The organism is Arenibacter algicola (assembly GCF_018860365.1).
GTDB lineage: Bacteria > Bacteroidota > Bacteroidia > Flavobacteriales > Flavobacteriaceae > Arenibacter > Arenibacter algicola_B.
Genome location: NZ_JAHKPO010000023.1, coordinates 57,672 through 115,342 on the forward strand (window position 1 = coordinate 57,672; position 57,671 = coordinate 115,342).

General features: G+C 40.1%; 54 protein-coding genes (2 of these 54 cut by a window edge). 42 read left to right on the forward strand and 12 right to left on the reverse strand.

Annotation, left to right across the window (positions count from 1 at the left end):
- Together KO529_RS18100 and KO529_RS18105 are read left to right on the forward strand one after the other, a co-directional pair.
- On the forward strand, positions 1-500 hold the 3' end of the coding sequence (locus tag KO529_RS18100) for a sulfatase family protein (protein WP_215949278.1). The gene continues 1,084 nt to the left of window position 1, outside the view; 500 of the gene's 1,584 nt are visible here — the last part of the coding sequence; the start codon falls outside the window, past its left edge; its stop codon occupies positions 498-500.
- Between the two features lie 193 nt (positions 501-693).
- A complete protein-coding gene (locus KO529_RS18105; protein ID WP_215949279.1) occupies positions 694-2,103 on the forward strand; it encodes a sulfatase-like hydrolase/transferase in 1,410 nt (469 codons plus the stop codon).
- A 97-nt stretch (positions 2,104-2,200) separates the two neighbouring features.
- Here the strand turns inward: KO529_RS18105 and KO529_RS18110 are convergent, their stop codons facing one another.
- Positions 2,201-2,542, reverse strand: a complete 342-nt coding sequence (locus KO529_RS18110) for a hypothetical protein (RefSeq protein WP_215949280.1) — start codon at positions 2,540-2,542, stop codon at positions 2,201-2,203.
- 175 nt (positions 2,543-2,717) lie between these two features.
- Here KO529_RS18110 and KO529_RS18115 point away from each other — a divergent pair, with 175 nt between their 5' ends.
- From KO529_RS18115 to KO529_RS18130, 4 genes are all read left to right on the forward strand, one after another.
- Positions 2,718-3,146: a hypothetical protein gene (locus tag KO529_RS18115; protein ID WP_215949281.1), complete on the forward strand. Its 429-nt coding sequence runs from the start codon at positions 2,718-2,720 to the stop codon at positions 3,144-3,146.
- A gap of 286 nt (positions 3,147-3,432) precedes the next feature.
- Complete coding sequence (locus KO529_RS18120; protein ID WP_215949282.1) at positions 3,433-4,581, forward strand: COG1470 family protein; 1,149 nt, start codon at positions 3,433-3,435, stop codon at positions 4,579-4,581.
- Positions 4,581-5,552 (forward strand): ABC transporter ATP-binding protein, encoded by a 972-nt coding sequence (locus KO529_RS18125; RefSeq protein ID WP_215949283.1) that lies wholly within the window; start codon positions 4,581-4,583, stop codon positions 5,550-5,552. The genes KO529_RS18120 and KO529_RS18125 overlap by 1 nt, the downstream gene beginning before the upstream one ends.
- A complete protein-coding gene (locus KO529_RS18130; RefSeq protein ID WP_215949284.1) occupies positions 5,549-6,625 on the forward strand; it encodes an ABC transporter permease in 1,077 nt (358 codons plus the stop codon). The genes KO529_RS18125 and KO529_RS18130 overlap by 4 nt, the downstream gene beginning before the upstream one ends.
- A 35-nt stretch (positions 6,626-6,660) precedes the next feature.
- On the opposite strand, the gene KO529_RS18135 is transcribed toward KO529_RS18130, so the two are convergent.
- From KO529_RS18135 to KO529_RS18145, 3 genes are all read right to left on the reverse strand, one after another.
- Positions 6,661-7,386 (reverse strand): DUF6250 domain-containing protein, encoded by a 726-nt coding sequence (locus KO529_RS18135; protein WP_215949285.1) that lies wholly within the window; start codon positions 7,384-7,386, stop codon positions 6,661-6,663.
- A gap of 80 nt (positions 7,387-7,466) precedes the next feature.
- Positions 7,467-8,939, reverse strand: a complete 1,473-nt coding sequence (locus tag KO529_RS18140) for a sulfatase-like hydrolase/transferase (RefSeq protein WP_215949286.1) — start codon at positions 8,937-8,939, stop codon at positions 7,467-7,469.
- A gap of 26 nt (positions 8,940-8,965) precedes the next feature.
- Positions 8,966-10,216 carry a glycoside hydrolase family 88 protein gene (locus KO529_RS18145; protein WP_215949287.1) on the reverse strand — a complete coding sequence of 417 codons (1,251 nt, stop codon included), beginning with the start codon at positions 10,214-10,216 and terminating at the stop codon, positions 8,966-8,968.
- 470 nt (positions 10,217-10,686) lie between these two features.
- On the opposite strand from KO529_RS18145, the gene KO529_RS18150 reads away from it, so the two are divergent.
- From KO529_RS18150 to KO529_RS18175, 6 genes are all read left to right on the forward strand, one after another.
- On the forward strand, positions 10,687-11,652 hold the full coding sequence (locus KO529_RS18150) for an SMP-30/gluconolactonase/LRE family protein (RefSeq protein ID WP_215949288.1): 966 nt from the start codon (positions 10,687-10,689) through the stop codon (positions 11,650-11,652).
- A 254-nt stretch (positions 11,653-11,906) separates the two neighbouring features.
- A complete protein-coding gene (locus tag KO529_RS18155; RefSeq protein ID WP_215949289.1) occupies positions 11,907-12,383 on the forward strand; it encodes a RidA family protein in 477 nt (158 codons plus the stop codon).
- 24 nt (positions 12,384-12,407) lie between these two features.
- Positions 12,408-13,334 (forward strand): RraA family protein, encoded by a 927-nt coding sequence (locus KO529_RS18160; RefSeq protein WP_215949290.1) that lies wholly within the window; start codon positions 12,408-12,410, stop codon positions 13,332-13,334.
- Complete coding sequence (locus KO529_RS18165; RefSeq protein ID WP_215949291.1) at positions 13,334-13,840, forward strand: nuclear transport factor 2 family protein; 507 nt, start codon at positions 13,334-13,336, stop codon at positions 13,838-13,840. Before KO529_RS18160 ends, KO529_RS18165 begins: the two co-directional genes overlap by 1 nt.
- 27 nt (positions 13,841-13,867) lie before the next feature.
- A complete protein-coding gene (locus tag KO529_RS18170; protein WP_247095202.1) occupies positions 13,868-14,956 on the forward strand; it encodes a bile acid:sodium symporter family protein in 1,089 nt (362 codons plus the stop codon).
- Positions 14,957-15,017: 61 nt separating this feature from the next.
- Positions 15,018-17,234, forward strand: coding sequence for a DUF7133 domain-containing protein (locus tag KO529_RS18175; RefSeq protein WP_215949292.1), 2,217 nt, complete (start codon positions 15,018-15,020; stop codon positions 17,232-17,234).
- A 21-nt stretch (positions 17,235-17,255) separates the two neighbouring features.
- On the opposite strand, the gene KO529_RS18180 is transcribed toward KO529_RS18175, so the two are convergent.
- The 6 genes from KO529_RS18180 to KO529_RS18205 form a co-directional block, all read right to left on the reverse strand.
- Positions 17,256-18,248: a Gfo/Idh/MocA family protein gene (locus tag KO529_RS18180; RefSeq protein ID WP_215949293.1), complete on the reverse strand. Its 993-nt coding sequence runs from the start codon at positions 18,246-18,248 to the stop codon at positions 17,256-17,258.
- 7 nt (positions 18,249-18,255) lie between these two features.
- Positions 18,256-19,167, reverse strand: a complete 912-nt coding sequence (locus KO529_RS18185) for a dihydrodipicolinate synthase family protein (protein ID WP_215949294.1) — start codon at positions 19,165-19,167, stop codon at positions 18,256-18,258.
- Between the two features lie 154 nt (positions 19,168-19,321).
- Positions 19,322-20,254, reverse strand: a complete 933-nt coding sequence (locus tag KO529_RS18190; RefSeq protein WP_215949295.1) for a dihydrodipicolinate synthase family protein — start codon at positions 20,252-20,254, stop codon at positions 19,322-19,324.
- Position 20,255: 1 nt separating this feature from the next.
- On the reverse strand, positions 20,256-22,598 hold the full coding sequence (locus KO529_RS18195; protein ID WP_215949296.1) for an alpha-glucuronidase family glycosyl hydrolase: 2,343 nt from the start codon (positions 22,596-22,598) through the stop codon (positions 20,256-20,258).
- 47 nt (positions 22,599-22,645) lie between these two features.
- Positions 22,646-23,341 carry a formylglycine-generating enzyme family protein gene (locus KO529_RS18200; RefSeq protein ID WP_215949297.1) on the reverse strand — a complete coding sequence of 232 codons (696 nt, stop codon included), beginning with the start codon at positions 23,339-23,341 and terminating at the stop codon, positions 22,646-22,648.
- 20 nt (positions 23,342-23,361) lie between these two features.
- On the reverse strand, positions 23,362-24,582 hold the full coding sequence (locus KO529_RS18205; protein ID WP_215949298.1) for a hypothetical protein: 1,221 nt from the start codon (positions 24,580-24,582) through the stop codon (positions 23,362-23,364).
- 555 nt (positions 24,583-25,137) lie between these two features.
- Here KO529_RS18205 and KO529_RS18210 point away from each other — a divergent pair.
- From KO529_RS18210 to KO529_RS18335, 26 genes are all read left to right on the forward strand, one after another.
- Positions 25,138-25,482 carry a rhodanese-like domain-containing protein gene (locus tag KO529_RS18210; protein WP_215949299.1) on the forward strand — a complete coding sequence of 115 codons (345 nt, stop codon included), beginning with the start codon at positions 25,138-25,140 and terminating at the stop codon, positions 25,480-25,482.
- Positions 25,483-25,526: 44 nt separating this feature from the next.
- A complete protein-coding gene (locus KO529_RS18215; protein ID WP_215949300.1) occupies positions 25,527-25,799 on the forward strand; it encodes a heavy-metal-associated domain-containing protein in 273 nt (90 codons plus the stop codon).
- A 19-nt stretch (positions 25,800-25,818) separates the two neighbouring features.
- On the forward strand, positions 25,819-26,889 hold the full coding sequence (locus KO529_RS18220) for a c-type heme family protein (RefSeq protein ID WP_215949301.1): 1,071 nt from the start codon (positions 25,819-25,821) through the stop codon (positions 26,887-26,889).
- Between the two features lie 283 nt (positions 26,890-27,172).
- Positions 27,173-27,775, forward strand: a complete 603-nt coding sequence (locus KO529_RS18225) for a TetR/AcrR family transcriptional regulator (RefSeq protein ID WP_215949302.1) — start codon at positions 27,173-27,175, stop codon at positions 27,773-27,775.
- An 86-nt stretch (positions 27,776-27,861) separates the two neighbouring features.
- Complete coding sequence (locus tag KO529_RS18230) at positions 27,862-29,127, forward strand: TolC family protein (protein WP_215949303.1); 1,266 nt, start codon at positions 27,862-27,864, stop codon at positions 29,125-29,127.
- 22 nt (positions 29,128-29,149) lie between these two features.
- On the forward strand, positions 29,150-30,052 hold the full coding sequence (locus KO529_RS18235; RefSeq protein ID WP_215949304.1) for an HlyD family secretion protein: 903 nt from the start codon (positions 29,150-29,152) through the stop codon (positions 30,050-30,052).
- The gene (locus KO529_RS18240) at positions 30,049-30,432 is read left to right on the forward strand and encodes a hypothetical protein (protein WP_215949305.1); all 384 of its coding nucleotides are present in this window, start codon (positions 30,049-30,051) and stop codon (positions 30,430-30,432) included. Before KO529_RS18235 ends, KO529_RS18240 begins: the two co-directional genes overlap by 4 nt.
- Before the next feature lie 3 nt (positions 30,433-30,435).
- On the forward strand, positions 30,436-30,912 hold the full coding sequence (locus KO529_RS18245) for a hypothetical protein (RefSeq protein ID WP_215949306.1): 477 nt from the start codon (positions 30,436-30,438) through the stop codon (positions 30,910-30,912).
- A gap of 36 nt (positions 30,913-30,948) precedes the next feature.
- Positions 30,949-31,860: an ABC transporter ATP-binding protein gene (locus KO529_RS18250; protein WP_215949307.1), complete on the forward strand. Its 912-nt coding sequence runs from the start codon at positions 30,949-30,951 to the stop codon at positions 31,858-31,860.
- Positions 31,861-32,595, forward strand: a complete 735-nt coding sequence (locus KO529_RS18255) for an ABC transporter ATP-binding protein (RefSeq protein WP_215949308.1) — start codon at positions 31,861-31,863, stop codon at positions 32,593-32,595.
- 10 nt (positions 32,596-32,605) lie between these two features.
- The gene (locus tag KO529_RS18260) at positions 32,606-33,712 is read left to right on the forward strand and encodes an ABC transporter permease (protein WP_111622703.1); all 1,107 of its coding nucleotides are present in this window, start codon (positions 32,606-32,608) and stop codon (positions 33,710-33,712) included.
- A gap of 227 nt (positions 33,713-33,939) precedes the next feature.
- Complete coding sequence (locus tag KO529_RS18265) at positions 33,940-35,061, forward strand: ABC transporter permease (RefSeq protein ID WP_215949378.1); 1,122 nt, start codon at positions 33,940-33,942, stop codon at positions 35,059-35,061.
- Complete coding sequence (locus KO529_RS18270; protein ID WP_215949309.1) at positions 35,061-35,804, forward strand: TIGR00730 family Rossman fold protein; 744 nt, start codon at positions 35,061-35,063, stop codon at positions 35,802-35,804. The genes KO529_RS18265 and KO529_RS18270 overlap by 1 nt, the downstream gene beginning before the upstream one ends.
- Positions 35,805-36,704, forward strand: coding sequence for a phospholipase A (locus KO529_RS18275; RefSeq protein ID WP_215949310.1), 900 nt, complete (start codon positions 35,805-35,807; stop codon positions 36,702-36,704).
- Between the two features lie 17 nt (positions 36,705-36,721).
- Entirely contained in the window at positions 36,722-37,570 is an 849-nt protein-coding gene (locus tag KO529_RS18280; protein ID WP_215949311.1) for a restriction endonuclease, read from the forward strand.
- Positions 37,571-37,573: 3 nt separating this feature from the next.
- Positions 37,574-38,146 (forward strand): Pycsar system effector family protein, encoded by a 573-nt coding sequence (locus KO529_RS18285; protein ID WP_215949312.1) that lies wholly within the window; start codon positions 37,574-37,576, stop codon positions 38,144-38,146.
- Positions 38,147-38,316: 170 nt separating this feature from the next.
- Positions 38,317-39,774, forward strand: coding sequence for an NAD(P)/FAD-dependent oxidoreductase (locus KO529_RS18290; protein WP_215949313.1), 1,458 nt, complete (start codon positions 38,317-38,319; stop codon positions 39,772-39,774).
- A 71-nt stretch (positions 39,775-39,845) separates the two neighbouring features.
- Complete coding sequence (locus tag KO529_RS18295) at positions 39,846-39,983, forward strand: hypothetical protein (protein ID WP_215949314.1); 138 nt, start codon at positions 39,846-39,848, stop codon at positions 39,981-39,983.
- Between the two features lie 231 nt (positions 39,984-40,214).
- Positions 40,215-40,844 carry a DUF2202 domain-containing protein gene (locus KO529_RS18300; RefSeq protein ID WP_215949315.1) on the forward strand — a complete coding sequence of 210 codons (630 nt, stop codon included), beginning with the start codon at positions 40,215-40,217 and terminating at the stop codon, positions 40,842-40,844.
- 267 nt (positions 40,845-41,111) lie between these two features.
- Positions 41,112-41,786, forward strand: coding sequence for a DUF6799 domain-containing protein (locus KO529_RS18305; protein ID WP_215949316.1), 675 nt, complete (start codon positions 41,112-41,114; stop codon positions 41,784-41,786).
- 74 nt (positions 41,787-41,860) lie between these two features.
- Complete coding sequence (locus tag KO529_RS18310; RefSeq protein WP_247095185.1) at positions 41,861-42,763, forward strand: hypothetical protein; 903 nt, start codon at positions 41,861-41,863, stop codon at positions 42,761-42,763.
- Positions 42,764-42,856: 93 nt separating this feature from the next.
- On the forward strand, positions 42,857-44,161 hold the full coding sequence (locus tag KO529_RS18315) for a TolC family protein (RefSeq protein WP_215949317.1): 1,305 nt from the start codon (positions 42,857-42,859) through the stop codon (positions 44,159-44,161).
- A gap of 73 nt (positions 44,162-44,234) precedes the next feature.
- Positions 44,235-45,314 (forward strand): efflux RND transporter periplasmic adaptor subunit, encoded by a 1,080-nt coding sequence (locus tag KO529_RS18320; protein WP_215949318.1) that lies wholly within the window; start codon positions 44,235-44,237, stop codon positions 45,312-45,314.
- A 245-nt stretch (positions 45,315-45,559) separates the two neighbouring features.
- Positions 45,560-48,757 carry an efflux RND transporter permease subunit gene (locus KO529_RS18325; RefSeq protein WP_215949319.1) on the forward strand — a complete coding sequence of 1,066 codons (3,198 nt, stop codon included), beginning with the start codon at positions 45,560-45,562 and terminating at the stop codon, positions 48,755-48,757.
- A 116-nt stretch (positions 48,758-48,873) separates the two neighbouring features.
- Positions 48,874-49,179 (forward strand): hypothetical protein, encoded by a 306-nt coding sequence (locus KO529_RS18330; RefSeq protein ID WP_215949320.1) that lies wholly within the window; start codon positions 48,874-48,876, stop codon positions 49,177-49,179.
- Positions 49,180-49,200: 21 nt separating this feature from the next.
- Positions 49,201-49,407: a YgaP family membrane protein gene (locus KO529_RS18335; protein ID WP_031445982.1), complete on the forward strand. Its 207-nt coding sequence runs from the start codon at positions 49,201-49,203 to the stop codon at positions 49,405-49,407.
- A gap of 112 nt (positions 49,408-49,519) precedes the next feature.
- On the opposite strand, the gene KO529_RS18340 is transcribed toward KO529_RS18335, so the two are convergent.
- Positions 49,520-51,214 (reverse strand): SusD/RagB family nutrient-binding outer membrane lipoprotein, encoded by a 1,695-nt coding sequence (locus KO529_RS18340; protein WP_215949321.1) that lies wholly within the window; start codon positions 51,212-51,214, stop codon positions 49,520-49,522.
- Between the two features lie 30 nt (positions 51,215-51,244).
- On the reverse strand, positions 51,245-54,658 hold the full coding sequence (locus tag KO529_RS18345; protein ID WP_215949322.1) for a SusC/RagA family TonB-linked outer membrane protein: 3,414 nt from the start codon (positions 54,656-54,658) through the stop codon (positions 51,245-51,247).
- Positions 54,659-55,118: 460 nt separating this feature from the next.
- On the opposite strand from KO529_RS18345, the gene KO529_RS18350 reads away from it, so the two are divergent.
- The 4 genes in view from KO529_RS18350 to KO529_RS18365 are tightly spaced (at most 17 nt apart) and all read left to right on the forward strand, a layout consistent with a single transcriptional unit that may run on beyond the window.
- The gene (locus KO529_RS18350) at positions 55,119-56,627 is read left to right on the forward strand and encodes a sodium:solute symporter family protein (protein ID WP_111622690.1); all 1,509 of its coding nucleotides are present in this window, start codon (positions 55,119-55,121) and stop codon (positions 56,625-56,627) included.
- A 1-nt stretch (position 56,628) separates the two neighbouring features.
- Positions 56,629-56,844, forward strand: a complete 216-nt coding sequence (locus KO529_RS18355) for a hypothetical protein (RefSeq protein ID WP_215949323.1) — start codon at positions 56,629-56,631, stop codon at positions 56,842-56,844.
- A gap of 17 nt (positions 56,845-56,861) precedes the next feature.
- Positions 56,862-57,092 (forward strand): hypothetical protein, encoded by a 231-nt coding sequence (locus tag KO529_RS18360; protein ID WP_215949324.1) that lies wholly within the window; start codon positions 56,862-56,864, stop codon positions 57,090-57,092.
- A 13-nt stretch (positions 57,093-57,105) separates the two neighbouring features.
- Positions 57,106-57,671: the 5' portion of a glycosyl hydrolase 2 galactose-binding domain-containing protein gene (locus KO529_RS18365; RefSeq protein WP_215949325.1), read on the forward strand. The gene runs 2,005 nt beyond the window's last position; the window shows 566 of its 2,571 coding nt (coding positions 1-566); it begins with the start codon at positions 57,106-57,108; its stop codon lies off the right edge, out of view.

Sequence of the window (57,671 nt, forward strand, 5' to 3'; positions counted from 1 at the left end):
TCTTAATGCGTTGGCCCAATGCAATAAAGGCAGGGAAAAAGGTAAATGTCCCAGTGTGCCAGACCGATTATCTGGCGACTATTGCCGATATCATTGGAGTAAAGCTGCCGGATAATGCTGGTGAGGATAGTTATAGCCTGTTGCCGATCTTAAAAGGGGAGACCTACAATGAAAAAGTTAGAGGGCCGGTAATCCATCATTCAGTAACGGGCCACTTTGCCATACGCGATGGGAAATGGAAATTGAACATGCTGCGTGGTTCAGGGGGGTCCTTGGAACCTAGATTTATTCAACCCAAAGAAGGGGAAGCGGTATTTGAACTTTATAATATGGAAGTAGATCCAAGCGAAACTACCAACCTCTATTTTGAACATCCCGATGTAGTAAAAAGACTTACCAAAAAGATAAGCAACATCATAAAGGACGGAAGAACAACAGCCGGTACACCCCAGGCTTATGTAAAAGAGAATTGGGAGTTGCCCAATTGGATCAAATCGTAGATCTAATTTAAACGAAATGCAGCCAGAATTAAATTTCCTCCTTCTTGATCGAAATGAGCAATAGAAAGGGCGAACTGAGAAATACCATTTTAAGGTTTGTCTTTAGGTTTGCGTATGGAACGGTTTTGCTGTCCTCAAGGATCGACGGCAGTTTCTGATTTTAAAACACAGACCTTAAAATTTAATTTAAAAGATGAAAATAAGATCTATAATCTTGTCCTTTAGCTCCCTGCTAATCCTGTCATGTGGTGGTAAACAAGAAGCTAAAAAGAAACCAATAGCTGCAGAAGAAACTAAACCAAATATCATATTCATTTTCGCAGATGATTGGGGGTATGGCGATTTGGGAATTCACGGAAGCACTTTTTGTAAAACTCCCAACCTGGATAAAATGGCTGCCGAGGGGATCGATTTTCAGAACTTCTCTGTGGTTAATCCTGTTTGTTCACCAAGTAGGGTTGGGGTAATGACAGGGCAATACCCTGCACGACAAAGTGTGCACGGGCATTTTGCTTCTGTAGAATCACATATTCAAAGAAATATGCCGGATTGGTTGAATCCTCAGGCTCCCTTACTTCCCAAAATGTTAAAGGAAGTTGGATATTCTACGGCCCATTTTGGTAAATGGCATTTGTCCAATACCCATGTTGAAGATGCACCTTCTCCCTTGGAATATGGATACGATGAGTATGGTGCATTTAATTTACCAAGCAACTTACATCAAATGCAGGCGGATTCTACTATATATAAAACTATTGATTTTGTGAAACGCAATAAGGATAAGCCATTTTTTGTAAATGCTTGGATCCATGCAACGCATACTCCGCATTACCCCAAGGATGAGTACATGCAACAATTTGCGCATTTGGGCGAACAGGAACAGGTTTATGCCGCTGTTGTGGCCGAATATGATGCCCGCATTGGGGAATTGTTTACCACGCTAAAAACTTTGGGAATAGATGAAAATACGCTAGTTGTCTTCTCATCTGATAATGGGCCCGAAATAACAGGTAAAAATAAAATAACAGAGGATAATTCTACCGGACCAGGTTTGGGAACCTATTATTCGGTAGGGGAAACTGGTGGACTAAAAGGTCGTAAGCGTTCCCTTTTTGCAGGCGGTGTGCGCATACCGTTTTTGGTGCGCTGGCCGAGTGTAGTGCCTGCTGGTAGGATAGATAATACTACCGAACTGGCCACCGTAGATTTGCTGCCGACATTTTTGGACCTGGCAGGGGCAAGCTATCCTGAGAATTACCAACCAGATGGTGAGAGTATTGTATCTGCTATTATGGGCAACGCTTTTAACCGGCAAAAGCCCATCTATTGGGATTGGCGTTTTTCCAATGACAGACCAGATTTTTGGCCTAGTGCCGCTGTACAAGAGGGCAATTGGAAACTTTTGACCAACGATAAATTAGAAAGGGCCGAACTATACAATATTGCTTCGGATTGGGCAGAACAGAAGGACTTGTCCGCTGAAAATCCTGAAAAACTTAAGGAATTATTGGGAAAACTCGAGACTTTTCAAGAAACTCTTCCTAAATCGGCCCCTGAAAATAGTTTTTCAAAGGAGAGAGAAACCCTAAAACTTGTAAATTAGAAAGACAAATGGACTTGTAGAATTACTTCTATGAGTCCTTTTTGGTTGTAAAAGAAAGCTTGCCCAAGAACCCCCTACTCAGTTTTGCAATGAATTCCTATGGCCATATTCTTTGAAAAATGTTATTTAATTCCTGTCCTGAGTACTCCGGAAGGATTGAAGAGGGAAAGAAGTCTACATTTTCACATTTTTTAACTTTTAGTATTTTCTTTGAATTTTTATTTTTATTCAAAATTTGAAATAGCGATATCATGCAATTTATTAAACGAGAGAACGATTTTTCGCCCACGTTTTCAGTTTGGTCAATTGAAAGAACAACCAAGAATCTATTGTCAAATGGCACAAAAAGTGGGCATCTTTTGCAACCTCCCACCTCGGGAAGGTTGTTCCAATATCTACTCCCTATTTTTTCTTTGGGGAATGAGCTTTTTGAATTCAAGTTTTACAGATGAGGGCATAATGGCCCTAGCATATAGGAGTGAATGCTCCGCTAACCCAATAGCCAATATAGGCTGTGTTGGGAATTCCTTTTAGCGCAAAAAGCAATCATTTTTTCGTTCTGTTTCTTTAGACGATTACTTACTAACCGTAAAGTATAATTTAAAAAAATAGTTATGGAAGTATTAAAGACAACTAAGAAAAAAAACGATCACCAAAGACTAAGTTCCCTTCCCACGTTGAAATTCAGGAAATTCCAAATGAAAGTGGATAATGCCGGGGTCCATATCCTGATTTCGGCGAATTTTCTTAAAAAGGGCAATCATTCCGTAAGGATACAGAATGGCATTCTACACTTAAAAATAAAGCGATCTACAGGTCTGTTCGGGTATACTAACGGTTCCATTTCACAGGGTGTCCATAACAAGGATATGGATTTTCAAATTAGTTTGCCCCACAAAAAGTACAGGCGTATAGATTCCGTTCGCTTTCAAAACGATTGCCTACAGATCCATCTTGTTGAACAGTACCGTACAGGAGCTGCCATGAAGTATTCGGAACCATCAAGGATTTTTAATACAATCACCTCATCAATAAGGCATTAACGGAAAATTTTCAGGCTTGGCACTTATAGGGTGTCCACGCCCGCATTGAGAGGCTAAATTATTGTCTAACCAAATAATTATAGATGTATCGTATATGGATTTACAAATTGAAAAACTGACCAAAACCTATGGCCCCCAAAAGGCGCTACAAGAGCAATTGATGATGATTATAAGGGCTTTTAGTAAACGATGAATAGTTCCAAATTGACTTGAATGAATAATAAATTAGACCAGCCGTTAGCTCGGCCCAAACGTGTAACCTTTTATAAATTATAAACCATTTTTTATGAAATCCAATAAACTTTACTTAAAAAGCGTATTCTTTTTGTTTGCCTTATTAGTCTTTTATAGCCCGGCTGCCAAGGCTGGAAATGGCATAATACTCTATACACCTTATACTGACATTACGGTACCCCCTGGAGAATCCATTGACTATACCATTGAGGTTAAAAACTATGGGAGTCAATTGAAGGATGTAGAAATTGGCCTTTCCGGGCTACCCCACGATTGGAATTCTATCTTAAAGGCCGGAGGTTATTCCATTAAGCGGATAGCTGTTTTGCCTGGGGAGAAAAAAACGGTATCCTTGACCTTAAATGTACCTTTGAAGGTAGATAAGGGGAAATATAATATTAGGCTTGTTGCCAAGAATTACGATGTGCTGCCCATAGTGGTCAACGTTTCGGAAGAGGGTACCTTTAAGACAGAGTTTAGCTCGGATCAGATCAATATGGAAGGGCATTCCAAATCCAACTTCAACTTTTCCACAAAATTAAAGAATCATACAAGTGAAAAGCAGTTATATTCTTTGTTGGCAATACCACCACGGGGTTGGAACGTAGCGTTTAAGCCCAATGGTAGGCAGGCCACTGCGGTAGAGATAGAAGCGGGTAAAACCACCAATATTACGGTAGACGTACAGCCTTCCCCACAAGTAAGATCCGGATCGTTTAAAATACCTGTAAAGGCAACCAACAAGTATAGTACAGCCGATTTGGAATTGGAGGTGGTCATTAAAGGGTCCTATGATATGGAGCTTACCACCCCAACGGGATTGTTGAGTACCAGTGTTACTTCGGGAAGGGAAAAGCAATTGGATTTGCTGCTAAGAAATACTGGAACCAGCGAATTGAGAAATGTTAGCTTTAGCGCTTCAAAACCCAAGGATTGGGAAATTTCAATTGAACCGGATACCATTCCGGTTATTCAGGCCGGGGGCAGTACAAAGATACAGGCTACCATTAAATCGGCCGATAAGGCCATTCCCGGGGATTACCTGCCCAAGATTACGGCCAAGACCCCAGAGGCCACTTCAACCGCTTCTTTTAGGATTATGGTAAAGACACCTTTATTATGGGGTTGGCTCGGGATCTTTATCATCTTAGGGACCTTGGGGGGAATTTATTATCTGTTTAGAAAATACGGTAGAAGGTAATGGCGGAAAATAGTATAGATATAAAGGGATTGACCAAAAAATACGGCGAGCATATAGCGGTTAACAAATTAAACCTCACTATAGAAAAGGGCGAAATATTTGGTCTCTTAGGACCTAACGGGGCGGGGAAATCAACAACAATTCTTATGATTCTTGGACTGACCGAGGTGGATTCGGGGAGCGTAAAGGTATGTGGAATAGACAGTAGCAGGTACCCGCTGGAGGTGAAAAGAAAAGTAGGATATCTACCGGAAGATGTGGGTTTTTACAACGATTATACAGGATTGCAGAATCTTATATACGTTGCCCGTTTAAACAACATCCCAGAGGAAGAGGCCAAGAAGACGGCTTTGGAGATATTGGCAGAGGTGGGGTTGAAGGATGTGAAGGATAGTAAGGTAGCCAGCTATTCCCGGGGAATGCGTCAACGCCTTGGTTTGGCGGATGTGCTCATAAAAAACCCCGAGGTAATTATATTGGACGAGCCAACTCTAGGCCTTGATCCGGAAGGGGTAAAAAAGTTTCTACAGCTCATTGTCCGCCTAAGCAGAAAAAAAGGAATAACCGTTTTGTTCTCCTCCCATCATTTGCACCAGATTCAACAGGTATGTGATCGGGTGGGGATTTTCGTGAAAGGTAAAATGCTGGCAGAAGGCAAAATTAGCTCCTTGGCCCAACAGTTGTTTTCCAAAAACGCCTTCACCTTGGAAGGGGGAATATCCACGGTGGCACAGGATGTTAAACCTTCCTTGTCATTAAAGGAGTTGGTTCACAAAATAAAAGCGATACCCGAGGTTGAACATGTAGAATTAAAGGAGAGAAAATTTATGGTAGAGTCCCATAGGGATGTCTCTGCTGAATTGTCCAGACTAGTAGTACAGTCGGGATATGGTCTTAATTTCCTTAGTAAAAAGGAATACGGTTTGGACGATATTTATTATCAATATTTTCAAGAAGACAAAAACACATGAAAAATAAAGTTTTAAGAGTGGGGATATCAAAATTAAACGAATTAAAACTTCGCGAGTGGACCTCTAACTTGCACTCCTTGGTATTTAGGGATGACGATGCGGGAACCAGTAAAGGGAATTTTCCTTGGGCTCCCTTTAAGGCGATGGTACAAAAGGAAATTTCCGACCATTTTAGGAACTGGCGTTTTATAATTTTATTTGTCATTATTTCACTGGCCTGTATGGCAACGTTGTTTTCTACTATGGCCGATGGCATGAAGGCCATTGCGGCAGATAGTTCAGGAAATAGCTTTTTTTTCTTGAACTTATTTACAAAATCCAATGGTACCCTGCCGCCTTTTTTTGGATTTGTGGGATTCCTCGGCCCCTTATTCGGAATAAGTTTGGGGTTCGATGCCATTAGTTCGGAACAACAAAGGGGAACTTTGAGTAGGGTAATGGCGCAACCCGTTCCCAGGGATAGCATACTTAATGCCAAATTTTTGGCAGGTATAGTTGTAATCAGCGTGATGTTTTTTACATTGAGTTTTCTGGTTTTGGGCTCGGGGCTGATAGCCCTGGGAATACCACCCACTGCGGAAGAATTTATGCGGATAATGGTATATACCGTACTTAGTATAGTCTATGTGTCCTTTTGGTTGAACCTTTCTATTCTGTTTTCGGTCCGATTTAAACAATCTGCCACTTCCGCTTTGTTGGGGATAGCGGTATGGTTGTTCTGTACCATTTTTTATCCTTTGATTGCCAACATGATCATAAAGGCATATGAACCATCAAAATTCGCCTCCCCCAAAGCCATTTACTTCTATGAAAAACTGAAGTTCTATCTGGGACAGATCATGCCAAATGAGTTGTTTGATGGAATTACCTCCGCCATTTTGGTACCTTCCATACGTAGTTTGGGACCACTCAGCATGGAGCAATTGCAAGGGGCCATCCCAAGTTCCCTGCCATTGGGACAGAGCATTATGTTGGTTTGGCCACAGTTTACGGGATTATTGTCGCTTACGCTGCTTTGTTTTCTGCTTTCCTACATAGTTTTTATGAAGCGGGAAATACGCTCTAGGGGATAGGGATTTTATGTAATTTGGTAGCAGGGCTTATTTTTTTATTCCAAACGGAAGACTTTAAAATTATCAATGGTCATATGGTTATTTACCGTCCTAAAACCAAAATAACCGCTTGTGTATGGAGAAGGGTCATAAAAATCAATAATGCATTGGCCATCGCGGTAATATTGAATAATTCCGTCATACGCTATAATCTTGATCTTTGTGACTTTATTTGGCTTTATCAGAAATTTTGATTCCGAAAGATCATGCTTTGGTAACAACGGTCTATCACCATTACCTAGGTACCTTCTAAAGCGGGTTTTGGTATTGTCATGTCCGCCAACTCCCATATAGTAAAGTCGTAGACTGTCATAATTGCTAAATTTTCCTCCCCTCTTTTCTGAATTGCCAAAAAGATCATTAGGATTTTCAGGGTCCTTGGCCATCCAAAAACAATTAAGATCTGAAACACGATCTTGGGGTCCACCTTCTTCAACTACATAAGCATCATATTGGATCATAATGGGACCTTCCAGTTGTTTTTTTAACCAAATGGTACAACCGGCCACATCGGTAATTTCCAGTTTTCCTTTGGTATTGGTAACCATACCGCCGGGCATCTGCTCCACCTTCCAATTCTCCAATCCGTTTTTGAAATTATCTTTATGGAGCAATGATGCTATGGCCCGAAGAGTATCGTTAATGACTACCTTCTTTTCTGTTTGGGGATAGGCCACTGAAAGCAACATAACTAACAAAAGTGATAGGCTGGTTTGTTTCATAAAACTTCAATATTAGGGGCTTTATTTCCGAAGTATTCTGAAATTAATAGCACGCCTACACTCCTCTTAAAGGTAAATTACTAATTGGATTTTTGATCCCACAGTCTATAGGGATCATCATGGGCCACCATTTGTTCTAGCAGTAGTGCCTCCATTTCCTTTAATTTATCATTGTATTTGGGATTATTTGCCAGATTAGTTTGCATTTCTTCAGACTTATTATGCTCTGGTAAATATTCGTTTGGGTTTTCAGCAAGGTTAAAAAGTTGGGTTTCCCTGACTGCCCCGTCCATAACATCATACTTTATTAATTTCCAATCCCCTTTTTTCACCGTGCGCATGCCCGGTTTGGTACCTCCTGCATATACCCCGTACATTACTTCTCTTACCACCTCTTTTTCGCCTTTTAGAACTGGGACAAAGCTTTTTCCTTCCACTGTAGCAGGGGTCTCTATCCCGGCCAGTTCACATAAGGAGGGCAGCACATCCAAAAGATAAATATTTCCTTTAACGCGTTTGCCAGCTTCCAATCCGGGGCCTTTAACAATAAAGGGTACACGCCATGTGTGCTCGTATAAATTTTGTTTTCCCATTAATCCATGGCGACCAATAGACATGCCATGGTCTGAAGTATAAATAATGTAGGTATTGTCCAGCTCACCTGAAGCCTCAAGTTTAGCCAGCACTTTATTCAATTGAATATCTATATTTTCGGAACAGGCATATTCACGACCTAATTCGTTGCGGACTGTTTGTTCATCCCTGTTTTTCCATACACCACTTACACGTTCCTCATCCCTGAGTTCCGGGTGGCCATGAAAGAAAGGATGTGCATTTAGGTAGTTTTCCTGTAATTGGGGCTGTTTTGGGCTGGCAGGGGGAAGACTATTTTGATCGGTATGGTTTGTGGCTCCGTATTTTTCCAGAAGTTCGGGGGTACCGTCGCGCGTATCGTGCGGATGCGAAAAACCAAAGTATATGAAAAAGGGGTCTTTCTCCTGGGTTTCCTCCCTATCAATTAGATAGTTTAATACTTGCTCTGCATGCCAAGCACTTCCTGATTCTTCCGTGCCTCCACGTTTGGTGGCATCATGTACTACAGTAAACTGCTTATTGGCTGCGGCATAGGAGTTTCCTTTTTTACAAGTGCGCATGGTTTTGTACCCGGCCCTATTAAAAACTGCAGCTATAGATTGCTGGTCTAAACTATCGGGAGCCACACTTTCTTTATATCCCGAACTTTTAGGCAAATGCCATAAGGTTCTACCGGTCATGATCATATGTCTAGATGGTGTACATACCGCACCTAATGCTGCACCCATGTGGCGGGCACTTTCAAAAACAACACCTTGTTTGGCCAATTCGTTTATAGTTGGGGTTTCCAGAATGGAATTGGGGTCATACGTCTTTAGATCGAAGGGAGATTGATCATCGACCAATACGAAGAGGAAGTTTGGTTTTTTTTGGGTCTTGTCTTTTTTTGGGGCACAGCCCACAACAAGAATCGCTGCTATGGCTACCGCAAAGGCGGTATATATTGGTTTTCTATTCATAATTATTGGATTGGACTGTAATTTTTTTATTTGGTTTTGGTTACAAGGGATGCGGTCAAAGGAATTCCGTTCTTAAGCTTTTTTAACCTTAGCAATGCTTCCACGTAATAGTAATCTGCGTAGTTAATGGAATAGTCAATTTCGCTGCCATTGGGTTTATGGCCAGTGGAATGCAGTAAAAATGCTGAATTTTTATCTTGGCTTTGGTAGGTGTTGGATAGTTCTACAAGCATTTTTTCGGCTTTGTCCAAATAATTTTTGGCAAGAACTGAATCTTTGGTGAAGGTAGAAAGTTCCAAAAGCGCTGATGAGACCAAGGCTGCTGCCGAGGCATCCCTTGGTTCGTTGGGAATGTTGGGGGCATTAAAATCCCAATAAGGGATAAGGTCATTAGGTAGGCGGTCCAGATAAGCCTTTGCGGTCTTTTGGGCAAGGTCCAGATACTTCTCATCCCGTACTTCCCTGTACACCATGGTATAGCCATAAATAGCCCAACCCTGTCCGCGGGCCCACATACTATCGTCGGCATATCCTTGATGGGTAACCCCTTTAATTTTTTCCCCTGTTTCCCGGTCGTATACCACTACATGATAGGAAGTATAATCTGGTCTAAAATGATTTTTCATGGTTTTATCGGCATGACTTACTGCAATGTCATATAAGGATTTGTCACCGCCATTTTTTGAAGCCCAGAACAAAAGTTCCAAGTTAATCATGTTATCCATAATGGTATTGTGCTGCGGCCATTCCATATTGGGAACTTCTCGTGGCCATGAGAGAATAGTACCTACATTTGGATTGAACAAAGTAGCCAAGGTATCCGCGGTTTTAAGTATAATTTCCTTGTATTCAGGATTTCCAGTTAGTCTATATCCATTTCCAAAACTGTTGAAGACCTGAAAACCAAGATCATGATCCAATGCCGGAGTAACCGAAAGGGGGGTGAGATACCTACTGTATGTGTCGGCTTGTTCCTTCCATTTTTGATCATTGGTATTTTCATAGAGATACCACAGGGTTCCCGGCCAAAAACCACTGGTCCAATCCTTATAGTTTATAAATCGCCATTCTTGGCTATCGGGGGCTATGTTTCTTGGAAGGCTCTTGCCATCTTTGGGTATAAGAGTCAAGGTCTTGGTAGCTTGTTGCGCACAATAAGAAAGTTGCTTATCAATATTAAAGGTTTGGACATTGCTTTTTTTAGGTTTTTTATTGCCACAACCTATTGCAAGGGATAATATAACTATGGAAGTCAGTATTTGTATTTTATTGGTCATTATTTAATGGTTAGTCTTTTGTGATATTTAGTTAAGAATTGGTCTTTAATTGGTCATTACAATAGGATATGGATACACCGAGTGTGATTATTGGGTTGATACTCTTGTAAAATGTTTGGTGATTATTCGATTGGATTTTCATAATATTCCAAAGTTAATTCAATTTTCTAAATAATTTTTTGCGACTCCCATCCTGATCTCATTCTTAAATATGGTTTAATTAGTAAGCAAGGAGTACCTATATTTTAGGTATAGTGGCATGGATTTCTACCAATGTAAAATTCCGTTGTCGCTATGTTACTTAAATATGTATATTTAAAAGTACAATTTCTCTTGATCATCGCTGGCCTAGTAAACATGCAATTGGTTGGCAGGCGCTTGTGTCTTCATAAGCACTATATCCTCTAAAAATAGGATTTTAAGTGAGCGGGAATAATTAATTGCTAACGGTCTTCTTTATCCAAATGAAAATGAATTACAAGTCAAGTTCTTTTATTAAATGCCAACTGTCCGCCTTTTGTTTAGTACTATCTATTGTAGGATGTAAGGAAAAACGGGAAAATACCGCGAAAAAAGGCTCTGAGGATATTGGTGTTGAGCAAAAAAAGGGATTGTACCAAAGTAGGGAATTTACCAAACCTGCCCTATTTCCGTCTGGAATTGAAGGTCCTGCGGTGGATGCCGGCGGGGTATTGTATGCCGTTAATTTTGAAAGGACGGGAACCATTGGTAGGGTTGATTCCATAGGCGAAGCATCCCTATTTGTTAATCTCCCCGAGGGTAGTATTGGTAATGGAATCCGTTTCAATAGCAAGGGCGATATGTTCATAGCAGATTATACAAAACATAACATATTAAAGGTGGACATGGATTCTAAAGAGATTAGTGTTTTTGCCCATAATGAAGCCATGAACCAGCCGAATGATGTTGCAATAATGGACAATGATATACTTTTCGCCAGTGATCCCGACTGGAAAAATTCGAAGGGACAAATATGGAGAATAGATACCGATGGTACCGTAACTCTATTGGAAGGGAATATGGGAACCACCAACGGGATAGAGGTTAGTCCGGACAACAAAACACTTTATGTAAACGAATCGGTGCAACGCAATGTTTGGGCCTACGACCTTTCTCCAACTGGGGAAATAAGCAATAAGCGCCTGCTTATTAAATTTGAGGATTTCGGAATGGATGGTATGCGCACGGATGTAAAAGGTAATCTTTACATCACTCGGCATGGAAAAGGAACTGTGGTCAAGGTGTCGCCCCAAGGCGAAATTCTAAAGGAAATCCAGTTAAAGGGCAAAACCCCTTCCAATATTGCCTTTGGAGGAAAAGACGGTACTATGGCCTTTATAACACTTCAGGACAATGGTAATTTTGAAACCTTTGAGACAGAACATCCAGGAAGGGAATTTGTAATGAATAAGTAGATTTTAAGTATCTATTATAGCAGTAATACCAATGTATGGTTGTTTTGGTAGGATCTGCCAAGGCTCTAAAATTCTGGTTTCCTAATATGTGGTTCAACAATTGTATGGGCAGTTAATTTAGGATGGAGAAATTTTCATATATTCATGTTTCCGGCAATAGATTGTTCAAAAACAAGCGTTTACGGGTTTGGAGTATCATTGTCCACAATTCAAAATATTAATACAGAACACAGATAATCATAAATTTTTAAACCATGGAAAACAAAACAACAAGAAGAGCATCTTTTAAAAAATTAGGAATGGGATTGGCAGCTATGTTTGGAATAGGCGCCACCGCTAGGGCAATGGACGGGGGTTCAAAACCAAAAAAAGAAGTCGTAGGTGACATCGTTATGGATCAGGATATTCCATTATTTTCAGGAGGCGTAAAACACGGGAATACTCTTTATATTGCTGGTAAAGGCGCACATGTGGAACCTTTTGAGATCAAGGCACATACCGAAATTGTATTGCAAGAGTTGGAAAAGGAACTGAAAAAACATGGTTCTTCCATGGAAAAGGTGCTCAAGGTGAATGTTTATTTGGCAGATTTGGCAGATTATAAGGGAATGAACGAGGTGTTTAGGGGCCGTTTCGGACCAAACCCTCCAGTAAGGACCACCGTGGCTACCTATGGGGGAGTACCTGGTAATTCTTTGGTTGAAATGGACTGTATAGCTGCACTGGACTAAAAGAGGTATAAACATTTAAGGATTATGAAGTTCAATATAATTTTACAGTTCCTTTGCTTTCTTACACTGAATTCCGTTGTTTTTGGACAGACCATTCCCAAGGAGGAATTGATTTTCCTGACCTCCGAATGGAAAGGGGAACGCTTTGATGACGGCCGCCCAAAAATTCCGGACGATCTTTTGGAACGGGCAAAAAAAATTGGTATCGATGATGCATGGACGGTCCTTGAAAACGAAGGATATAAAAATCAGTTCGAGGGCAATTGGAAAATGGTACACGATGAGGTTCCTGTTGTAGGCAGGGCACTTACTGCCCTGTTTATGCCCAGTAGGCCCGATGTGGAAAAAAATATCAAGGAAAGGGGAATAAATTCGCAGGGTAGGAAGGGAAATACCAATTCATGGCCCATTGAGGTACTCACTAAAGGCGACGTTTATGTGGCCGATAGCTTTGGCAAAATCGATGCAGGTACACTTATAGGTGCTACCCTAGCAACTTCCATTTACAGTAAGTCGGGCAATGGAGTGGTTTTTAATGGCAGTGCAAGGGATCTGGAAAGCATAAGCCAGATAAAAGGATTCAATGCCTTTGTAAGGGATTTTCACCCATCTTTTTTGGAGGAAGAAGTACTTATGGGACTCAATACCCCAATACGGATAGGCCAAGTAATGGTGTTGCCTGGAGATCTTGTCCTTGCCAAAAGGGAAGGTGTACTTTTTATTCCTGCGCATTTGGCCGAACAGGTAGTGGGTACCGCTGAATTTGTTGCTCTTAAGGACCAGTTTGGTTTTGAGATGGTAAAGACCAAAAAATATTCTACAGGAGAGATAGATAGTGATTGGAACGAAAAGCTAAAAGCGGAATTCTTTGAATGGCTGGACAAACATCCGGAATTGGTAAAAATGTCCAAGGAAACTTTAAATAAGATTTTAAGTAAAAGGACATGGTAATGGCAGCACGTAAATTAATAATAAGTGTAAAGAGCAGCTGGATCATGGCCGTTATCCCATTGTTAGTTTTGGGTGGCTGTAAGCAAAATGTGGATCAAAGCACAACCGGGGTTATGGGGGAAGAAGAAGTTCAAATTACCATCGATGAAGTTCAACGGGCCGTTTCCACCTTTAATAAAGTTATGGTAAACCCCACCGCGGAACTTATGGAAACGCTGTGTTCAGAGGAACTTACCTATGGTCATTCGAGCGGACTTATTCAAAATAGGGACGAATTTATTGATGATTTAGTGAACGGGCCATTCGATTTTTTGACATTGGAAGCTGCAGATCAGACGATTCATATTTCAGGGAATACAGCAATTGTTAGACACATTTTTTTGGCCAAGGGCACCAATGCCGGGGAGGCTGTGGATGTTCGTATTGGCAATATGCAGGTCTTTCAAAAAGGGAAGGACGGCAAGCTCAGACTTTTGGCCAGACAGGCCTATAAATTGCCCAACTAGAACCATAATAACCTAAACCAAACTATTTTGAAAAAATTGAATATTTATTCCATTTGTCTTGGCATGGCCGCCATATTGCTGTTGGCAATTTTGGGCATGATCTTTACCCATAATATTGAATATGCCGGACTTTTAATAATGGCCTTTTTTGCCCTTCTTGCCTTTGGCTTCAGTGGATATAAGTCCCTGAACAGTTATGTTTTTACAGCCTCCATATTTGCCGGAGTAGCCTTGGCGCTATATTACCCCCAATACTTTTTGCAGATAGGCGATTTTAAACTTACCGCACTGATCATACCCTTGATCCAACTGATTATGTTCGGTATGGGAACTTCCATGAAACTAGGCGATTTTGCAGAAGTTATCAAGTCGCCCAAAGGGGTAATGGTCGGTGTCACGGCACAGTTGGGTATAATGCCCATCATGGGTTTTGTTCTGGCAAAATACAGTAATTTTCCACCGGAGATAGCCGCGGGAATTGTGCTGATAGGGTGTTCCCCCAGTGGGGTGGCATCCAATGTAATGGCCTATTTGGCGAAGGCCAATCTGGCACTTTCCATCACAATTACTTCCATCTCAACACTTCTTGCGCCCTTTGTAACACCACTACTTATGAAGTTCTTGGCCGGGGAATTTATTGAAATAGATGTGTTGGACATGATGTGGAGCATTGTAAAGATGATTATTTTGCCTCTTGGAGTTGGATTACTGATTAACCAATTGAGGGGAGAGAAAGGGAAATGGTTGGACAAGGCACTTCCTGTAATTTCCATGTTGGGTATAGGTCTTATAATTGTGGTGATAACGGCAGCAGGAAGGGATAGCCTTTTGGATATCGGCGGAATCTTAATGCTATTGGTACTCATCCATAATTTATTTGGCTATATGCTAGGGTATTGGTATGCCCGACTATTGAGATTAAATGAGCAGGATGCCCGTACCATCGCCTTGGAAGTCGGGATGCAGAACGGCGGCCTTGCTTCGGGCATTGCAAATTCATTGGGCAAGATAGCCACAATGGGTCTGGCACCGGCCGTTTTTGGACCCTTGATGAACATAACCGGGTCTATTTTAGCCTCCTATTGGCACAAGAGACCTCCAAATGAAGGCAAATGATTCAAATATTAAAGTTAAATTTGGCGAGACTAGAAATATTTGAATAACAAGTTGATTAATTATGAATAAAATTTTTTTTGGCTTTCTTCTATTGGCGATAGTTAGTTGTGGTAAAAAGGAATACAGGGATAAGATTTATGTAAAACCGGAAATTGTAAGGGAGGCTCCGTCAGATTTTCTTTCCCCCGAGGAAAGTCTTGAAAAATTTTATTTGCCCGAAGGATATAAGATAGAACTGGTGGCATCCGAACCTATGGTAAATGAACCGGTGGCCATAGCTTGGGACGGGAATGGAAAAATGTATGTGGCCCAAATGGACACTTATATGCAAAATGTAGATGCAGTTGGTGAAGATGAACCTACTAGTCAGATAAAACTTCTGGTAGATTTGGATGGCGATGGAAAAATGGATAAGAGTACCGTCTTTATTGACAGTCTATTATTACCTAGGATGATTTTGCCTCTCGATGACCGACTTATTGTAAATGAAACCTACTCCTATGATCTATGGAGTTATAGGGATACTGATAATGATGGGGTGGCGGACGAAAAAATCAGGGTTTATGAAAATCCAAAAAGGAGGGGAGGTAACCTTGAGCACCAACAGAGTGGTTTGGTATGGAACTTGGATAATTGGGTGTATACCACTTACAATCCATTACGGTTTAGGTTTAACAAAGACGGTGTTCAAGTAGATTCCTTGGTCGGTGGTTCCAGCGGACAATGGGGGCTAACCCAGGACGATTTGGGAAATATGTATTATTCTTCTGCAGGATCTGAAATAGCCGCATATAATTTTCAAATACCTCCTATATATGGGGATTTAAACCCTGAGGGACAGATTTCAGAGGGATTCATGGAACCATGGCCAGTGGTTGGCACCCCTGATGTTCAGGGAGGTGCAGAATTAAGGTTAAAGCCAGATGGTACCCTTAATAAATTTACAGGGGTTGCGGGACAAGAAATATTTAGGGGTGATAAATTACCGCCATCCACCTATGGCGATTTATTTATTCCGGAACCTGTAGGCAGATTGGTACGTAGGGCAAAAATAAAAAATGAGAACGGAAAAAAAGTGCTGTACAATGCCTATGATGAGGCCGAGTTTCTGGCGTCCACGGATTTGAACTTTAGACCTGTTCAGGCACAAACAGGGCCGGATGGAAGTCTTTATATCGTGGATATGTACCGTGGTATTATTCAGGAAGGTAACTGGACCAGGGAAGGAAGTCATTTAAGACCAGTAATTCTTCGCAAAGGATTGGACAAGAACATAGGTAGGGGAAGAATATACCGTATAGTCCATGAAGACATAAAACCGGCAGCAAAACCAAATCTTTTGGATAAATCTGCAGCTGAACTAGTGGATTATTTAGGACATCCCAACGGTTGGTATAGGAATACGGCCCAAAAGCTTATTATAATAAAAGGAGATATGGGAGTTGTTCCCAAGCTGAAGGAAATAGCCAAGAATAATGAGTCCTTTTGGACAGATAACTTTGGGGATAAGGATTATGCGCTCCAAAGGGTTCATGCCCTTTGGACGTTGGAGGGTCTAGGTATTGTGGATAAATCACTTATTCTAGAGAAGCTAAACGATGTTGATCCCAGGGTCCGTATAGCAGCTGTCCGCTTAAGCGAGGAATTTTTAAAGAAGGACGATCAAGTAATTTTAAAGGCATTGGCCAAATTGCAAAAGGATGTCGATATTAATGTGGTAAATCAGTTGGCACTGAGTTTGCGCTATTCCAATAGTGAGGAAGCTGAAGAACTATCAAGTTCCATAAGTAAGCAATACGAGGATAATGAAATAGTGACTGCTTCCATTGGCCTTGGAATAAAAGCCAAGGATTCCGATTTTCTGAAATTCAAGGAAAGAATTGCTAACAGTAGTAGAATTCATAAAATGACGGCCTTGGCCGGATACGACATTTATAGGCAGACCTGTGTTACCTGTCATGGCCCTGATTTAAAAGGGGTTCCAAATGGAGAAAATTCCCTGATAGCACCTTCCTTAATTGGTTCACCGAGGGTAACGGGTAATAAGGATGTACTTGTAAGTATCCTATTAAACGGATTAACCGGTCCAATAGATGGAAAGGAGTATGGCATTATGCTACCAATGGGCTCCAATGACGATGAGTGGATCGGCCAAGTAGCTACTTACATCCGTGCCATGAACAGTGCGTCTATGGTCCGTGAAAATGAGGTTAGGGATATCCGTGCCAAAAATCCGGACAGGAAAAACTATTGGACCTTAAAAGAACTGTTGAACTAGTATAAAAGGGACAAAAATAGTCTACATGGGTATCCGTTGTCCCTTTAAATTGCTTTCCTCCAACTTTTCAATTACGACCATATTTTTAACCGCATCCTCTAGGGGAGTAGGCACTGGTGTATTATTTTTTATGGCCTGTGCAAAAAGATCTGCCTGAATAGTGTACTGATTACAGATATCAAATTCTATGGTTTGGCACTCATCGTCTATAGTGACCCATATTTTGGAAGGCCTATCTATAGGGGGGTTAAAAGGAAGTTCAAATTTTATATTTCCTATGGTTCCAAAAATTTGTGCCTGTTGATTGTACGCCAATTGTGTTGAGCTGAAGAATACTGAAGTCCCAGTTTCAAACTCCAATATTCCTGAAGCTAAAACATCTACCTTGAAATCTGGGTGATAGTCTATTACCGCGGAAATACTTTTGGGTTCCGAATTGAACAAAAAACGGGAGAGGGAAATAGGGTAGCATCCAATATCCATTAAACTACCACCCCCGAACTCCTTGCTGTTTACAATACTATTGGGGTCATCTTCATAAAAGGAGAAAGAAGATTGAATGGTTTTAATTTCACCTATAACCTTTTGGTCCACTAATTCCTTAACCTTTATCCATTGGGGATGATGCCTGTACATAAAGGCTTCCATCACCTTTAAGTGCGGGTACTTTTTAGTTTCCTGCAACAATTTTTGGGCTTCCTTACTGGATAGCCCAACAGGTTTTTCTACCAACACATGCTTGTCAGCTTCCAAAGCTTTTATAGCCCAAGCTACATGAAGATGATTGGGGAGAGGAATATAGACAGCATCTACCTCCTTATCGTCTAGTAATTCCTCGTAGGACCCGTAAAATTTTGGAATTTTAAATCGCTCGGATATATCCTTTGCCTTGTCCAAATTTCTTGAGGCAATTGCATGAACATCACCATGTAGGCAGTTGAGCATTGCCGGAATTACTTGCTCCGTAGCAATATGGGCAGTGCCCAAAATACCCCATTTTAGCTTTTTGTCCATTCCTTTTTTATATGACTTTTGAACTTTCGAACTGGTCAATGAATTGTTTTACCTTCTGGCGTTCCCTATTTTCAAATTTTCGCAACGGTAGTGCCATATGGTCCTCACAAATGCCCATAACGGATAGGGCACATTTTATACCCTTGGTAATTCTGGAGGCATTCTTGCCTACACAATAAATTGTGCTGTTAACAAATGCCACCTTGTTACGTAGTATTTTTATATCCTCTAAATTATTGGCCACAGAGGCGTTATATAGATCAACAAATAACTCTGGCAGAAAATTTGCACCACCAGCTACGGCCCCATGCCCACCATAAATTATAGTCTCCGGTAAAAACAATTCTGTTCCTACAATGATGGAAAATTCCGGAGTCTCCTTAAAAGCTTCAATAAGTGAGTAGAAATAGGACATATCACCCGAGCTGTCCTTGATCCCTATGGCACCTAATTCCTTAGCCTTTTTTACGGTCTCCAAGGAAAGGTGTAGTTTGGTACAGCTTGGCATATTGTACATCATGACCGGCAAGGACAATTGTGGAATTAAACGCTCCAAATAGTCGATCATTTCTTCCTGTGAAATTGGAAGATAATAAGGAGGGGCTACCACCACTGCATCTGCACCCGCTTCTTTGGAGTGGGCTGCAATGTCCAAGGATCCGTTAAAGGAGGTATCGGTTATTCCAACCAGTACCGGAACCCTACCACGGATATATTTACAAGCCTTTGTAATAAGCTCTTTGCGCAATGCATAACTAAGACTGGGGGCTTCTCCGTTGGTGCCCAAGAGGAATATACCATGTACACCGCCAGTAATAAGGTGCTCTATAAGTTTTTCCAATCCTTTATCATCTAAACCACCGTCTGCGTTAAGAGGGGTGACCATTGGGGGAATGATCCCTTTTAATTCTAATGCCATATATTTTCTTTAGTGAGAACAAAGTAAATTTAAAAGGCAGGGGTGTGCCACAACTATATTATTTAAAACAGATAATATATTGACCATTGTGTCTTTTATCCCATAGTTTTGTCAGAAATTGTTTAGGCCGCATTTATCAAGGGTATATTCAAGGTCAATAAATATTGGACTTTTGGGCTTTAAGCCGGTTTTCAAGCTTAATTATCTTTTCTATGTGTTTGTCTGCCAATTTTTTATGTACGGTATCAAAGGGAAGGATAGGATTGCGAACATTGGGGGTGTTGTAAATGCCTTGTCGATACAATAACCGTTTAAAAAAATGTACGGAGATATCCAGATGTTGATTGGAAAACGCCAATACGGGAATTATTTTCGCGAACAAGGCTTCTGCCTCTGCAATCTTCCCTTCTTCAAATAGTCGATTTATTGTGGTGTAAATGAAATGCATTCCAGTGGGCATAAAGGCATGTACACCTCTTTGTAGCCCTTCCATCATTTGGGTAACGGCCCAACCTCCACTTAGGTTTAATTTGCCTTGGGTCAGTTCTAAAATTCTTGAATATTTGGGCCCCGCAGGAACGGTTTCTATTTTTAAACATTGGAATGCAGCCACTTTTTCAAATAAATCAACTATAAGTTCATCCGATAGACCATATCCGGTAGCATCCCAATCCTGTAACATGATCATTTCCGGATCAAGGGCTGCCAATTCCATAAAATGATTTCTGAACTGTTGCTCCTCGATAAACGGAATCTGGAATAGAACATTCCTACAACCTAGGTTCATATAGGCCTTTAGAAGCTCCTTGCTTTTGGATAGATCCTTTTCCCCTGCACCTCCAATAACTGGGATCCTGTCCCCTACGGTTTCCAATATTGTCGATAGCATTTCCAATCTTTCCAAATGGGATAATTTATATACTTCTGCGGCCATTGCCGGCACCAATATACCCGCAACTCCGGCCTGTAATGCTTCCTCTGTATTGTTCTTTAGGGCTGCGTGGTCAATGGTGTCCTCTTTGGTAAAAGGGGTGTTGAGCACCGTAACAATTCCTTTTAGTGGGAAGAGCTTTTTTTGGGCCAACATGCTATTTTTGTTTAATAAGCCAGACATCGGTTACCCGGGATTGTTTTCTCCAATTCAAATGTTCCTCATCGGGCTTGTCAAAGCTAATATTTAATTTGCCATCCTTGATCAGATTTTTAGGTAGGGGAAATTCCTTAAACTCCTCAAAACCTTTTTCATATTTGGTAGGTTTTAGGCGTTCTCCATTGGCTCTTAATAGGGCCTCTCCATAACCTGAAACACGGATTAAATAATTGGAATCGGGATCCAGATCATTGTATTCCAAGGTAGGGGTAAATTGGAACAATTGGGTAGAGAGCCGCTTTCTACTTAAGCCATCACTTTCCCATAGGAAGTCTATGGCATCATCGGTTTTGGAGGTTACATGCTTGGCATCCGCACTGGAAATATTGTCGTAAAAACTGCCTTCTCCGGGAGACTCATAGTTTTTAATAAATTCCAATCGCGCTAGCTTTTCTGCTTCCGATTTTAATATGCCAATTTTATTAAATTCGTCCTCCAACCACCATCTATTGTTCAAGGGATAATCTATAAAATCCAAAATAGCCCCTCTTTCTGCACTACGTGCCTGATATTTCTCCACGCTGGTCTGTGCTCCAATGGATTGAAATAGTTTCTCGCCATATTCAAAAACCTTTTCCTTAAGGTCTTGGGAAACCAATTCGGTATCTGCTTTATTAATGTGTTGCAGGGCATCGTTCATAGCCTTATCCGCCCCAATGGTATTGGCCTTGGCCAGTATTTCATATGCTTCGTCTTCCAGTCTTTTTTCGTAGGCAAGTCGGTCTTGAATATAGGCGTCATAATAGGCGCGCATTATTAATTGTTGCCATCTCCAATTATTTGCCAGATCGGGGTTGTTTTCTTCCAAGCCTTTCCACAATGCTAGGGTTTCTTTAATGGAATTGTTTTCCAAAATGGGCCCGTCCCAATTTTTTTCCAAGTCAAATATGCCTTGGGCGGCTTCCTCGGCTACCTCTGGGCCAAAGAAGAATTGAGTGTATTCATAGATGATATCTTTGGGGTTTTTCTTGGAATCCCAACCCAATTGGCTCCATAAAACTTTATTAACGTCGTCATGGGAACCATCGGAATAGGTAATAAAGCCATCGGTATATTTGGTGTCTCTCCTAAAAAGTTGGGTGTACATGAGTGGTTGTGGGTTAATAGGCTCCCTTCCCAAGGTCAATCCATAAGCCTGATCCCAATTATCAACTGGATACTGACACCTAACGGTATGGGTAATATCTGGGTAAAAGCGGTGCAGATATTTTTTTGGCAACATTTCCCGTTCCAAATCTATGGGCGGACTACTTGGTCCATAAACAACCCCTTTAAGCCAATCAGGACTATCAGATTTTAGGTAATTAAAAAAATATTCCACTTTTTCCTTATTAAAACCCTGTAGGGAAACCCAAATACCGGCATTTGGATGGTATTTGTGCAATATTTCCGACAGGTCATTTAAATAGGGTATTAGCTGGGCAGGATGGTTTTCACCCGGGTCACCTCCAGGAACAAATACACCGTCCAATCTTGGACATTTTGCATAAAAGGCCTCTTGCTCTGCAAGTCCGTCCTCATGGGCATTTTTTACGGTGAGGTCATGAGGAGCTGGCGTCCAGACCCAATAATCGGCATCGTATTTCTCGCATATTTTGCTTAATTCCACCTCCATGATTTGCGGGTCTACTTTAAAGTGGGGACTTGAATCGGCTTCTTGAAATGGAATATTTTCAAAACTATTGGCACCAAAAAGAACCTGTTCCCTAAAATGTTGATCAAATTGTTCCACGGTCCAGGAGTCCCATGAGTTGGCGGTATTCCGATACCCAAACTGATGTCCGCGAAGGGGGTATTCCGGAGCTTCGGAAAAATCAATGTTAGGGCTATGTGTTATTTGGTCCTTACTCATTTTAGCGGTTCGCAGTAGTTTGCCAATGCCATAAAGAATACCCCTTGTATCCGCACCAATAACCCAAAGAGTATTCTTGTCCCCTTGGTGTTCATGGTAAATGCGATAGCCTTCTTTTTTTAATTCGGGGTTATTTTCGCCATCACGGGTCGGCACTTTTGTTCCGAACAATTCGTTTTCATTGGCCAAGGCTAAGGCAATGGTAGTTTTGGAATCCCAATTATTATTTAATCCAAGTTGAAGTTCGGTTCGGTTTTTAATTTCTTCCACTAGGATGTTAGCCGCCGTTTCTTGGATCGGAGATTTAATCTGGGCCGATATCACAATGTTTGCTTGGGAAAGGTCCAAGGTTTTAGGCTGTTCCTTTTCGCAAGACAGCATACTGCCAATACCAACCATTACCAGCCAAAATTTTAATTGTCTTTTCATCTTGTGCGACATTTTTATATTAAAATACTTTTTATAGGGGCGTTGTTCTAATTTATGTCCTTTACACATCGTATTCCAACAGGGTATACGTGAATTTTTTCTGGTAACACATAATAGCGTTGTGAGGTACGAATAAAGGAGTGGTTGTTAAAATTGGATCCGCCCCGCATTACTTTGTAGGTTTCGCCATATTGCTCCATAGGCACCTCGTTGCCAGGGTAGGGTTTATACCAGTCCGATGTCCATTCCCACACACTTCCAGCCATGTCATAGCAACCATAAGGGCTCGCAGGTTTGGCAATGGAAGTTCCGCGTGTCTCTTTTTGGTCCCACACAACATAAGTGTTGTCATAGGTATCTCCCCAAGGAAATACACGGCCGTCGATACCGCGAGCCGCCTTTTCCCATTCTTTTTCAGTGGGCAAACGTTTACCAGCCCATTTAGCATAGGCATCCGCTTTAGACCATGTCACTACTGCGGCATTGTTCTTTTTTTCCGGGGGGAATTTAAAAGTGGGGTCAAATTTGGCAAACTCCGTATTGCTAACCTCGTATTTGTCTATAAAGTACGCCTTTGTACTTGCAATTTGTTGGGGCCTTTCATCCGGATCGCCATAGGTGCTGCCCATAATGAATTCGCCGGCGGGAACATAAACCATTCCTTCGGGAGGAGTTGGCTTTTCTTGCCCTGTTAGATAAAGTATATGTATTAAAAAAGTTAGGAGTGTTAAACAAGATTTCATACGCTTCCTATTTTTTGTGATTACCATTTTTCATCAATAATACCGTAATACCTACCAAACCAATAATTTCGGATCATGGCCGCGGCAGTTCGTTCTTCCTCGGAACGAACCATTTTAAAACTGCCATCTTTTTGTGGAATTTTGAATTCCCTGGTATTGCGTTCAAATCCCCACATGTCCTTTATGCCCTGCTTTTTCTCTTCGGTAAAAATTTCCTCTCCTGTGAGTACCTTATAGACCATTAAGAACCAGATATTGCTTTCCCATGTAAATTCTATATCCTTCCAATCGTACCAATGTCTGTTTAAATTCATTCGGTATTTATTGAGTAGACTGGGATCGGTCTCTAAACGCATAATCATATAGAGGGAACGGGCAGCGTGGTAGTCGTCCCCTACATTCCGCCATTCTTTAGGGAATAGTATTTTGGAATTAATTTGGTGGTCGTCATAATGATAGCGGTCTATAAGCATGTGGTATGCGGCATTGTACCGTTCCTTTCCTGTAATATGATGGGTTACCTTTAGCGCGGCCAACATTTCCAAAGAGTTGAGTTCTTGGTGCGGAAGGTTAGGGCAAAAGTTGCCCCACAAGGTCATTTTTCCGTCGAGATCCGTAAGTTTAAAGTTGTTGTCTACTACCCGCCCTATAAATCGATCTAGGAGGCCTGCTGCTTTCTCCTTGTATTCTGCATCCGCACATAGTTCCCAAAAAGTTCCTACACCGTAAAAAATAGAAGTGAATTTATCGGCACTTAAATCACCCAACCATCGGTAACCGGGCATGGATGACGATTGGTGCCATTCATGGTACCAAAAAACCTCTTCGTGCCAAAGCGGTTCGTTGGTCCTATTGAAACTGCGCGCCACCAATCCTTCAACACCGGTTACTTTTTCCAATTTTAGTATGGCCTCGAAGATGTCATTGGCTATTTTCCTGTCCTTTGGGTCTCCGGTTATAGCGTATTTATGGGAGTAGGCAGCCAGCATTTCGGAAGTGGGGTCAAGACAATCGGCCTGGGAACCTATAATGGGCTGCTCCAGTCCGGCAGGTGGAAAAATAACATGTTGCATTATGGCACCTTCGTTCCAATGGTTTCCAAGCATCAACCTGTCAAACATTTCCACCTTTTTGTGTAGGGGGTCTGTTTTCTTTGGGAATTGATTTACTTTTTGGGCAAGCAGGCCATGGTTTATAAAAATGAAAACTGAAACCAAGGGCAATAAACAATTTTTAAACATGGCTAGTTCCTATTTGTGAGCATTTAAGTTTTTGGTCGAAATGATTTTATCTTTAATTGTATGCGGCCCTCTATACTCTTGGTTGTTCGTTAAGAAGGGGCATTAAGCATGTTGATTCTTTCTTTCTTCGATTAATGCAATAATATTAACTTATTTTAATCAATAAAACCAATTAAATATTACTTTGGGTTAATATATAATGCATATTAAGTAATATATATTATATGGCAATTGCAAAGTGTACTTCTTATAAGTCTGGGACTGGATCCCTATGGGTATTTCGGCACTTATTTGGGGTATGCATTTTATATCCCTGTATTGTTTGTGGGCGGTATTACTTGCGTTTAAACTCACTGGAAGTTAATCTATTTGTTGGAGCAAAACTTTTTTATGGAAAATGCGGGAGTGTAACAAAAGTTGCTGTGGACATTAAATGCCTGGCCTATCTTTACACTATAAATGTTTTGGTTGGTTGTATAAGGAAACGGTCATTGTAAAAGGTGGCGGTTTCCTTTTTTAAACAATTACCTTGGAATAACTCAAAAAAGAAATAATATGTCTATTTTTAGTACACTTTTCGGAACAAGCAAAGAGAAATCGGATAAAATTGAAATATTGAGTCAAGCTGACTTTTCAGCGGCCATAGCGGGTAAAAAAGTACAACTCATAGATGTTCGTACGCCTAATGAATATGGTGGCGGCCATATAAAAAATGCCATTAATGTGGATTTTTTTAATGCATCAAACTTTGAAAAATACTGTGAAAAAATGTCCAAGGATAAGCCCGTGTACCTATATTGTCGTTCCGGTGCCAGGAGTCAGAGAGCGGCGCATAAATTGATAGGTATGGGTTTTGAAAAAGTATATGACCTAAAGGGTGGCTACATGTCTTGGAGATAATATGCTTGTTGACTAGAATTTATAATTAGGCTTAAATTAACGCTATGAAATTAGCTCTAAGTGTTCAAAATATAAAATGTGGTGGTTGCGCTAAAACAATTACCACCAAATTATCGGAATTGGAGAATATCACGGAGGTTATGGTGGATGTAAACACTGGAACGGTATCTTTTGAATCCAACAACGTTGAGGCCACACAAAAGCTAAGGGATACCCTTAAAGCTTTGGGCTATCCTACAGTGGATGCCAAAAACGGCTTGGGCGACAAGGCCAAATCCTTTCTTAGCTGTGCCGCGGGAAGGATGATGAAGGAATAAATCCAAAAATATTAGCTTTATGAAGTATCTATCTTTCTTTACAATCCTTTTAATGACCCTAGTAAGTTGTAAGGAGGCAAAAAAAACGGAAACTAAACCGTTAGAAACCAAGGTAGCAAACTCATCGGCCGATCAGGAAAAGATACATCCAGGTAAAAAAATTATTGAAACAGAGTGCTATTTATGTCACAATCCTAAAGCATCGGAAGTCAGCATGATTGCGCCTCCCATGGTGGCCATTAAGAAGCACTATATCGATTCAACAACGACCAAGGAACAGTTTATAGAAGCTATTGTGGGTTGGATTAATGATCCACAGGAGGAAAAATCCAAAATGCCCGGTGCACTAAATCGATTTGGGATAATGCCCTATCAACCCTATCCTGAAGAAACCATTAGCCTGATTGCTGAATACATGTATGACTATGAAATTGCACAACCCGAATGGTTCGATGAACATTTTCAGAGGGAGCATGGTAGAAGAATGGGCAAAGGCAAAGGTATGGGCAAAGGCAAAGGAATGGGTAAAGGTAAAGGAATGGGTAAAGGTAAAGGTATGGGAAATGGAATGGGCCCAGGTTCCAAACATGGATTACAAACGGATTATGGCGATATCGGACTTGGTTATGCCTTGGCTACAAAAGCTGCGCTGGGGAAAAATCTAATGAAGGCCATACAGGAAAAAGGTACGGAGGGGGCGGTAGCATTTTGTAACCTTCGGGCCATAGAATTAACGGATAGTATTTCTGTTATGAACAATGCCCAGATTAAAAGGGTTTCCGATAAACCTAGAAATCCACTTAACAAGGCCAACAAAGAGGAACTGGGGTATATCGCTACTTTTAAAGAGCAGGTTGCCGCTGGTATCGAAGTAGATCCGGTAGTAGTTCCTGGTAACGAAGAAGTAACGGTATATTATCCCATAACTACAAATACCATGTGTCTCCAATGCCATGGGAAACCCAACGAACAGGTGAAGCCTGCTACTATGGCCACTTTAAGAAAATTATACCCTGAAGATATGGCCGTTGGCTATAATGTAAATGAGGTCCGTGGAATATGGAGTGTAGTTTTTGACAAAAATAAGTAGACATTTTTTTTGGTCTTGTAGTTATAGAGGTTGAAAGTCCTTGTTCCTTGAAGAAGGAAATTTACCCAATGACGTATCAGGCCAAGGGTTGTTTAGGAATAAATAACAATTTCAGACCATATAATGTATAGAATTTGTTTCTTAAATACCCCATGCAAAATCCCGAAATATACTTTATAATTGGCTGTAATTAAACTAAATAACAAATATTTAGTGGCATTATCCTTTTGGAATTAAAAAAAATTTGTACATTTATTAACCATTTGGTTAAACTATTTAGTTAATGAAAGATCAGAGCACAGAAGAAAATATATTAAAGGCAGCCATAAGCGTATTCCAAAAGAAGGGTATGGCAGGAGCCCGAATGCAGGAGATTGCGGATGAGGCAAAAATTAACAAGGCCATGCTGCACTACTATTACAAGAGCAAGCAAAAATTGTTCGAGGCGGTTTTTAGGCAGGCCTTTGAAAAGTTTGCCCCCCATATCAACCAGGTCTTTAATTCTGATAAAACGGTTTTTGAAAAAATAACGGAATTTACGGATAGCTATATTTCTTTTGTAATGGAGAATCCATACCTACCCAACTTTCTGATTCAGGAAATAAATAACAATCCGGAGTTTTCCGATTTATTTTTTGGCTCCGAAATAGCACCTAACCCTGCGCGCTTTAAGAAGCAGATAGCGCAGGAAATTGAGATGGGAATTATAAAGCCCATAGACCCTAAACAATTGTTGTTAAACCTTTTTTCCCTGACCGCTTTTTCCTTTGTAGGGACCGGCCTGGTCCGTGGAATATTGGACTTGGATGAAAAAACATTTAAATCCATGATGCAGGAACGTAAAATTTTGATTCCCGAGCTTCTAATTAATTCTATTAAAAAATGAAACATTCATACTCAATTTTAAACGAACGGGGAAAATGACTATTTGAATGTTGCATGTGACCACTGAAAATTAATAAACAAAAACACATGAAAAGACTTTTTTTAATATTAATATTAACCATACCTATGGTTGCAAAGGCCCAGCAGACCTTTAGGCTGGAGGAGTGTTTTGACCTTGTTACCGAGAATTATCCGTTGGCCAAACAATCTGGGTTATTGGAAAATCAGGTACAACTGGATATTGAGGCCTTAAGAACGGGGTATTTGCCCAAACTGGATCTTAATGCCCAGGCCACCTATCAGTCCGATGTAACAAGTTTGCCGATCCAGCTTCCGAATGTAACCATAGAACCTCCCAATAAGGATCAATATCGAGCCACTTTGGATGTAAACCAAATGATTTATAACGGTGGCCTCATCAATGCTTCATCCAAGGTGAAGGAGGCAGCATCAAAGGTAAACCAACAACAGTTGGAGGTGAGCCTATACGGATTAAAAAGTCAGGTCAATTCTATCTACCTTTCGGTCTTATTGCTTCAGGAAAACCAAGCCTTGCTTCAAGCCAAAGAGGAGCAATTAAAAGCGCGTATTGAAGATGTGAGAGCCGGAGTAAAGTACGGCACCTTGTTGGGGTCTTCAGAAAAGACACTTGAAGCAGAACTCCTAAGATTAAAACAACAATACATAGAGTTGAGCTATAATAAATCGGATTTGTTACAACGGCTGTCCTTGCTAATTGGCAGGGAATTATCATCCGATGTGCACCTTGAAAGACCAGCAGTTTTCATATCGGAAACCGAATCCCAACGACCCGAGATTGAGCTTTTCGACCTTCAAAAGGAACAGATCGATTACTCCTCAAAACTGATTTCAAAATCGAACCTTCCTAAATTAAATGCCTTTGCCCAAGGTGGTTACGGCAATCCTGGGCTAAATATGTTGGATAATTCTTTTAATACTTTTTATATGGCAGGTCTAAAACTCAATATGAACATTTTTGACTGGAACAAGACCAAGACCGAGAAACAATCCCTTGAAATAAACAAGGAAATAATAGATACCCAAAAAGAGACCTTTGAATTGAACAACAATTTGGAATTGGTAAAACTCAAGTCCGAAATTGATAAGATCGATGCTCTGATTTCCACGGATAATGAGATTATAGCGTTACGCGAAGATATTTTGAAAACGGCGGAATCACAATTGAACAACGGTGTAATTACGGCATCGGCCTATATTATCGAATTCACGAATTTATATGAGGCAAAAAGCAATTTAAATCTTCATGAGACTCAATTGCTATTGCACAAAATTCAATATGAAATTACGAATGGAAGCTATTACAATAACTGATATATAACAATACCTGAATAAAATGAAACATCCATATTTAATATTGACAAGCCTTCTTATAAGCCTTTTAGGTTCATGCTCCGGCAACGGGGACAAGGCAGATGGTTACGGTAATTTTGAAGCTACGGAAATAACTATTTCCGCCGAGGCCAATGGAAAAATTTTGTTCCTGGATGCGGAGGAAGGCACTGTGCTGGGCCAAAATAAGGTTGTTGGGGTTATAGACACCGTTCAGCTCTCCCTAAAACGAGACCAGTTGTTGGCTTCCAAAAACACTATTTTTTCAAAATCCAGAAACGTGCTATCACAACGCGAAGTTCTTAAGGAACAATTAAAAGTGGCCCAAAATGATAAATCTAGGATAGAGAACCTATTGCAGGCAAAAGCCGCAACTACCAAACAATTGGATGATATTAATGGACAGATCAACATTATTAAAGAGCAGATCAAAAGTGTGGAAACCCAAAATTCGCCCATTATTAATGAGGTAAAAAGTATTGAAATACAAATACGTCAAATTGAGGATCAGATCCATAAAAGCATCATTCAAAACCCTGTGAAGGGCACGGTCCTGGTAAAATATGCCGAACCCAACGAAGTAACTGCTTTTGGTAAACCCTTGTATAAAATAGCTGATCTGGAAGATATGATTTTAAGGGTTTATATCAGTGAAAATCAATTGTCCAACCTCCGCATTGGGCAGGAGGTAAGCGTAAAAATCGATGCAGGTGAGGAGATGAGATCATACCCCGGTGAGATTAGTTGGATTTCAGAATCAGCAGAATTTACCCCCAAGATCATACAGACCAAGGAAGAGCGTGTAAACCTAGTGTATGCGGTAAAGGTTAAGGTTAAAAATGACGGTAGTTTAAAAATAGGGATGCCGGCGGAAATGTGGATCACCTCAAAAACTACTGAAGAATGAAAACGACCTTGATCATAGCGACCATACTTGCAAGCCTTATCGGCATTCTATCCGTAATCTCAGGTTCCATGGTCCTATTGGGGTTACGCTCCGTGGATTATAGGGTATTGGATTGGTTGGTGGTCTACAACGTGGTTCTTGGAATTATATCCATTATGGTAGCCTATCAAATAGGCAAACAACATAGAAAGTGGAAATTAATGATAATCTCGATCCTTCTATTGCACTTATTGGTATTGGGCTATTTATACTTTTTTAATGAAAGCGTAGCGGTAGAAAGCATAAAGGCAATGGCTTTTAGGGTTGGCATATGGGGAGCAATTCTACTTTTGACCCTAATCAAAATTCCAAAAACAACACACAACAATATAAAAATATGAATCATGAAAACGAAGATTATCTTTTTAACGATCCTATCCTTAAGCTTTATAAACTGCAAACAAGCGGTAAAGGAGGATACCAAGTCCCCTGGTACCAATTTAACTAAAACAGCATCGGGAAGTGAACAACAATTAAATACCAATTGGGTAGAGGAAATGTCCCTAAACAATGGAACAAAATGGGAGGCTAATCTGGAAACTACCTCCGGGGTAGCAGATATGGCCAAACTCGTTGCGGAAACCAAAACCATTTCTGTGGAAGACTACAGAAATTTGGGAAATGGTTTAAACGGGGTTAAAAATAACATTGTTAAGGAATGCACCATGACCGGAGCATCGCACGATAATCTGCATGTATTTTTACATCCGTTGATTCAAAAGATTGAACTATTGCAAAAAACTGATGACACCGAAACGGGTGCAAAAATCAAGGAAAGTATAAATGGGCATTTAAAAAGCTATTACACCTATTTTGACTAATATATAACGGTTAATTCTTATTGAACGCTAAGGAAAATGAGCATCATTCTAAACAATATCAGCAAATCGTACAACAAAGTAAAAGCTTTGGATGATATTTCCTTTGAGGTAAAGCCAGGGGAACTGTTTGGTTTGATTGGTCCGGACGGAGCGGGAAAGACAACCCTTTTTCGAATCTTGACCACCTTATTGATTCAGGATGGGGGAAAGGCTTCAGTGGCGGGCTACGATGTCCAAAAACAGTACAAGGATATTAGAAATCATGTGGGCTATATGCCAGGTAGGTTTTCCTTATACCAAGACCTTACCGTTGAAGAGAATCTTAATTTTTTCGCTACTATTTTTGGAACTACTATAGAGGAGAATTATGATTTGATCAAGGATATTTATATCCAAATAGAACCTTTTAAAGCCCGTAGGGCTGGAAAATTATCGGGTGGGATGAAACAAAAACTGGCGCTCTGCTGCGCTTTGATCCATAAACCCAAGGTGTTGTTTTTAGATGAGCCTACTACAGGGGTAGATCCCGTTTCGCGTAAAGAGTTTTGGGAGATGTTAAAACGGTTACAGCAAAAGGACATTACTATTTTGGTCTCTACGCCGTATATGGACGAAGCCGAACTTTGTGATAGGATTGCCTTGATTACCAACGGAAAAATACTGCAGATCAACACACCCGAAGCAATTATTGCTTCGTTCCCAAAGAAAATTTATAAGGTACGTAGTTCCAACACCTATCAATTAATCGAAGACTTAAGGATTTACCCGGATACCCATAGCGCCTATCCCTTTGGAGAATACCTACATTTTACCCCTAAGTCCGAAGTTTTTAGGTCAATGGATCTAACCAAGTATTTGGAGGAAAGACATCATAAGGAGATTGAGGTTAAAGAGACCGTAGCAACTATTGAGGATACCTTTATGGATCTATCAAAAGCACATGAATAGATGACAAAAGATAATATGATACAGGTTCAGAATTTGACCAAAATGTTCGGGGATTTCACCGCAGTCAATAACATCTCTTTTGAGGTGGGAAAAGGAGAGGTTTTTGGATTTTTGGGAGCCAATGGTGCTGGAAAGACAACGGCTATGAAAATGTTGATCGGTATTTCCAAACCTACACATGGTGCCGCCACCGTGGCCGGATATAACGTGCTAACAGAGGCCGAACAGGTAAAAAGGAATATTGGGTACATGAGCCAACGCTTCTCCCTGTACAATGATTTGACCATTAAGGAAAATATTGTCTTTTTTGGGGGGATATATGGCTTGTCATCTGCGGACATCAAAGAAAAATCCCAGGCCATGATCAATGAATTGGGATTGCATGATATGGCCGATTCCCTGGTAGGTTCCCTCCCCTTGGGTTGGAAACAAAAAGTAGCCTTTTCAGTTGCCCTGCTCCACAATCCAAAAATTGTTTTTTTGGATGAACCCACGGGAGGAGTCGACCCCATAACCAGGCGCCAATTTTGGGAAATGATCTATATGGAAGCCAATAGAGGGGTTACCATTTTTGTAACTACCCATTATATGGACGAGGCCGAATATTGTGATCGGGTATCCATCATGGTAGCCGGAAAGATAGAGGCTTTGGACACGCCAAAGAATCTCAAAGGTCAGTTTCAAGTAGATTCTATGAACCAGGTATTTCTGAAATTGGCGAGGAATATAGAATAATTAGGGAGAAATGAACAGATTTATAGGATTCATCAAAAAGGAATTTTACCATATTTTAAGGGATAGGCGTTCCCTGTTTATCTTGTTCGGCATGCCCATAGTGCAGGTGATGCTTTTTGGTTTTGCCATTACCAACGAGATCAATAATGTGGATATCGCCATTTTGGATCATTCCAAAGATGTTAATACCAAAGAGATCATAAATAAAATAGCGACTTCGAAATATTTCAGTATCAAAGGGTTTATAAGCCATGAAGATGAGATCGAATCCACTTTTAAAAAAGGGAAGATAAAAGCGGTACTCAATTTTGAAAAGGATTTTGGGAAAAACTTGGTCACCCAAAAAAAAGCTACCGTTCAAATTCTTACCGATGCTACGGACCCCAATACAGCGAATACCATTAGCAATTATGTAGGGTCTATTTTACAGAATTACCAACAGGAATTAAATAAAGGTTTAAACATGCCTTACCAAATAGTGCCAAAAACAAGAATGGTGTTTAATCCGGAACTAAAAAGTGTATATATGTTTGTGCCTGGGGTTATGACCATAATCTTAATGTTGGTATCGGCCATGATGACCTCAATATCCATTACCAAGGAGAAAGAATTGGGAACTATGGAGATTTTGTTGGTGTCTCCCTTAAACCCAATTCAAGTTATTGTGGGCAAGGTAGTTCCCTATATTTTGCTTTCCATCATAAACGCTGCAGTTATTATTCTTTTGAGCATTTTTGTTTTTAAAATGCCAGTGCAGGGCAGTCTGTTTTTATTGGGGGCGGAGAGTACCTTATTTATAGTAAATGCCCTGTCGCTCGGGATTTTGATTTCCACAATATCCTCCACACAACAAACGGCAATGATGATTTCTTTAATGGGGCTCATGCTGCCGGTTATATTACTGTCGGGATTTATTTTTCCCATCTCCAGTATGCCTTTGCCCTTGCAATTGATCAGTAATATAATTCCTGCCAAATGGTTTATAATGATTTTAAAAGGAATTATGCTTAAAGGAGTTGGATTGGCCTACGTGTGGAAAGAAACCTTAATATTGATTGGGATGACCATATTTTTTATTGCCTTGAGCGTAAAAAAATATAAAATAAGATTGGAGTGAAAGAAATTTGGCAAGTAGTCAAAGCCTTAAAAATAAATTTAAAGCCCTTGATTACCAATTAATTAAAATTAACGTTTCTGTCTCCTCGAGCGCAGTCGAGAGGTTTTAGACGAATAGATTTTTAAAGTGAGGTCTCGACTGCGCCCGCCTGAATGGAACGGGCAGGCTCAACCGGACAACATAGCTTGGACAACTCACTTTTTTAAATGCGTATTACAAAAAAGAATATGAACATCATCCGCTATATCATCCAAAAGGAATTTAAACAGATCTTTAGAAATAAGGCGATGCTCCCTATTATTTTTGTTTTGCCATTGATCCAACTTATCATCCTATCCAATGCGGCAACTTTTGAAGTGAAAAATATAAAGTTTGCCTTTGTTGATAATGATAAAACTTCCCTTTCACGGGAACTAGTGGAAAAATTTGAAGCTTCCTCTTATTTTAATGTGATGACCGACTTTCCATCGGAAAAACTGGCGAGTAAGGCAATGTTGGAAGGGAAAGTGGATGTGATTTTAGAGATTCCGTCTTATTTTGAAAGGCAATTACTTAAAAATAAAAAAGCGGATCTGTCGGTTATAATCAATGCCATAGATGGTGCCGCTGCCGGAGTAGAAAATGTATATATCAATCAAATTGTACAACAGTTCACTAAAAAGGCACAAGTGGAATTATTCCTGTTTAACAATTTGGGAAACCAGCCGCAGAATATTGAAACCATTCCTTCCTTTTGGTATAATGAAACCTTAAATTATAAAACTTTTATGGTGCCCGGAATATTGGTTCTATTGGTAACAATGATTACCCTATTCCTTTCAGGTATGAACATTGTTCGGGAGAAGGAAATAGGTACTTTGGAGCAAATTAATGTTACCCCAATAAAAAAATACCAGTTTATTATTGGAAAATTATTTCCTTTTTTGGTTTTGGGCATGGTATTGTTGACCGTGGGTTTGATCATCTCTAAACTGTTGTTTCAGATTCCAATTGTTGGAAGCCTAACCTTAATGTATATCTATACCATTATTTACATTTTGGTGATTTTGGGGATGGGCCTCTTTATTTCCAATTTTACCGATACTCAGCAACAGGCCATGTTTATAGCCTGGTTTTTTATGGTCATTTTTATTTTAATGAGCGGTTTGTTCACGCCCATCGAAAGTATGCCGCAATGGGCGCAGTTGTTAACTGAATTCAATCCTATTAAATATTATGTGGAGGTAATGAGAATGGTGATGCTAAAAGGGGCCGGCCTGTCCGATATTTATCCACAAGTATTAAAGACATTCTTATTTGCCATTGCCATGAATGCTTTGGCAGTAATCAGTTATAAAAAAACAAGTTAATGGAAAACAACCACAACCACAACCGATTACAGCCGGAAGAATCCCGTTTTCTATCCGGACCGCTCTCCAGGTTTAAAGAACTGCTTTTCACCTTTAGGGTACAATATAGTTTTATCAGGGCATTTAGGAAAATGCACTTTATAGGTCCCTGCGTAACGGTTTTTGGATCCGCCAGATTTGACAATACCAATCCTTTTTACAAAAAGGCAGAACAGGTTGGAGCTGCATTGGCCAATATGGGATTTACGGTAATGACGGGTGGCGGACCGGGAATTATGGAAGCTGCAAATAAAGGGGCTTATGAGGCGGGAGGTTATTCTGTAGGCTGTAATATAATACTGCCCTTTGAACAAAAACCTAATCCCTATCTGCACAAATGGATCAACATTAGGTATTTTTTTGTACGGAAGTTCCTGTTGATAAAGTACTCCTATGCCTTTGTGGTTATGCCTGGGGGAATGGGTACCTTGGATGAACTCTTCGAATCCATAACCCTGATACAGACCAAGATGATTCAAAATTTCCCCGTGGTCATTTTCGGATCCGAATACCATAAAGAGCTCTGTGAACACATAAGTATTATGGCGGAGAATGAAAGTATAAGTCCTAAAGACATGGAGTTGTTGTTCGTAACCGACTCGGTGGAGGAGATGGCAGAACACATAAAAACCCATGCTATTGAAAGGTTTAAATTAGTTCAAAAACCACAAAGACCTAATTGGTGGTTTGGGGAAAAAGAATAAATGAACAAGTTTGGCTGCATATCGATATTGTTGAACCTCCTTATATGGCAAGCTCCAGCCCAAGGGGTAACGGACAGTTTGCCCCAATTTAATCTTGCCAAAATAGCCCAAGTGAACCAAGGTGATAGTTTTATTACTTTTCCCACGGATATTGGTAATTTGGAACCCTTGATGTTCGAGGCAAACGTTAACCCCAGTTTTGTGGTCCGAAAGCGACAGGATTCCAGATTAATGGCCGTACTTACCGCTCAAATTACGATCCGAATGTATAACGAGGAATCTTATCCGGTGAAGACACCTAGCTACATTCCCCAGATTTCCGCCTATTATGCGGTTAGTGCAAAGAATTCAGCAGAACAGTCTACCCTCTTTGTAAAATTGGGCCACCATTCCAACGGACAGGATGAAAGTTTTTATGATGCCGACGGAAATATCAATCTACAAACCGGAAACTTTGCTACCAATTTTTTTGAAATGGGCTGGTTAAAAACGGCCTACAGCAGTAATTTGAAGGCACAGAAGATATTTAAAACCTCATTGGAAGTGCATCCCAGAAGTTGGATGCTCCAAGAACTTCATGGACAGTATAGTGGATTGCGCTGGCACAATGCTTTTTTGGCCTATAAACTTCCCGTGAAAATGGGTCCAAGGGGGTCTATAAAGGCCAATTTTTCGCTAAAGGCAGAAACCACATGGAGCCTGGACAGCCTATACGATTGGGACACCTTTAACATAAAACGCCTTAATGCGAGCATTACGTTTTACTACCATCCAAAGTTTTTGGAGGATATCGGGTTCTTTGTACGCTATTACCATGGTATGGATTATTACAACATCTATTTTCAACATCGGTTGGATGTAATCCGTTTCGGTATAATGACAGAATTGCTGCGGTTTTAAACTTAAACGAAAAAGACATGGACAAGAAGCAGATTACGATCAAAAAAAGTTCGGGGGACCTAGAACCGTTTTCTTCAAGAAAACTGAAAGATTCTTTAAGAAACTGTGAGGTATCCAATAATGAAATCGATTCCATTATCTCGCAGGTAACCCCGCAATTATATGACGGCATATCATCCGAAGAGGTCCATAATAAAGTATTTCCCATATTAAAAAAATATCACGAGATTTCTGCTTCCAAATACAGTTTAAAAAGAGGCATTTTCGAACTGGGACCTACAGGATTTCCCTTTGAACGTTTAATAGCTGCGCTTTTGGTGGAAAAGGGATATCAGACTAAGGTCAGCGTTGTCCTGAACGGGAAATGTGTAACCCATGAAATAGATGTTTTGGCCGAGAAGGACGGGAATACCTATGCCATAGAATGCAAGTTCCATTCCGATCCAAGGGGCGTTAGCAATGTAAAGGTGCCTTTATACATCAATTCAAGATTTTTGGACGTGCAACAACAATGGAATTCAGACACTTTGAAAACGACCCATTTAAAGCAAGGCTGGTTGGTTACTAATACCCGATTTACGATAGATGCCATAAACTACGGTAAATGCATAGGGCTGACCTTATTGAGTTGGGATTACCCTAAAAACAACGGAATGAAAGCCAATATAGATGCTTACGGACTATATCCAATCACCGTACTTACTACTTTGACCAAAAAAGAAAAGAATCAGTTGATCGCAAAAAATATTATTTTGGTGAAAGAACTTGTTAAGGAACCCTATCATTTAAAGAAGATGGAACTAAGCCCAGGAAAAATCAATAAAATACTTTTAGAAGCGGGTCAATTATGCCGTACAAAATTATAGGTTATGGAAAAGGAAACAAACAGTTTGGACAAGGTAGATCTACGAAAAGGGAAACGCCATAAATATGATGCCCGTGGCGTACAAACACTTTTTAAAACGCTTTCTAGAAACCATTACAATCTGCTAAAAATGGTGGATAACAAGGCTCGGATCGTTTTGACCGTGAATTCCATAATAACATCCCTGTTATTGGGAATCCGGTTCATCAATACAGGAACCGGTGAGTTAAATATAAATACAGGTACCAAAATATTGGTGATCAGTAGTATGTTGTCTATGATATTCGCTTTGTTGTGTATGTTGCCCCATCGGTATTTTGGCAAAAAATATAGAAAAAGTGGTTACAAGGGCACCTTGTACGCCGAGAATTTTTCATCCCTATCCTTAAACGAGTTTAAACAGGAATTTGAACGAATCATGGTAAGTGGCCAGAACGTTTATGATGAAATGATCATTGATCTTTATTTTTTAGGCAAAATTATTTCTATGAAACAAAAACTTGTGACCATATCCGTGGGCATGTTTTTATTGGGCTTAATTGCAACCATTATTTACACGCTGACCACAGCGATTTGATAATCTTCCTTTTCCAATTAAATTCCCTATTCCCTCTGTAACAATTGTTGCTGTGAAAGTGATTTTAAAGTCTCAAATTTATAATCACAAGAATATTTAATATGCTGATAATAATCATGTTAAGTGTTCGGGTAACTCGCTAAATTTATCTTTAAATAAATCCAATCGCAATGTCAAAAATAGTCATTCTCGGTGCTGGAATCTCTGGTCATGTGGCCGCAGCGCACCTCCGTAGAAAACTCCCCAAAGAACACGAAGTTTTAGTGATCTCTCCCAATAGCAATTACCAATGGATCCCTTCCAATATTTGGATAGGAATTGGAAGAATGGAACCAAAGGATATTATCTTTCCGCTTGCTCCACTTTATAAAAAAAAGAATATAGGCTATAAACAGGCAAAGGTAGTCACCTTTCATCCCGAAGGGGATACCGAAGTGGAAAAACCGTTTGTTATGGTGGAATATGTTACGGAAGACCAAAAAGGGAAACAGGAAAAAGTTACCTACGATTATCTTATCAATGCAACAGGACCCAAACTGGCCTTTGATATGACCGAGGGTCTGGTCCCAGGCACCAACAAGGCCTATTCTGTTTGCACCTACCATCACGCCAACCAAGCTTGGAAGGCTCTTGACGATTTAATACAACAGATGAAGCAGGGTAAAAAAGCCAAAATATTGATTGGTACCGGCCATGCCAAGTCTACTTGCCAAGGTGCTGCTTTTGAGTATATTTTAAATGTAGAGCAGGAATTAAGGCGACATAAGGTCCGGGATATGGCAGAATTGGTCTGGATTGCCAATGAGCCACAATTGGGAGACTTTGGAATGGATGGGATGCTTTTGAGCTATGGCAACAATATTATGAAGTCTAGCGAAATGGTAGAAATGGTTTTTGATGATCGCGGCATAAAATGGATCATTGGTGCCGGTGTTAATAAAATTGAAGACGGGGTGGCACATTATGAAACCTTGGATGGCGAATACCATAAGGAAACTTACGATTTTGCCATGCTTATCCCTGCTTTTTCGGGCCATGGCTTTAAAGCCTTTGATAAAAACAACCAGGATATTACGGAAAAATTGTTCAAAGGCTTTATGATTGTCGATGCCGATTACAGCCCTAAGCCTTATGAGGAATGGTCTGTTCAGGATTGGCCAGAGACCTATCAGAATCCTTCATACGCCAATATTTTTGCTCCAGGAATTGCCTTTGCACCCCCACATGCCATTTCAAAACCCAGGGTGAGTAAAAACGGAACAGCTATTTCCCCATCACCACCTAGGACCGGGATGCCATCTGGCATAACCGCAAAGTTGGTGGCCGACAATATTATAGATACCATAAAGAACGGCAAATCCTCTCTAAATCACCGTGGATCCATGGGCAACATGGGTGCCGCATGTATAGCCTCTGCTGGTTATGGCATGACCAAGGGAAGCGGTATTAGCATAACCACTTTCCCAATAGTTCCCGACTACAATAAGTACCCCGATACCCAAGGACGACAATTGGGGAAAACCTTTGGGGAAATTGGTTTGGCGGGTCATTGGCTTAAATTGGCCTTGCACTATGCCTTTCTCTATAAAGCCAAAATGAAGCCTTTTTGGTGGTTGATTCCGGAATAATGGCTGTTCCCAATAACGATAGGGACGCCATATGGCAATTACAAATACCCATTAATCCAAAAATTAAGAATATGACACGTAGAATATCAAAATCCAAACGCTTCTATATGATGAACCCTATTGTTCAATTTTTTAAATTCATTTGGTTGAGCATAAAAATAATGTTGATCGTAGCAGGTGGTCATGGAGGTACTAGAAAGGCGAGTTGAATTATCCAAGACAATAAAGTGTTTTCCACAGAACCGTGAAAAGCAATCTGATCAGGGCAAAGGATTATTGTCACCTTGCAATTTATCTTTTCCCTAGTAGAAATTTAGAACACCCTCCAAAATAAATTTAGACTTCCTTTATGTTTCAAATTCCATGGCCTGTGTAACTTAAGTGGCTGTGCATCTGTTTAATATGTTGGATATTGCTTATGTAACGTAAATCTATTAGCAATGAAACTTTTTAAACAAATAAGAACCAATTTATTCATTTTTGGCTTACCGTTCCTTTTGGCACTGTTCTCCTGTAATAATGATGATTCATCCGTTGCGGATGTGGATAATACAAACCTCACTAATGAAGACAGTGCTGCATTACTGTTTATGTTGGAAGAGGAAAAGCTTGCAAGGGATACCTATACCTATTTGGAGGATTTATGGGAAATAAATCAATTTTCAAATATTAAGAAAAGTGAACAAAGTCATATGAATGCCGTTATTGGTCTTTTGGACCAGTATAATATTTCCTATACTCTTTTATCCTATGGGGAGTTTAATAACCCGGACATTCAAAAACTTTATGATCAGTTTATTGATTACGGTAGTGAAAATGAAGCAAATGCCTTGGAGGTCGGTGCCAATATCGAAGATTTGGATATTGTGGATTTGGCCAATTATATAGACGCCACGACCAATAGTGCCATCACAAATGTATTTGAAAGCCTACAATGTGGTAGCCGCAACCACCTGAGGAGCTTTGTCAGTGCCATTGAACTTTCGGGGAATACTTATGAGCCCCAGTATTTAACCCAAGAAGACTATACCCTAATAATCAATGATAGTCGGGAACAGTGTGGTCCGTAAAGGATTATATTAAACAGACTTCCAAAAAAAGAACTGAATTATTTGGCCGACCCAATTTTGAGCACAGTTCATATATATATTATGCATGTTGGCTGTCTTATAATATTACTGGACCATAACAACTGTAGTTAGATCTTCTTATGTAACAATTGTTACACATCACAGGTTGTAACTTATTGATATAAAATACATTAACTGACTTAAATCATTTTCAGTCCCTGGAATAGAAGGTACATTTAACCATATTAATTTATAAAAACACAAATCATGAAAAGAATAATTTTTACAATGGTATTTATTGCATTTGGATCAATAATGCTTAATGCACAGGATCAAGATCAATTGCGGGATAGGGATCAAGATCGATTAATGCTGGTAGATGGTGACGTGCTACAAATTAGAGATCGCGACCAAATAAGGTTACAAGATCCCATAACATTAAATGATGGAACGGTAGTAAATCCTGATGGTTCTTATGTAACAAGGGATCGGGATCGTCTGCGTTTAAAGGATGGCGAATGTTTGGACAATGATGGTATTAAATACCGCAATGAGTACCAATACAGATACAAAGTAAAACAGGAGAACAAAGGTCTTAGTGAGGCTCAAATGCAGGAACGTAACCAAAATAGGTTTCAGATAATGCAAATAGGTGGGGAAGTATATCAAATTAGAAATCAAGAACAAAAACGTCTTCAGCAGCAATTAAATCTCGGCGACGGAATATCAGTTAATCCTGATGGAACCTACCAAAGCCAAGACCGTAAACAGCTTCGATTGCAAGATGGGGAATGTTTAAATATGGATGGTACCATGTTTAAGAATTCTTATTTACATCGTAAAATGATGGTTCAAAAAAATATGAAAGTCAACAAAAATATGAATATGAAAAGCGGAGTTAAGAAACCAATGACCCAGAAAAAGAATAAAGGCAATAATTAAGGAATAAGAATGGGAGGTAGGAATTTTATAATTCCTACCTCCCATTTCTACTAAAGAACTTAAACTTATATCTAATGAAATTCCGGCTAATTATATATACATTAATATTCTTTGCTCTTCCTACCTGGATGATATCCCAAAACAATAAGAAATCTATCCAAGAAAAATCCAATGACAATGAATCTTACGTTCTAACCGATGTTAGCTACCTAAATGATGCTGTATTTATGGGAAGGCGGGATTCAATTGCAGCCCCATATATTTTTCCATCCATTGGCTATTACGATAGGACAGGGTTTTTTGCGGATGCCTCGGTATCATATTTGACCGCGTCCAACGAAAATAGGGTGGATCTTTTTTTAATTAGTTCAGGGTTTATATTCAACTCATCAAAGATTAGTGGAGGAATATCAGGAACCGCTTATTTTTTTAATGAGGACAGTTACAATGTTAGGTCCGAAATTATTGGCGATATTACCGGTATTTTAAGTTATGACCTAAAGTTTTTGGAAATTGCACTTTCAGCAAGTACATATTTCAATAAAGAAAGTTCAGTGGATATTTTTACTGGACTAAAATTAGATCGAACTTTTTATACCCTCGGGAACAAGCTATTGCTGAATCCGGGTATTTCCCTTTATGCCGGATCACAATATTTCTATCAGGAATATTACAGCAGTAGTCGTTTAGGCAACAGAAAGGGAAAAGGAAAAGGAACCATAGTTACAGAACCATCTACTTCCACCGTGGTAGAAATAAAGGAAGCATCAGAGTTTAATCTCTTAAACCTGGAGTTAAGTCTTCCCGTGCAGTTTTATCACAAGCAATTTATTTTTTCATTTACCCCTTCTTTATCTTTTCCCCAAAGCAATGCCACTATTAGCACCGAGGATATTATAATAAAGGAAGATCTAAAAAATACATTCTATTGGACCATTGGCATTAGCTATTGGTTTTATACCAAAAAAGGAAACTAAAATTGGTTATCCCAATTGTATCAATCCCTTGGTAACATTGGTTACTGTGCAATCCTTTTTCTCCCCCTAATTTTGTCCTAAATAAATTGAAACATGAAGAATATCATATACATACTATCATTTTTGGGAACTATGTTCTTTGTTCAGGCACAGGAAAGAGTGTTGATCAGCAAGGAGGAAGTGTTGACCAAAGTGAGGGAAAACAACAATACCCTAAAAATATCCCAACAGGATGTGTTGGCCGCCAAAGGAGATTTTAATCAGTCCAATGCGGTGATATTGCCCAATATAAGCGTTTCCCATACCGCTATGGCCACCACCAACCCTTTGATGGCATTTGGTTCCAAATTGAACCAGGAAATTTTGACTCAGGCTGATTTTGACCCCCTTTTATTAAACAATCCCAGTCAGATCGAGGATTATGCCACGCGTATTGTAGTACAGCAACCTTTGGTAAATATGGATGGAATTTTTCAACGGAAGGCTGCAAAAGCCAAATTAAATGCTGTGGAGTTAAAAGCCGATAGGACAAATGATTATATGGACTTGGAGGTAGAAAAGGCATATATGCAGTTACAATTGGCATACAAGTCCGTAAAGGTTTTGGAGGAGGCGAAAAAGGCAGCTTTGGAAAATAAACGTTTGGCGGATAATAGTTTTAAGCAGGGATATCTTCAAAAATCGGATGTCTTGGCCGTAGAGGTTAGGCTAACCGAAATAGACAATCAGTTGCAGTACGCTAAGAGCAATATCCATAATGTCTCCAATTACCTATCGGTTTTGATGAACGATGACAGTTATATCCTTTTACAACCATCGGATTCCTTGACCCTTGTGGTCAGTGATATTAATATGGAAGGATTGCCAGAGAATAGAAAGGATCTACAAGCCATGTCCTTGTCCAGTGAGGCATACCAACAAATGTACAGGGCAGATAAAATGAGTTTCCTTCCTAGCTTAAATGCGTTTGGGACCTATGAATTGCACGATGATCAAGTTTTTCAGGGAAATGCCAATGGATACCTGATCGGGGCAGAATTAAAATGGAACATTTTTGAAGGCAGCAAACGTTTTGGAAAGGTCCAAAAAAGTAGGGCCGAATTTGAAAAATCCAAACTGGAACTGCATCAATATAAAGCAGAGAGTCAGGTAGAATTGAATAGGGCCATGCGTTTGCTTCAAGATGCCAAAAACAATTTGGAGCTTACATCCTTGGCATTGCAACAGTCGGAAGAATCCCTCCGCATACGTACAAATAGGTTTAAACAAGGCTTGGAGAAAACAACCGACCTATTAAATACCGAAACCCAATTTTCCCAGAAGAAATTGGAATATTACACCACTATTTTCAATTATAATTACGCCTTGGCCTATGTTAAGTTTTTAACCAAGGAATAATAGCATATAGTTAATCAATATAAGAAACCATAAAAAGGAATATTTACATCCAGCACTAAAATTAAAAGAAAACATGCAAACAAAATTATACATAGCAGCACTCATCACCCTAGTCATAACTATTTCCAGTTGTGGGAGCGATGATAAAAAAATTGTGGCGGACAATTCTCCTGCCGTGGCCGTTGAAGTGAGCACGGTTTCCGAAGAGAACGGCAATCCGTTCCTTTCCGCTAGCGGAAAGATTGAGGCGGTGAACAGTGCCAACATCAGTACCCGAATGATGGGATATGTTGATAAAATTTACGTGCAGGTCGGGGATAAAGTTAGTAAGGGACAGCAATTGATAAGTATTAACAATGCAGATATATCCGCCAAATTGGCCCAGGTAAATGCCGGTATTACCGAAGCAACGGCTGCTTTTACCAATGCAGAAAAGGATTATAAAAGGTATACGGCCTTGTTTAACGAGAACAGTGCCTCCCAAAAGGAACTGGACGATATTACGGCCAACTACAACATGGCCAAGGCCAGATTGGAAGGGGCCAAACAAATGAAGAACGAGGTTAACGCACAGTTTTCCTATAGCAATATACGTGCTCCTTTTAACGGAGTGGTCACCAACAAATTTATAAAGGTTGGGGATATGGCAAATCCAGGGATGCCCTTAATGGAGGTAGAAAGTCCGGGCAATTTTCAGGTATTGGCCATGGTACCGGAATCGGAAATTCTACAGATCAAGTCGGGTTCGGAAGTGGAAGTTTTGATCAAGACCCTGAACGAATCCTTTAAGGGAACGGTGGATGAAGTGAGTACATCTGCCAAAAATACTGGAGGACAATATATGGTTAAGGTAATATTGGACGAATCAAAGTCCAATCTACTTTCTGGAATGTACGCCACTGTGCAATTCCCAACTGCTAAAAAAGCAAATACCAATAGAGTGCTTATTCCTATAGAGGCGGTAGTGCACAACGGTCAATTATCCGGGGTGTATACGGTTAGTGAGAGCAATACGGCACTTTTACGCTGGTTGCGGTTGGGCAGGACTTATGGCGATAGTGTAGAGGTATTGTCAGGACTTTCCGCCGAGGAACAATATATAATTTCGGCCGAGGGGAAATTGTTCAATGGGGCCAAAATAAGTATCCAATAACTGAAGATTAAAAAAACGGATTTGCGTTAGGGATTGCAGTAGTTACCCCAGGTCTTTTTAGCGTATTTAGGCTAAAAAGGAGCTGGAGTAAAATCCGAAAGCCCGACCTGAGCATTCCTGCATGATCTTCCTGCAAGGTCCGCACTCCTGCAAGGTTTTTAAAACCTTGTAGGTATAAGAAAAGACCTTGCCGATATGATTGTCATGCGAAGGAAACGCCCAAATACAAAAACAATAAGAAAAAGATGAAAGAAGGATTAGCAGGCAAAATTGCCAAAGCGTTTATAGGTTCCAAGTTAACGGTCCTTTTAATGATCGTATTCATGGTCATTGGGGTGTACAGTTCGTTCTTGATTCCACGGGAGGAAGAACCACAGATAGATGTGCCCATGGCCGATATCTTTGTAGGTTACCCCGGGGCAAGTCCCACCGAAGTTGAGAGCAGGGTTACCAAACCCCTTGAAAAGTTAATTTCCAATATTAAAGGGGTAGAATATGTTTATTCTACTTCCATGGAGGAGCAGGGGATGGTTATAGTGCAGTTCTATGTAGGTGAGGATATTGAACGTTCGTTTGTTAAACTCCAGAACGAGATTAATAAACATATGGATGAAATGCCGCAAGGTGTTACCTTCCCTTTGATAAAAACCAGGGCTATAGATGATGTTCCCATGTTGGGACTTACCTTATGGAGCGAAAATTACGACGATTACCAACTAAAGAAAATTGCCCAGGAACTTACGGATGAAATTGAAAAGGTAAACGATGTGTCCGCCACCCAAAGAATTGGTGGCCGAAATCGTCAATTAAGGGTGGTGTTGGACAAGGATAAATTGGCGGAAAGCGGATTGGATTTTCTGTCCGTTGCCCAAATGATCCAGGCCAATAACCAACAAATTAGCGGAGGTACCTTTGATAAGAATGATACCGAATTTATGGTAACCACAGGTAAGTTCCTGGAAACTGCTACCGATGTGGAAAATTTGGTGGTAGGGGTACAACAGAACCGTCCCATTTATTTGAAGCAAATTGCCAGTATACAGGATGGACCCGAAATTCCCAAGGAATACGTATCCCTAGGTTTTGGTAAGGGAAGTGAAAAAGGGGAAACCTATAAGTCCGAATATCCTGCCGTAACCATTTCCATTGCCAAGCGCAAGGGTGCGGACGCCATGAATATTTCGGATATTATTTTAGAGAAAGTAGATCATTTAAAAAAGAATCTTATCCCGGATGATGTGCATGTGGAGGTGACCCGAAACTACGGGGAAACAGCTTCCCATAAGGTATCGGAATTATTAATGCACCTTATTGGGGCCATAATAGCGGTAACCTTTGTAGTAATGTTGGCCATGGGATGGCGTGGAGGATTGGTAGTGTTTCTTTCGGTACCAATAACCTTTGCCTTAACCCTGTTGAGTTACTATTTGCTGGACTATACCTTGAACCGTATCACTTTGTTTGCATTGGTTTTTGTAACGGGTATTGTGGTGGATGACTCCATTATTATTGCAGAAAACATGCACCGGCATTTTAAAATGAAACGCTTGCCTTTTAAACAGGCTGCCTTGTATGCCATTAATGAAGTGGGTAACCCTACTATATTGGCCACTTTTACCGTAATTGCTTCCGTATTGCCCATGGCTTTTGTCTCCGGTCTAATGGGGCCTTATATGTCACCAATGCCAATTGGAGCTTCTATTGCCATGTTGTTGTCCCTTTTTGTGGCCTTGACGATTACGCCTTATTTAGGGTATATATTTCTTAGGGAGAAGGATAAAAAAGGAGAGGAAAAGGTAGAGAAACCTTTGGAGGAAACTTTTATCTATAGGATGTACCATAAGTTTGAGAATCCTTTGATAGAAAATAAAAAGAAACGCTGGTTGTTTTTGGGAATTACCTTCTTGTTGCTATTGGGTTCCATAGGCATGTTCTTTACCAAATCGGTGGCGGTAAAAATGTTGCCGTTCGACAATAAGAACGAATTTCAGGTGGTCATAGACATGCCCGAAGGTACTACTTTGGAACGTACTGGAGTGGTGGCCAGGGAGATTGCCCAATACCTGAACACTCGTCCGGAAGTGGTAAACTACCAAAGTTATGTAGGCACTTCTGCACCAATAACCTTCAACGGTCTTGTACGTCATTACGATATGCGGGGAGGAAGTAATATGGCCGATATTCAGGTGAATTTATTGGATAAGGGAGACCGAACTGCTCAAAGTCATGAGATAGCCAGTTTATTACGTCCAGAGATTCAACGTATTGGTGATAAGTTTAATGCCAATGTTAAGATTGTTGAGGTGCCACCTGGACCTCCAGTGCTATCTACCATTGTTGGGGAAATATATGGCCCTGATTATGATACACAGATGGACATTGCGGACCAGGTACAGCAGATTTTGAAAAACACCCCGGATGTGGTGGATGTAGATTGGATGGTAGAAGCCGACCAGATAGAATATGAGCTTATCATAGACAAGGAAAAGGCAATGCTTTATGGTGTTGCACCCGCGCAAATTGCCCAAACTATGAATATGGCCCTATCCGAGAGGGCGGTTACCAATCTATATGATGAAAATGCTTCCAACCAAATTGGTTTGATATTGGCCCTGGAGGAAAAGGAAAAATCCACTATCCAGGATATTACCCAATTGCAGGTGAAATCCCAACAAGGAAATGGCAATATGGTGCCAATTGCAGATTTGGTAACTATAGAGCAAACTACCAGGGCCAAGAGCATTTATAGAAAAAACCAAAAGAGGGTGGTCTATGTCCTTGCCGATATGGCCGGGGAACTGGAAAGTCCGGTGTATGCTATTTTAGGGATGACCGATAAGTTAAAGGCCATGAATTTGCCCAAAGGATATTCCATTGATGAACTCTACATAAAGCAACCCGACTTTGAGGATAATTACACCGTAAAATGGGATGGGGAATGGCAGATTACCTTGGAGGTATTCCGGGATCTTGGATTGGCCTTCCTAGGAGTAATTTTCATCATATACATATTGATCGTGGGGTGGTTCCAGAATTTTAAGGCCCCGGTAGTAATGATGGTGGCTATACCACTTTCCTTGATCGGGATTGTTTTGGGGCATTGGATGTTGGATGCGTTTTTTACAGCAACTTCCTTCATTGGAATGATTGCCCTAGCGGGAATTATGGTACGGAATTCCGTGTTGTTGATCGATTTTATTAATCTGCGATTGGCGGAAGGGATTCCTTTAAAGTTGGCCGTAATAGAGGCCGGTGCCGTAAGGACTACTCCTATTCTATTAACAGCGGGAACCGTGGTAATTGGGGCGTTTGTAATCCTATTCGATCCTATTTTCCAAGGGCTGGCCATTTCCCTGATGGGAGGTACCATTGTCTCTACCGTGCTTACACTGTTGGTAGTTCCTTTGGTGTACTATATGATAGAACGGAAGAACTATAAATAATAAGGACGGGTCTCTGAGCGGAGTTAAAGCGAGCCCTCTAGGGGATTAATTTGGTCAATACCGATTTTGGGGATAAAGGCCCAATTCATAATAACGGAATTTTAAAATATAAAGTAATGAAACTACTCATAGTAACCGTTGTAGAGGAATACGCTAAGGAAATTCTACAACTCTTTAAAAAGGCCAATATTGAGAGCTTTAGCGGCTCCGATATTGATGGATATAAAAATCCTGCCCAAGTGCTCATGGCTTCAAACTGGTTCCCTAGTGAAAAAGGAGGTGTGGAATCTGCCATGTTTTTTTCCTTTACCTCCGAGGAAAATATTGATATTTTATTTGAACTTATTTTATCGTTCAATAATAATTTGGAAACCAACAATCCTATAAGGGCTGCAGTGGTTCCCATAGAAAAGTATATTTAATAACCTTTAAAAAATAGTATTATGATTAATAGATATATCAGGGCAATTGCCGGGGCTTTTGTAGTTATTAGTGTTGTATTGGCTGTATATGTAAACATAAACTGGTTGTGGTTTACCGTTTTTGTTGGGGTAAACCTTTTCCAATCTGCTTTTACCCAATGGTGCCTTATGGAAAAGATTTTGTTCAAATTGGGAGTAAAAAAGGAAGGGGATAGCTGTACCGTATAAGGGTCATAAAGAGTAGTGGGCTTAGCCATAACTATTAGACAAAAAAAATGCCCCGGGAAACCGGGGCATTTTAAAACTAACTCAAAACTCAATAAATAAAACTCAATCTTTATTACCAAGGCTTAGTAACTCCTTGTAGAATCCATGGTTTGGACCATGGAGTGTCGTTTTCGAATTTTCCGGGAACATCGTTCGTGTGAGTGGTTGTTTCCAATGAAGATAATGCTGCATTGTAATTGGCTTCATTAATATTCCTTTCTTCATCAGGATACTGAAAACGAACCGGAATTACTGACGATAGGGCAAAAGGACCTGTCTGTAGATCTGGAAGGCCAGTACGTCTCCAATCCAAGTAGGATTCAGAAGCGGTAGCAAAGTTGGCAATCCATTTTTGTTCCATGATTTGCGCCAAAGTACCATTATAGGCGACATCAGTATTGGTTATATAACTATCATATTCTCCACCAATTCCCCATGTTTCCAAGGAAGCTTCCACCCCTTTGTTGTAGTTGCCTTCTGCATCTGAGCCCCAACCTTTTAGAGCAGCTTCCGCTTTTAAGAAACAAACTTCTGCATAGGACAGAACCCTAGCTTTTAGGAATTCACCACTAGCGTCTTTAAACTGATCGTTCATTAGTGAAACATGTACGTTGCCTCCACCTTGTACCGGGTTAGGGTTCAAGTTATAAGTATATGGCTCTGATCCTTGATACGATACTGGGATACCCACATAGGTACTACTAGTATCTATTAAACTTAATCCAGCCAAACGATCGGCTTTCCAAGTAGTTTTGTCATATATCTTTAAACCATTATCAGCAAGAGTTTCTTCATTGATATAACGTACTCCATCTACTACTACATCATCTGCTCCTCCAGGAACGTCTGCGGCAGCTACAACTTTAATTGGAATTGCAACAGGTGCAAACCAAATGTCAGCTCTTGGGTCATTAAGTTCCCGTAATCTATCGGTAAAAGTAGTACAAGGCTTAACACGATTGAAGCTGGATGCTCCTCCTGTTGAGCTGTTACTTGGCTGAGCAGTAGCATCAGAGGTACCTATATAGGCCAAAGCACACTCCTCATCCACACTGCTGATCAAAGGTTTCGCCAATGTGGCTGTTACACCTGCTTGCGCATAAGATGGGTCTTTCTCTGACAATCGCATGTAATACCGCAGGGCCAAGGAGTTGGCATATTTCATCCATTTTTCTGCATCGCCTCCAAAGAAAACATCTTGGCTGGCACCAAAAGCCTCTAGGTTACCCATATTGCTGGATATTGAAGCTGCAGCAGCCACAAAATCAGCAATAGCCCCTTTATACACTGCTTCTTGAGAATCGTAAGTTGGTAGAATAACATCCTCGTCAGCTTGTACCGCATCAGAATAAGGTACGTCACCGTAGTAATCTGCCAAAGTAACAAAGTTCTGCGCCATTAATATTTGGGCAATAGCTTCATGTAAAGTATAACCTAATTCCTGAGACCGTTGTAGTGCTAATTTAGCACTACGCAAGTTTCCGTAGTAGGTGTTCCATCCACTTCCATCCCAGTCGTAATTGTTGTTACCCCATGAATCTTTTTGGGTGTATTGCACAAAGGCAGATAGTTCTCCACTATAGCCTTTATTACCCACGTCCAAAGCAGTATTCACCATCACTTGCGTTAATAGAAAACTTGGATTGCCTTGGCTAGGATCTACCCCGTTGGGGTTTTGGTTAATTTCTGTAAGGTCATTGTCGCACGAAGTAGTGGACACTAGACAAACTACGAGAAATAGTTTAAATATCTTATTTATTTTACTCATGATTTTTTGTTTTTTGTTTAAAGTGCCTAATTAGAAACTTACGTTAAGTTTGAAACCTACTGGAATGGTAAATGGGCTTATGTTAAAGCGTTCAATACCTTGCTTAAATTGGATACCACTTCCTCCTTGTGTACTTGATTCGTGCTGGAAAGCCATCTCAGGGTCGATTCCTATATCGGCCTTGGTCCATAGGATAATATTTCGGCTAAATAAAGATATATTTAGATTTTGAAGCCCTATTTGCTTAATATGTTTACTTGGCACGGAATAAGTAAGTGAAATTTCTCTTAATTTTAAGAAATCAGAATCAAAAGTTGCATTTCTAGTAAAATCCCATCCGTAGTGATCTTGGTATCTTGTAATTACAGTTCCAGGACCACCTAAGTTTTCGGCTGTAGCTATGAAGTTGCCATCATCGTCATAATCCCCTTGTACCCCTGGCATAAATACACCATCGTTCAATGTAATTCCACCTTCTGTTAATGGATACCCACCATCCGCTGCTGTAGGTCCACCTACTAACACATAGAATTCACCATCTTCTGATAAGAATTGGTCTGCATTCTCTCTTAAATAGGCAGGAACATCGGAAATGTCATTAAAATTATGCAATTTATCAATCCATCGTTGGGTATGTAAATCAGATTCTCCGTATCTGTGAGTTTGCGAAACAAACTGTCCGCCTTTTCTCCAGTCAAAATTCATGGAGATGCTCCAGTTCTTGTAGGATGCAGATGTTGTCATCCCTAAAGTGAAATCTGGGTTAAAGTTTCCAATAATTGGGGCAACCCTGTTTCCGTCTGCATCTTCCCTAGTACGATCACTGTTTTCAAAACCAGAATCGTCAATAATTGGCCAACCATTGTAGGGAGAGTTAGGATCATCAACACGCACTAGAGCGGCATCAAAAATATTTCCTATTTCTTCACCAACCCAAGTTATAGCACCACCACGGGCATCGGTCCACAACGTAATGGAATTCATACCTTCAGCTAATTCAATCACTTTGGTTCGGTTTCTGTTAAATACGAAGCCCATATCCCAACGCCAATCTTTGGAGTCTATTATGGTAGCATTTAAACCAGCCTCTACACCAGTACTTCTCAATAGACCGGCATTGGTGTTTTTAGAGCTATATCCTGAGGAGATAGGTAGAGCAATACCAAAAATTTGATTTTCGTTATCGGCAGTGTAATATGTGAAATCCATACTTAGCCTATTGTTAAAGAAGGCCAAATCAGCTCCTCCTTCCCAAGATTTAATACTTTCTGGTTTTAAATCTGGGTTAAGTAGCGTAGAACCTACGGATAACAAAGATCCTGATCCCCAAGAGGTACCACCACTTAAAGTAGGTTGTAGGTTGTATGCACCAGTATCGTTACCAACTTCAGCATAACCTGCACGAAGTTTAAATAAGGATACCCCATTGCCAAAACCAAGAAGCCTATTAACCAATAAACTGGTTGATACGGAAGGGTAAAAATAGGAATTGTTATTATCTGGCAAGGTACTGGACCAATCATTTCTTCCTGTAACGTCTACATAGAACATATCTTTAATACCAATACTAGCCATTCCATACAAACTGTTTACTTGTTTTTCGTAACTGTTATAAGAGTAAACTAAATTGTCGTTGGCAATATTGGATAAGGTGAATAAACCTGGTGTTAAAAGTCCAGATCCTCTACTTATTGTGGAATTCAACAAATTGTTTCCTTTTATAACCCTTTTGTTACCACCTCCAGATACTGAGAAATCCCATCCATCCAATCTTTTGGCATAAGTTAATAAGAAATCGACATTTGTTTCATTTGTGAAGATTTTGTTGATACCGTAGGCCCCATTCATGTCTCCAGTATATCCTTTAGACAATTTGGTTTCCCGTACTTCGTTAATTTCATCCATGTTGTAACGAACCATACCCGTTAGATCATCGGTGATTTTCCACTCTCCTTTTACATTACCATAAAACCTGTTTCTTTCAAAACCATTGTTATTCTCGTAAGCTAAGAAATAAGGGTTGTTCCATTCAGTTTCTGTTGGATCGTCCCCAAAATTATAAGGTGAATTTTGGAAGATGCCTTCGTATCCTGGCAACCAATAATCCTTCATTTGGCGCACATCAATATGCGGGTTCAATTCGTAAACTGCCTGCATTGCGTTGGCACCACGGTTACCAACAGGTCTGTTGTCCGCACCAGATTTTGTATAATTAAGACTAGTACTAACCGTAAATTTATCGTTTAACTTTAATGATGAATTTAAACTGATGCTATGTCTGTTTAAATCCGTATTAGGGATGTTTCCCTTGTTCTTTAAATCCGAATAGGACAACCTGTAATTAATTCTTTCCGTATTGTCCTGGATAGAGATGTTATTGGTTGTTGTAATGGCCGTTTGAAAGAAATTCTTTGGGTTGTTGTACGACTTCAATTCCCTTGGTACTGGAACACCACTAGCAATTTCAGAAGCACTATAAGGCCATTGAATTGCCATGATGCCTTTGTCCAGTTCAGGACCTGCCCATGCTGAAGCAGTTTCGCCGATAACAATTGCACCATAGGAATTTGCCGGGAAATTATCTTCGGTATAAGGTCTAGAACCTGTAGCAAACCTAGTATGAGTATCTAAGAAACGACTAGGAATATCAAAAACAGTACTGGAATTAATAGTTACTCCCATTCCTTTTTTCGATTTTCCAGACTTGGTTGTAATTAATATAACCCCGTTACCTGCCCTAGAACCATAAAGTGCTGCTGCACTGGCACCTTTTAGAACCGTAACACTGGCTATATCGTCTGCATTGATATCAGAAATGGCATTACCGTAATCCACTTTGTTATCTCTACCTATCTCTGTAATGTTGTTAGCTGTATTAATTACAGGAGAACCATCAATTACAAATAATGGTTGGTTGTCACTGGATAATGAAGCTGCACCCCTAACATTAATATTTACAGTAGAACCTGCACCACCAGTAGAGTTGATATTCACCCCGGACACTTTACCCGAAAGAGCGTTTAGAACGTTCTCTTGTGGCACATTGTCCAAAGCATCACCGCCTACCTCGCTAACAGAATACCCTAGAGATTTCTTTTCCCTAGTAATACCAAGTGCAGTTACTACAACTTCTTCCAATTGTTCGGATGAGGTTGCCAAAGTAACATTGAGAGTAGATTGGTTGCCAACAGCTACTTCCTTTGTTTCCATTCCCAAATAGGAAAATACCAAAACAGAACTACTGTTAGGAACAGTAATACTGTAAATTCCATCAAAATCCGAGGTTACACCAGTAGTAGTTCCCTTAACCACCACGGACACCCCTGGGAGCAATTCGCCATCATCACTGCTGACGACTCCCGTTACTCCTTGTTGTGCCAACATGATTCCTGAAACCATACTGAACAAAAGGAAAGTCAAAAATTTCAAGCTTCTTTTTTTCATATTCATTTATATTAATTGGTTGAGTAATTAGCATTTCGTTAACAAAACTATTGTAAAATAATCGACAAAAAGCATAGTATTTTATTAGATACTTATGGAATATTACCTCTATAGGGGTCAATATTATGATAATGATAATTTTAGGTTAATATATGTTTGCTTTTGGGCAAGAATATTTCGTTAACGTAAACTTCACATTTTGGAACTTAAATATTTTGAGACGGTTTTACAGTTAAAATGGGTATTGGTTTAATATATAAGGTAGTGGTTGGTCCTATCAATATTAGTGGAGTGATATTTCATTCATTGCAAAAACTGCTATAATTTTAACTTAATTATCAAGAAATAAGTCAAAAAACTAGGTCTTATGTCAATATACCATGCAAATGCAATAAGATTTACTTATTCAATCACCTCTATTTGGATTTAATTTGTAGGTAATTAACCAAAATGCCAAACGATGTTAGCAGGTATAGATTATTTTATAGTAATAGCTTATATAATAGGAATGTTGTTATTAGGGCTATATTTCAAAAAATTTGTCAATAGTTCAGAAGACTATTTCCTAGGAGGCAAAAGTTTACCCTTTTGGGCTATTGGTATGTCTATCGTTGTGTCGGACATAGGGGCATTGGATTTTGTGGGTGTGTCCGGTCAAGCCTATCGATATGGTATTTCTGTCGGCAACTTTGATTGGGTAGGTTCTGTTCCTGCCATGTTGTTGGCGGCATTTATTTTTATTCCATATTTCTGGCGAGGGGGTATGTATACTATACCTGAATACCTTGGAAGAAGGTATAACCAAAAGGTAAGGACTATAGCTTCGGTTACCTGGATTCTGTTTTTTGCCTTGGATCTGGGGGTTCTTTTTTGGGCCAGTGCGGTGTTATTAAATGTTCTTATGGGGTGGCCCATCTGGATTTCGATAGTTGCCACTGCGGGTGTGGTTGGTCTATACACTTATTTTGGGGGTATTACCGCTGTAATTATGACCGATGTAGTACAGTTCGTTATAATGTTCATAGGAGGTTTTGCCCTAGTTTTTCTTAGTCTTTACGAAGTAGGAGGTTGGGATAATATGGTAGATAAAATTGCAACAATGGGACCAGAGTATCGCAATCATTTCGATATTATTCAACCTCAGGATACGAAATCGCCCTTTCCATGGACCGGCATATTATTCGGCCTAACCTTTGTTATGGCCAATGCTTATATGATAGGGAACCAGTCTATTGTGCAGCGCTGCCTTACTGCCAAGAACGAATGGCACGCAAAGGCGAGTATGATTTTTGGTTCTGCCCTTAAAATGTTTATTCCAATTTTGGTTTTGTTTCCTGGGCTTATGGCAGTGGTGGTTCATCCTGGCTTGGCCGATGGGGACCAAGCACTTCCAATGATGATCAAATCCATTCTGCCTCCTGGTTTGGTAGGACTTATGTTCGCCGCATTTTTTGCTGGGCTTATGTCCAGTGTGGATTCGTTGTTGAATTCAACGGCAACCTTGTTTACAAAAGATATCTACGAGCCGTTTATTAAAAAAGGGGCGGATGACAAACATTATTTAAAGGTTGGGCAGATTACGACCTTGGTGCTGTTGCTTATTGGAGTTGCAACTTCGCCTATTAGTAGTGATTTCCCTGGAATTTACGTGGCCATACAAACCTTTATGTCTTATTTCCAAGGACCAATATTCGCCATTCTCCTATTGGGTATATTCTGGAAACGAACAACGGAATGGGGAGGACTTTCGGCGTTGGTCATAGGAATTGGATTTGCCGTTTATCTTAATGTATTTAAGGAGCAATTCTTTACCATAGAAGATCCCTTTCTCTATATTTCCTGGTGGTCCTTCCTATTAGGATTTATAATTAATGTAGTAGTTAGTTTGCTTACCAAGAAGCACACCGAAGAACAACTTAAAGGCTTGGTGTTTAGTTCTAAAATTTTAGTGGAAAATAAAAAACTGTAATATGTTCAATTTTGACTGGCTTTCCGGTGTTTCACAAGAAACTGCAAAAATGATATTTCTTTCTTTGTATGCGCTAATAGGTATATTGGTGCTGTTATTGCCCACAGAGTATGTTTACGAGGGCATTGCCAAGGAAGATCGGCACTGGTGGAACAATTTAAAACTATGGTCTATTGCCGTACTATGTATTTTGGCATCGATCTATAATCATTTTTAACCCCTTAATAAAAAAGTATGGAGACAAATGAAATAAATGCGGGATTAAAGGCCGCTCAAATTAACAATGCTCTTGGATTTTTCATTATGGCTTTTGGGGTTATTGTACTTTTTGCAATGATCTATACCGAAACCTTTGTAGAACATATGACCGACATGGTTGCTGGTTTAATACTAATATCTATTGGCGGGGGAATGATGTGGAAGGCAAAAAGTACCATAAAGAAATTAAAATCCAAGAAGGAATAATAAAACATATACAATGCATAAGTCCTTCCAGATAAAGTTATCGGATAATTGGAGAATCCAGAGTTCAAATAAAGTTTCGGAAAAGGGGAGTGAAATCTCGACTAAGGCCGAAATTTCGGAAAATTGGTTTCCTACAGTAGTTCCTTCAACGGTTTTGAGCACTTTGGTAGCCAACAAGGTTTACGAAAACCCCTTTTTTGGGGAGAATTTAAAGACCATCCCAACAGAACAGTTTAAAGTATCCTGGTGGTACACTACCGGTTTTGAACTTACAAAGGAGCAATCCAATGGGTTTGGCAGTTTAAAATTTGATGGTATAAACTATAAGGCCAATGTTTGGTTAAATGGTGAACTCATTGCCGATGCCTCCACTATAGATGGGGCATATCGTATTACTTCTTTTGATGTAAGTTCACATATCAAAAGTGGGTCCAACATTTTGGCCATTGAGGTAATTCCACCGCAACCTGGCGACTTTAGTATAGGCTTTGTAGATTGGAATCCTTCCCCACCAGATGGGGATATGGGTGTTTTTAGGCCTGTAACCCTTCATTTACATGGTGGGGTACAAATTGAAAA

Bases quoted from the DNA above. Each gene is read 5' to 3' on its own strand.
- KO529_RS18105 (WP_215949279.1), top strand. From the start codon at position 694: ATGAAAATAAGATCTATAATCTTGTCCTTTAGCTCCCTGCTAATCCTG.
- KO529_RS18115 (WP_215949281.1), top strand. From the start codon at position 2,718: ATGGAAGTATTAAAGACAACTAAGAAAAAAAACGATCACCAAAGACTA.
- KO529_RS18120 (WP_215949282.1), top strand. From the start codon at position 3,433: ATGAAATCCAATAAACTTTACTTAAAAAGCGTATTCTTTTTGTTTGCC.
- KO529_RS18125 (WP_215949283.1), top strand. From the start codon at position 4,581: ATGGCGGAAAATAGTATAGATATAAAGGGATTGACCAAAAAATACGGC.
- KO529_RS18130 (WP_215949284.1), top strand. From the start codon at position 5,549: ATGAAAAATAAAGTTTTAAGAGTGGGGATATCAAAATTAAACGAATTA.
- KO529_RS18135 (WP_215949285.1), bottom strand. From the start codon at position 7,386: ATGAAACAAACCAGCCTATCACTTTTGTTAGTTATGTTGCTTTCAGTG.
- KO529_RS18140 (WP_215949286.1), bottom strand. From the start codon at position 8,939: ATGAATAGAAAACCAATATATACCGCCTTTGCGGTAGCCATAGCAGCG.
- KO529_RS18145 (WP_215949287.1), bottom strand. From the start codon at position 10,216: ATGACCAATAAAATACAAATACTGACTTCCATAGTTATATTATCCCTT.
- KO529_RS18150 (WP_215949288.1), top strand. From the start codon at position 10,687: ATGAATTACAAGTCAAGTTCTTTTATTAAATGCCAACTGTCCGCCTTT.
- KO529_RS18155 (WP_215949289.1), top strand. From the start codon at position 11,907: ATGGAAAACAAAACAACAAGAAGAGCATCTTTTAAAAAATTAGGAATG.
- KO529_RS18160 (WP_215949290.1), top strand. From the start codon at position 12,408: ATGAAGTTCAATATAATTTTACAGTTCCTTTGCTTTCTTACACTGAAT.
- KO529_RS18165 (WP_215949291.1), top strand. From the start codon at position 13,334: ATGGCAGCACGTAAATTAATAATAAGTGTAAAGAGCAGCTGGATCATG.
- KO529_RS18175 (WP_215949292.1), top strand. From the start codon at position 15,018: ATGAATAAAATTTTTTTTGGCTTTCTTCTATTGGCGATAGTTAGTTGT.
- KO529_RS18180 (WP_215949293.1), bottom strand. From the start codon at position 18,248: ATGGACAAAAAGCTAAAATGGGGTATTTTGGGCACTGCCCATATTGCT.
- KO529_RS18185 (WP_215949294.1), bottom strand. From the start codon at position 19,167: ATGGCATTAGAATTAAAAGGGATCATTCCCCCAATGGTCACCCCTCTT.
- KO529_RS18190 (WP_215949295.1), bottom strand. From the start codon at position 20,254: ATGTTGGCCCAAAAAAAGCTCTTCCCACTAAAAGGAATTGTTACGGTG.
- KO529_RS18195 (WP_215949296.1), bottom strand. From the start codon at position 22,598: ATGAAAAGACAATTAAAATTTTGGCTGGTAATGGTTGGTATTGGCAGT.
- KO529_RS18200 (WP_215949297.1), bottom strand. From the start codon at position 23,341: ATGAAATCTTGTTTAACACTCCTAACTTTTTTAATACATATACTTTAT.
- KO529_RS18205 (WP_215949298.1), bottom strand. From the start codon at position 24,582: ATGTTTAAAAATTGTTTATTGCCCTTGGTTTCAGTTTTCATTTTTATA.
- KO529_RS18210 (WP_215949299.1), top strand. From the start codon at position 25,138: ATGTCTATTTTTAGTACACTTTTCGGAACAAGCAAAGAGAAATCGGAT.
- KO529_RS18215 (WP_215949300.1), top strand. From the start codon at position 25,527: ATGAAATTAGCTCTAAGTGTTCAAAATATAAAATGTGGTGGTTGCGCT.
- KO529_RS18220 (WP_215949301.1), top strand. From the start codon at position 25,819: ATGAAGTATCTATCTTTCTTTACAATCCTTTTAATGACCCTAGTAAGT.
- KO529_RS18225 (WP_215949302.1), top strand. From the start codon at position 27,173: ATGAAAGATCAGAGCACAGAAGAAAATATATTAAAGGCAGCCATAAGC.
- KO529_RS18230 (WP_215949303.1), top strand. From the start codon at position 27,862: ATGAAAAGACTTTTTTTAATATTAATATTAACCATACCTATGGTTGCA.
- KO529_RS18235 (WP_215949304.1), top strand. From the start codon at position 29,150: ATGAAACATCCATATTTAATATTGACAAGCCTTCTTATAAGCCTTTTA.
- KO529_RS18240 (WP_215949305.1), top strand. From the start codon at position 30,049: ATGAAAACGACCTTGATCATAGCGACCATACTTGCAAGCCTTATCGGC.
- KO529_RS18245 (WP_215949306.1), top strand. From the start codon at position 30,436: ATGAAAACGAAGATTATCTTTTTAACGATCCTATCCTTAAGCTTTATA.
- KO529_RS18250 (WP_215949307.1), top strand. From the start codon at position 30,949: ATGAGCATCATTCTAAACAATATCAGCAAATCGTACAACAAAGTAAAA.
- KO529_RS18255 (WP_215949308.1), top strand. From the start codon at position 31,861: ATGACAAAAGATAATATGATACAGGTTCAGAATTTGACCAAAATGTTC.
- KO529_RS18260 (WP_111622703.1), top strand. From the start codon at position 32,606: ATGAACAGATTTATAGGATTCATCAAAAAGGAATTTTACCATATTTTA.
- KO529_RS18265 (WP_215949378.1), top strand. From the start codon at position 33,940: ATGAACATCATCCGCTATATCATCCAAAAGGAATTTAAACAGATCTTT.
- KO529_RS18270 (WP_215949309.1), top strand. From the start codon at position 35,061: ATGGAAAACAACCACAACCACAACCGATTACAGCCGGAAGAATCCCGT.
- KO529_RS18275 (WP_215949310.1), top strand. From the start codon at position 35,805: ATGAACAAGTTTGGCTGCATATCGATATTGTTGAACCTCCTTATATGG.
- KO529_RS18280 (WP_215949311.1), top strand. From the start codon at position 36,722: ATGGACAAGAAGCAGATTACGATCAAAAAAAGTTCGGGGGACCTAGAA.
- KO529_RS18285 (WP_215949312.1), top strand. From the start codon at position 37,574: ATGGAAAAGGAAACAAACAGTTTGGACAAGGTAGATCTACGAAAAGGG.
- KO529_RS18290 (WP_215949313.1), top strand. From the start codon at position 38,317: ATGTCAAAAATAGTCATTCTCGGTGCTGGAATCTCTGGTCATGTGGCC.
- KO529_RS18295 (WP_215949314.1), top strand. From the start codon at position 39,846: ATGACACGTAGAATATCAAAATCCAAACGCTTCTATATGATGAACCCT.
- KO529_RS18300 (WP_215949315.1), top strand. From the start codon at position 40,215: ATGAAACTTTTTAAACAAATAAGAACCAATTTATTCATTTTTGGCTTA.
- KO529_RS18305 (WP_215949316.1), top strand. From the start codon at position 41,112: ATGAAAAGAATAATTTTTACAATGGTATTTATTGCATTTGGATCAATA.
- KO529_RS18310 (WP_247095185.1), top strand. From the start codon at position 41,861: ATGAAATTCCGGCTAATTATATATACATTAATATTCTTTGCTCTTCCT.
- KO529_RS18315 (WP_215949317.1), top strand. From the start codon at position 42,857: ATGAAGAATATCATATACATACTATCATTTTTGGGAACTATGTTCTTT.
- KO529_RS18320 (WP_215949318.1), top strand. From the start codon at position 44,235: ATGCAAACAAAATTATACATAGCAGCACTCATCACCCTAGTCATAACT.
- KO529_RS18325 (WP_215949319.1), top strand. From the start codon at position 45,560: ATGAAAGAAGGATTAGCAGGCAAAATTGCCAAAGCGTTTATAGGTTCC.
- KO529_RS18330 (WP_215949320.1), top strand. From the start codon at position 48,874: ATGAAACTACTCATAGTAACCGTTGTAGAGGAATACGCTAAGGAAATT.
- KO529_RS18335 (WP_031445982.1), top strand. From the start codon at position 49,201: ATGATTAATAGATATATCAGGGCAATTGCCGGGGCTTTTGTAGTTATT.
- KO529_RS18340 (WP_215949321.1), bottom strand. From the start codon at position 51,214: ATGAGTAAAATAAATAAGATATTTAAACTATTTCTCGTAGTTTGTCTA.
- KO529_RS18345 (WP_215949322.1), bottom strand. From the start codon at position 54,658: ATGAAAAAAAGAAGCTTGAAATTTTTGACTTTCCTTTTGTTCAGTATG.
- KO529_RS18350 (WP_111622690.1), top strand. From the start codon at position 55,119: ATGTTAGCAGGTATAGATTATTTTATAGTAATAGCTTATATAATAGGA.
- KO529_RS18355 (WP_215949323.1), top strand. From the start codon at position 56,629: ATGTTCAATTTTGACTGGCTTTCCGGTGTTTCACAAGAAACTGCAAAA.
- KO529_RS18360 (WP_215949324.1), top strand. From the start codon at position 56,862: ATGGAGACAAATGAAATAAATGCGGGATTAAAGGCCGCTCAAATTAAC.